The 57,671-nt window shown below is 71.3% G+C and carries 43 protein-coding genes, 1 tRNA gene and 1 pseudogene (1 of these 45 only partly in view); 33 read left to right on the top strand and 12 right to left on the bottom strand.

The genetic code is table 11. The features are described 5' to 3' along the window. Positions 1-117 precede the first annotated feature (117 nt). On the bottom strand, positions 118-936 hold the full coding sequence (locus IE140_RS27380) for a hypothetical protein (RefSeq protein WP_150194133.1): 819 nt from the start codon (positions 934-936) through the stop codon (positions 118-120). Between the two features lie 402 nt (positions 937-1,338). Here IE140_RS27380 and IE140_RS27375 point away from each other — a divergent pair, with 402 nt between their 5' ends. From IE140_RS27375 to IE140_RS27350, 6 genes are read left to right on the top strand one after another with little or no spacing between them, the layout of a single operon-like run. After that, positions 1,339-3,510, top strand: coding sequence for an alpha-ketoacid dehydrogenase subunit alpha/beta (locus IE140_RS27375; protein ID WP_189460795.1), 2,172 nt, complete (start codon positions 1,339-1,341; stop codon positions 3,508-3,510). Next, positions 3,507-3,785, top strand: a complete 279-nt coding sequence (locus tag IE140_RS27370; RefSeq protein WP_150194137.1) for a phosphopantetheine-binding protein — start codon at positions 3,507-3,509, stop codon at positions 3,783-3,785. Before IE140_RS27375 ends, IE140_RS27370 begins: the two co-directional genes overlap by 4 nt. After that, positions 3,782-5,077 carry an acyl-CoA dehydrogenase family protein gene (locus IE140_RS27365; RefSeq protein WP_229826917.1) on the top strand — a complete coding sequence of 432 codons (1,296 nt, stop codon included), beginning with the start codon at positions 3,782-3,784 and terminating at the stop codon, positions 5,075-5,077. Before IE140_RS27370 ends, IE140_RS27365 begins: the two co-directional genes overlap by 4 nt. 2 nt (positions 5,078-5,079) lie before the next feature. Then, positions 5,080-5,715, top strand: coding sequence for a GNAT family N-acetyltransferase (locus tag IE140_RS27360; protein ID WP_150194139.1), 636 nt, complete (start codon positions 5,080-5,082; stop codon positions 5,713-5,715). 20 nt (positions 5,716-5,735) lie between these two features. Then, positions 5,736-6,788 carry a hypothetical protein gene (locus IE140_RS27355; protein ID WP_167533464.1) on the top strand — a complete coding sequence of 351 codons (1,053 nt, stop codon included), beginning with the start codon at positions 5,736-5,738 and terminating at the stop codon, positions 6,786-6,788. Further along, positions 6,785-7,525, top strand: a complete 741-nt coding sequence (locus IE140_RS27350; RefSeq protein WP_167533465.1) for an alpha/beta fold hydrolase — start codon at positions 6,785-6,787, stop codon at positions 7,523-7,525. The genes IE140_RS27355 and IE140_RS27350 overlap by 4 nt, the downstream gene beginning before the upstream one ends. Here the strand turns inward: IE140_RS27350 and IE140_RS27345 are convergent. Together IE140_RS27345 and IE140_RS27340 are read right to left on the bottom strand one after the other, a co-directional pair. Beyond that, positions 7,519-8,877 (bottom strand): nucleotidyltransferase family protein, encoded by a 1,359-nt coding sequence (locus IE140_RS27345; RefSeq protein WP_167533466.1) that lies wholly within the window; start codon positions 8,875-8,877, stop codon positions 7,519-7,521. The genes IE140_RS27350 and IE140_RS27345 overlap by 7 nt on opposite strands. A 29-nt stretch (positions 8,878-8,906) precedes the next feature. Next, entirely contained in the window at positions 8,907-9,761 is an 855-nt protein-coding gene (locus IE140_RS27340) for an aminotransferase-like domain-containing protein (protein WP_150194145.1), read from the bottom strand. Positions 9,762-10,045: 284 nt separating this feature from the next. On the opposite strand from IE140_RS27340, the gene IE140_RS27335 reads away from it, so the two are divergent. The 4 genes from IE140_RS27335 (at position 10,046) to IE140_RS27320 (ending at position 13,947) form a co-directional block, all read left to right on the top strand. After that, a complete protein-coding gene (locus IE140_RS27335; RefSeq protein WP_150194147.1) occupies positions 10,046-10,921 on the top strand; it encodes a hypothetical protein in 876 nt (291 codons plus the stop codon). A 167-nt stretch (positions 10,922-11,088) separates the two neighbouring features. Further along, entirely contained in the window at positions 11,089-11,709 is a 621-nt protein-coding gene (locus IE140_RS27330) for a DUF4291 domain-containing protein (RefSeq protein ID WP_189460793.1), read from the top strand. Between the two features lie 47 nt (positions 11,710-11,756). Next, positions 11,757-13,235: a sensor histidine kinase gene (locus IE140_RS27325; protein ID WP_373296199.1), complete on the top strand. Its 1,479-nt coding sequence runs from the start codon at positions 11,757-11,759 to the stop codon at positions 13,233-13,235. Between the two features lie 7 nt (positions 13,236-13,242). Then, complete coding sequence (locus IE140_RS27320; RefSeq protein ID WP_150197833.1) at positions 13,243-13,947, top strand: response regulator; 705 nt, start codon at positions 13,243-13,245, stop codon at positions 13,945-13,947. Here IE140_RS27320 and IE140_RS27315 read toward each other — a convergent pair. Both IE140_RS27315 and IE140_RS27310 read right to left on the bottom strand, forming a co-directional pair. After that, positions 13,918-14,637: pseudogene (locus IE140_RS27315) on the bottom strand (phosphatase PAP2 family protein); the annotation flags it as partial. The gene IE140_RS27320 and the pseudogene IE140_RS27315 overlap by 30 nt on opposite strands. Positions 14,638-14,706: 69 nt before the next feature. Further along, positions 14,707-15,141 carry a GNAT family N-acetyltransferase gene (locus IE140_RS27310; RefSeq protein ID WP_150197835.1) on the bottom strand — a complete coding sequence of 145 codons (435 nt, stop codon included), beginning with the start codon at positions 15,139-15,141 and terminating at the stop codon, positions 14,707-14,709. A gap of 133 nt (positions 15,142-15,274) precedes the next feature. Here IE140_RS27310 and IE140_RS27305 point away from each other — a divergent pair, with 133 nt between their 5' ends. The 4 genes from IE140_RS27305 to IE140_RS27290 all read left to right on the top strand — a co-directional run bounded on the left by IE140_RS27305 (position 15,275) and on the right by IE140_RS27290 (position 21,283). Beyond that, positions 15,275-17,929 (top strand): alpha/beta fold hydrolase, encoded by a 2,655-nt coding sequence (locus IE140_RS27305; protein ID WP_189460791.1) that lies wholly within the window; start codon positions 15,275-15,277, stop codon positions 17,927-17,929. Beyond that, positions 17,926-18,837, top strand: coding sequence for an ABC transporter permease (locus IE140_RS27300; RefSeq protein ID WP_189460789.1), 912 nt, complete (start codon positions 17,926-17,928; stop codon positions 18,835-18,837). The genes IE140_RS27305 and IE140_RS27300 overlap by 4 nt, the downstream gene beginning before the upstream one ends. A gap of 186 nt (positions 18,838-19,023) precedes the next feature. Then, positions 19,024-20,595 (top strand): vWA domain-containing protein, encoded by a 1,572-nt coding sequence (locus IE140_RS27295; RefSeq protein ID WP_150197841.1) that lies wholly within the window; start codon positions 19,024-19,026, stop codon positions 20,593-20,595. A 232-nt stretch (positions 20,596-20,827) separates the two neighbouring features. Further along, positions 20,828-21,283, top strand: a complete 456-nt coding sequence (locus tag IE140_RS27290) for an anthrone oxygenase family protein (RefSeq protein WP_229826916.1) — start codon at positions 20,828-20,830, stop codon at positions 21,281-21,283. Positions 21,284-21,308: 25 nt separating this feature from the next. Here IE140_RS27290 and IE140_RS27285 read toward each other — a convergent pair whose 3' ends face one another. Next, the gene (locus tag IE140_RS27285) at positions 21,309-21,911 is read right to left on the bottom strand and encodes a GNAT family N-acetyltransferase (RefSeq protein ID WP_189460786.1); all 603 of its coding nucleotides are present in this window, start codon (positions 21,909-21,911) and stop codon (positions 21,309-21,311) included. A 275-nt stretch (positions 21,912-22,186) separates the two neighbouring features. On the opposite strand from IE140_RS27285, the gene IE140_RS27280 reads away from it, so the two are divergent. Then, the gene (locus IE140_RS27280) at positions 22,187-23,659 is read left to right on the top strand and encodes an FG-GAP and VCBS repeat-containing protein (RefSeq protein ID WP_150195561.1); all 1,473 of its coding nucleotides are present in this window, start codon (positions 22,187-22,189) and stop codon (positions 23,657-23,659) included. 72 nt (positions 23,660-23,731) lie between these two features. Here IE140_RS27280 and IE140_RS27275 read toward each other — a convergent pair whose 3' ends face one another. Beyond that, positions 23,732-24,607: a peptidoglycan-binding protein gene (locus tag IE140_RS27275; RefSeq protein ID WP_010070770.1), complete on the bottom strand. Its 876-nt coding sequence runs from the start codon at positions 24,605-24,607 to the stop codon at positions 23,732-23,734. Between the two features lie 352 nt (positions 24,608-24,959). Here IE140_RS27275 and IE140_RS27270 point away from each other — a divergent pair, with 352 nt between their 5' ends. The 10 genes from IE140_RS27270 (at position 24,960) to IE140_RS27225 (ending at position 40,659) form a co-directional block, all read left to right on the top strand. Then, positions 24,960-26,153, top strand: a complete 1,194-nt coding sequence (locus IE140_RS27270; protein ID WP_150197680.1) for a sensor histidine kinase — start codon at positions 24,960-24,962, stop codon at positions 26,151-26,153. A gap of 66 nt (positions 26,154-26,219) precedes the next feature. Next, positions 26,220-26,888, top strand: coding sequence for a response regulator (locus IE140_RS27265; protein WP_093439373.1), 669 nt, complete (start codon positions 26,220-26,222; stop codon positions 26,886-26,888). A gap of 82 nt (positions 26,889-26,970) precedes the next feature. After that, on the top strand, positions 26,971-27,930 hold the full coding sequence (locus IE140_RS27260) for an ABC transporter ATP-binding protein (RefSeq protein ID WP_109178556.1): 960 nt from the start codon (positions 26,971-26,973) through the stop codon (positions 27,928-27,930). Continuing rightward, positions 27,927-28,685, top strand: coding sequence for an ABC transporter permease subunit (locus IE140_RS27255; protein WP_150197679.1), 759 nt, complete (start codon positions 27,927-27,929; stop codon positions 28,683-28,685). The genes IE140_RS27260 and IE140_RS27255 overlap by 4 nt, the downstream gene beginning before the upstream one ends. Before the next feature lie 655 nt (positions 28,686-29,340). Next, complete coding sequence (locus tag IE140_RS27250) at positions 29,341-30,603, top strand: AAA family ATPase (RefSeq protein ID WP_150197678.1); 1,263 nt, start codon at positions 29,341-29,343, stop codon at positions 30,601-30,603. A 68-nt stretch (positions 30,604-30,671) separates the two neighbouring features. Then, positions 30,672-31,286 carry an RloB family protein gene (locus IE140_RS27245; RefSeq protein WP_229826915.1) on the top strand — a complete coding sequence of 205 codons (615 nt, stop codon included), beginning with the start codon at positions 30,672-30,674 and terminating at the stop codon, positions 31,284-31,286. Between the two features lie 90 nt (positions 31,287-31,376). Beyond that, positions 31,377-34,034, top strand: coding sequence for a type I restriction-modification system subunit M (locus tag IE140_RS27240; RefSeq protein ID WP_150197676.1), 2,658 nt, complete (start codon positions 31,377-31,379; stop codon positions 34,032-34,034). A gap of 511 nt (positions 34,035-34,545) precedes the next feature. Beyond that, positions 34,546-35,274: a restriction endonuclease subunit S gene (locus IE140_RS36220; protein WP_229826914.1), complete on the top strand. Its 729-nt coding sequence runs from the start codon at positions 34,546-34,548 to the stop codon at positions 35,272-35,274. Positions 35,275-36,263: 989 nt separating this feature from the next. After that, complete coding sequence (locus tag IE140_RS27230; protein ID WP_229826927.1) at positions 36,264-39,848, top strand: type I restriction endonuclease subunit R; 3,585 nt, start codon at positions 36,264-36,266, stop codon at positions 39,846-39,848. Positions 39,849-39,852: 4 nt separating this feature from the next. Beyond that, positions 39,853-40,659, top strand: coding sequence for a M48 family metallopeptidase (locus tag IE140_RS27225; RefSeq protein WP_044374127.1), 807 nt, complete (start codon positions 39,853-39,855; stop codon positions 40,657-40,659). Positions 40,660-40,671: 12 nt separating this feature from the next. Here the strand turns inward: IE140_RS27225 and IE140_RS27220 are convergent, their stop codons facing one another. Then, positions 40,672-40,962, bottom strand: a complete 291-nt coding sequence (locus IE140_RS27220; RefSeq protein WP_150193400.1) for a hypothetical protein — start codon at positions 40,960-40,962, stop codon at positions 40,672-40,674. A gap of 62 nt (positions 40,963-41,024) precedes the next feature. Continuing rightward, positions 41,025-43,175, bottom strand: a complete 2,151-nt coding sequence (locus IE140_RS27215; protein WP_044374129.1) for an AIPR family protein — start codon at positions 43,173-43,175, stop codon at positions 41,025-41,027. Between the two features lie 1,084 nt (positions 43,176-44,259). On the opposite strand from IE140_RS27215, the gene IE140_RS27210 reads away from it, so the two are divergent. Then, positions 44,260-45,660, top strand: a complete 1,401-nt coding sequence (locus tag IE140_RS27210) for a tyrosine-type recombinase/integrase (RefSeq protein ID WP_150193398.1) — start codon at positions 44,260-44,262, stop codon at positions 45,658-45,660. Between the two features lie 1,141 nt (positions 45,661-46,801). Here the strand turns inward: IE140_RS27210 and IE140_RS27205 are convergent. Continuing rightward, a tRNA-Arg gene (locus IE140_RS27205) sits at positions 46,802-46,877 on the bottom strand. 306 nt (positions 46,878-47,183) lie between these two features. On the opposite strand from IE140_RS27205, the gene IE140_RS27200 reads away from it, so the two are divergent. The 7 genes from IE140_RS27200 (at position 47,184) to IE140_RS27170 (ending at position 55,934) form a co-directional block, all read left to right on the top strand. Next, positions 47,184-48,827 (top strand): dynamin family protein, encoded by a 1,644-nt coding sequence (locus IE140_RS27200; protein ID WP_100564078.1) that lies wholly within the window; start codon positions 47,184-47,186, stop codon positions 48,825-48,827. After that, on the top strand, positions 48,824-50,701 hold the full coding sequence (locus IE140_RS27195; protein ID WP_150193397.1) for a GTPase: 1,878 nt from the start codon (positions 48,824-48,826) through the stop codon (positions 50,699-50,701). The genes IE140_RS27200 and IE140_RS27195 overlap by 4 nt, the downstream gene beginning before the upstream one ends. Before the next feature lie 142 nt (positions 50,702-50,843). After that, positions 50,844-51,305 (top strand): single-stranded DNA-binding protein, encoded by a 462-nt coding sequence (locus IE140_RS27190; RefSeq protein ID WP_150193396.1) that lies wholly within the window; start codon positions 50,844-50,846, stop codon positions 51,303-51,305. Positions 51,306-51,503: 198 nt separating this feature from the next. Continuing rightward, on the top strand, positions 51,504-53,000 hold the full coding sequence (locus tag IE140_RS27185; RefSeq protein ID WP_150193395.1) for a Cys-Gln thioester bond-forming surface protein: 1,497 nt from the start codon (positions 51,504-51,506) through the stop codon (positions 52,998-53,000). A 125-nt stretch (positions 53,001-53,125) separates the two neighbouring features. Next, positions 53,126-54,790, top strand: coding sequence for an energy-dependent translational throttle protein EttA (ettA, locus tag IE140_RS27180; RefSeq protein WP_079134174.1), 1,665 nt, complete (start codon positions 53,126-53,128; stop codon positions 54,788-54,790). Positions 54,791-54,795: 5 nt separating this feature from the next. Continuing rightward, positions 54,796-55,218 carry an acyl-CoA thioesterase gene (locus tag IE140_RS27175; RefSeq protein ID WP_006124496.1) on the top strand — a complete coding sequence of 141 codons (423 nt, stop codon included), beginning with the start codon at positions 54,796-54,798 and terminating at the stop codon, positions 55,216-55,218. Beyond that, positions 55,215-55,934 (top strand): DUF8010 domain-containing protein, encoded by a 720-nt coding sequence (locus IE140_RS27170; RefSeq protein ID WP_150193394.1) that lies wholly within the window; start codon positions 55,215-55,217, stop codon positions 55,932-55,934. Before IE140_RS27175 ends, IE140_RS27170 begins: the two co-directional genes overlap by 4 nt. Before the next feature lie 55 nt (positions 55,935-55,989). Here IE140_RS27170 and IE140_RS27165 read toward each other — a convergent pair whose 3' ends face one another. Together IE140_RS27165 and IE140_RS27160 are read right to left on the bottom strand one after the other, a co-directional pair. Then, on the bottom strand, positions 55,990-57,009 hold the full coding sequence (locus tag IE140_RS27165) for an ABC transporter ATP-binding protein (protein ID WP_032779208.1): 1,020 nt from the start codon (positions 57,007-57,009) through the stop codon (positions 55,990-55,992). Next, a protein-coding gene (locus IE140_RS27160; protein WP_150193393.1) for an ABC transporter permease crosses the window boundary here: on the bottom strand, positions 57,006-57,671 show its end. 2,214 nt of this gene lie beyond the right edge of the window; only the last 666 of its 2,880 coding nucleotides appear in the window; its start codon lies beyond the right edge, outside the window — the gene reads right to left on this strand; its stop codon occupies positions 57,006-57,008. Before IE140_RS27160 ends, IE140_RS27165 begins: the two co-directional genes overlap by 4 nt.

Raw genomic sequence — 57,671 nt, 5'->3', positions numbered from 1 at the left:
GGACTTCCGGGACAGTACCCGCTCGTAGATCGCCCGGCCAGAGGGTGTCCATCTATAGGGACGGAAGCTCAGTAACCCTCTCTGACCTGGGAGTTGATGGCCCGATGCCCTGGCTCCTCACCAGCCGCGGCGGGGACCTCGCAGGGCGGCGTCGCGCAGTTCACCGGAGTGTGTCGCGACGAGCTCACGGCATATCTCCATGACCGATTCGACCCAGCTCCGGGGATCGTCCGCCCGCAGATCCCGCAGGCATTCGACGGCCCAGTACGTATCGAAATCCATGAAGTCCGGGGCGACTTCGCGGAATCTGCGGGCCCGGAGCTCGGGGGCGCAGGTGCCGTATCCACCGTGGCTCTCCAGCAGGGCGTCGACGGCATGGCCGAACGCCTTCCGGGCGGAGAGCACCGCGCTGTGCAGATCCCCGGAGGCCAGCTGGCCGAGGGTGTCCTCGACGGAACCCTCCGCGTCTCCGAGCGACCGGGTGACGGCGATGTCCCGGAAGGCGCCCGCCTCCGCGCGCCCGCGCCGGTCCGACACCCACTCCGTACCGCTCAGGGCGCGCCCGGTCAGGAGGTTCTCGACGAGCAGCTCCTCGGCCTCGACCAGGAGGGGCGCGGCTCCGACGGCGGCGAGGCGCTCCCGGGTCGTCTTCGCCAGGACCTGGTCGACCTGGCACTCGGTCCAGTACGTCACCACCGAGCGCCGACCGTCCAGACGCAGCGTGATGCCGCCGACGACGGGGGGTTCCAGGGGCACGCGTCCGTTCACCGCGGAGGGCGGACTCCAGGGCGTGCGGGTGACGACACGGATGTCGTGGCTCGCTGCCGGATCCGGCCATCCGCGGGCGGTCGGGCCCCCGCAGAACACCGCGACGGCGTTGCGCGGCAGGAGGTCCCCCGCCGTCAGAAGCGGCAGGAGGCGCGAGAGTTCAGGCACGTTCGCTCCAGGTGACGGAGTGGGCGCCGGCGGGAGCACCCGGACGGGGCCGGGCCAGGGCCGCGGATGGCTGTGACGGGTTGCGCTCTCGCCGTCCGGGCACGCGCGCGGCGCTGGTGAGAAAGACCCGGGCGGCAGCTGCGGATGAACGTACCACCCGCCCGACCCGGGGCCGCGCGACCACCAACTACCCGCTTTGAGCTGCGAGAAGGCGTTCGTACCGCCCCGGTGTACACATGCTGGACAGTGCTCGATCCGCGAGCTGCCCCGTGGGTATAGTGCGGCCCGCCGCTACGGGGAGTACGGCTGTCGGGACAGTTGTGCGGTGTGACGGGGGCGTCGTTCTGCCAGGGGCGGGATCGTGTGCTCGGACCGTCGGCGCCAGAACGGAAAGAGGCACGTTTGCTGAGCCATACCGTCCAGCCCTTCGAACCGGTCAGCACTTTTCGTGACGAGCCCGCCGACTACCGCCGTATCGGCAGGTCCGCCTTCCTGCGCATGCTTTTCGACATGCGGATCGTGCGCCTTTTCGAGACAGGTCTGATCGAACGCGCCGCACGCGGCGAGGTGACCGGACCGGTGCACACCGCGATCGGCCAGGAAGCCGTTCCGGCCGCCGTGCTGCGCCATCTGCTGCCCGGCGACCACGTCATGGGGAGCCATCGCGCGCACCAGCACTTTCTGGTCCAGTCCCTCGCCCAGACCCTCGACAGCGCGTGGGACCCCCTGCGCGACCGGTTTCCCGAGGGGGCCGCGAAGCAGCTCGGCGCGGCGTTCGCCGAGATCATGGGCCTGACCACCGGGGTGAACCACGGCGCCGGGGGGTCGATGCACCTGCGGGACGCGAGCGTCGGCTTCATCGGGTCGACCGCCATCGTGGGCGGGGGCATACCGCTCGCGAGTGGTCTCGCGTTCGCGCACTCCCTCCGGGGGACCGACGGCTGCGCCGTGTGCTTCATCGGCGACGGGGCGGTCAATCAGGGCACGTTCCACGAGACGGCCAATCTCGCCCGGGTGCTGGGCCTTCCCCTGCTGATCGTCGTGGAGAACAACGGCTACGCGGAGGCCACACGTCCCCAGGAGGTGTCGGCCGTTCTGCCGCTGGCGTCCCAGGGCGCCGCGCACGGCCTGCGCGCGGTGGAGGTCTCCTGCGACGAACCGGCCGCTCTCGTCTCGGCCGCCGGCGCGCTCATCGACGGGGTGCGGCGGGGCGACGGGCCCGCGCTGCTCGAAGTGCGGACCTACCGCCACCTGGACCACACGGGCGGCCGCCCGGGCAGCGCCGCGGGCTACCGGAGCGCCGAGGAGGAGGCGCACTGGCTGCGCCGGGATCCTCTGGAGTCGCTGGCTCCGACGCTCCTGCGGGAGGGCCTGCTGGCACCCGGCGAGGAGCGTGCGGTGGCCGAGGCCGCGGCAGCGGTCACCGCGCGGATCTTCGAGGAGGTGAGCACGCCGGAGGCGGCCCCTCCGACGCTGGACCCCTTCGCTCTGCTGCGGGCTCCCGTGCTTCCCCGATTCGGGGAGGACCGGCCCGGCCGTGACACGCCCGGTCCTGCGCGATCCGATGAGCCGGCGACGGAGCTGACCTTCGAGGAGGCGATCGGCGAGGGCCTGGCCAGGGCTCTGGCCGGATCGCCCGAGGTCGTTCTGCTCGGTGAGGAGGTCGGCAAGCCCGGTGGCCTGCTGGCGCGGACTGGCCGCCTGAACCCGGCGCTCGTCGGCTCGCGGATCATCGACACCCCGATAACGGAGGCCTCGTTCGTAGGTCTCGCGGGCGGGGCGGCGATGGTCGGGGTCCGTCCGGTGGTGGAGCTGATGTACGGAAGCTTCGCGCTGATCGCCGCCGATCAGCTCTTCAACCACATAGGCATGGTCCGCGCCCTCTACGGCAACACCGCCCAGGCACCGGTGATCGTCAGGACCAAGGTGCCCGTCGGGCTGGGCTACGGGCCGCAGCACGGGCTGAACCCCGTTGGACTGTTCGCCTCGTTCCCCGGCTGGCGGGTGTACGCGCCCGCCGACGCCCGGGACTACCTGGGCGTCCTCCGCTCGGCCCTGGAGTGCGACGACCCGGTCCTGATCGTCGAGTTCACCCAGCTCTACGACGAAGTGCTGGCCCTGACCGAGGCGGACCTCACCGCCCGGCTCCCTCTGGAGGGGGCCCGGCGGATACGTCGGGGATCCGACGTCAGCATCGTCACGTACGGGCTCGGCGTCCGTTGGGCCATCGAGGCGGCGGAACTGCTCACGGCGTCCGGGATCGACGCCGAGGTCGTCGACCTGCGTGCGCTGGACACCGTGGCGATGGACCGGGCGACGGTGGAGGAATCGGTTCGGCGCACCGGCCGCGGCCTGTTCGTCGACCCGGCCGCACGCGGACAGGCCATCGGCCCGCGTCTCGTCGCCGAACTCGTGGAACGGGTCGCCGGACTCCGCCTCGCCTGTCTGGCCTGCGCGGACGTCCAGCCGGTGGCCCACCAGCTGGAAAGGCAGGCGGTCATCGGGGCCGCCGATGTGGTGAGGGCCGTCGAGCGGCTCGTCCGGAACAAACGATCGGGAGAAGCGGAACAGTGACCCATACGACGGACAGCGCGACGCAACCCGAGCCGACACAGGAATTCCTCGGCGTTCTCCGGGAGTTCCTGCCTGCCCTGCCCGCGGGCGAGGAGCCGGCCCCGGAGGCGACGCTTGCCTCCTACGGACTCGACTCGCTGGGGTCCATCTCGCTGATGCTGGCCCTGGAGGAGACGCTCGACATGACCTTCCCCGAGGAGCGGCTGAGCGCCGAGACGTTCCGTACGATCGGTTCGCTGTGGCAGACGGTCACAGAGATCCGGCAGGCACCGTGAGCACCACGCCCGGCGGGGCCGACGAGCGGGTGCGTGACGCCGACGAGAACGTCCGGCGCGAGGCCGTTCTCGCCCTGGCGCGGCGACTGAGCGACGAGTTCGCCCGGGGAGCCGCGAAGACCGACGAGGCGGCCGCCTTCCCCGCCGCCCACGTGCAGCGGCTGCGCGAGACCGGCCTGCTCGGCCTGCTGGTGCCGACCGCCCACGGCGGGCTCGGCCTGGGACTGCACGACATGACGCGGGTGGGCCGGATCCTGGGCGCCGGCTGCGCTTCGACGGCGATGATCTGGGCCATGCACTGCCAGCAGGTCGCGACGTTGGTGCGGCACGGCGGGGAGGAACTGCGCTCCCGAGTCCTTCCCCGGATCGCCGCGGGGGACTGCCTGCTGGCCTCGATCACCACGGAGGCGGGCAAGGGCGGGCATCTGCTGTCCGCGCTGGCGGCGCTCGACACCGACGAGAACGGGCTGCTCCTGGAGCGCGACGCCCCGGTGGTGACGGCCGGCCTGGAGGCCGACGCCTACCTGGTCACGATGCGTACCGGGCCCGACAGCCCGGCCAACGACGTCTCGCTCGCCTTCGTCCCGCGCGAGGACGCCGAGGTCGCCTTCCGGTCCGGCTGGGAGACCCTGGGGATGCGCGGCACGGCGAGCGTCGGCCTCACCCTGCGGGCGAGGCTCACCGAGGAGCACCTGGTGGGCGGGCCCGCAGGCTTCCCCGCCGTGGCTGTGCGGACACTGATCCCGGTCGGGCACCTTGCCTGGTGCGCGGTGTGGCTCGGCGTGGCGCAGGGCGCGCTGCGCCATGTCGTCGGTCTGCTGCGCGACCCCAAGGTCCGTCGTGAACGGGGCCGTTCGGATCTCGCCTCGCACCAACTGGCCCGGGTCCGGCTGCGTCTCGACGCGGCGGGAGCTTTCCTGGGCGCGTGCCTGACCGAGTACGAGGAACTGGACGCCCTCGATTCGGCGGGACCCGGCCGCCACTCCGACGTCGCCTTCCAACTGCACATCAACGGACTGAAGGTGGAGGTCTCGGAAGCGGCGTTCGGCGCCGTGGACGACCTCGTCCAGATCGCCGGGCTCCGGTACGGCTACACACGTTCGCCCGGCACACCCCTGGAGCGAGCCTTCCGCGATCTGCGCGCGGCGAGACTCATGTACTCCAACGACCGGCTGCTGGTCGCCAACGGGCAACTCGCCCTGCTGGACCGAGAGGTGGGGCTCCTCTCGGTCGACGGCACCTCGGGGTCGGGCCATGCCGCGCTCTTCTCCACGGCCGACGGGAAGGCGTGAGGGTGGCGACCGAGCAGGACTTCTCCACGGTCCCCGTCCTCGAAAGCCCGTCGGTACGCCTGGTTCCGCTCGACGCCGGCCACGTCCCGGGCCTGGTCGAGGCGGCCCGCGAGGAGCGGGAGCGGTTCCGGTTCACCGACGTGCCCGCCGACGAGACCCGTATGGCGGCCTACGTCGAGCGGGCCGTGACGGGACGCGCCAAGGGAGAGGCGGTGCCGTTCGCGGTGACCGACCCTTTCGACGGGCGGGTGCTGGGCACCACCCGGTTCTGCTACTTCGAGCACTGGAAGTGGCTGCCCGAGCACCGGCCCCGTCCCGTGGGCGTGCCGGAGGCCGTCGAGATCGGCTACACCTGGCTGACCGTCCGGGCGCAGGGCACCGGCGTCAACCGGGAGGCGAAGCGGCTGCTGCTCGGATTCGCCTTCGAGCAGTGGCGGATGCGCCGGGTGACCTTCCGCACCGACGTCCGCAACATGCGCTCGCGGCGAGCACTCGAAGGGCTGGGAGCGAGCCTGGACGGGGTGCTGCGCAACGCCCAGGCCGGATACGACGGCACGGTGCGCGACACCGCCGTCTACTCGGTCCTCGACACGGAGTGGGCCCGAATCCGCGACCGGCTCGACGCGAGAACACGGTGACTGCGCCGTCTTCGGCACCGGTGACACCACTGACCGGGCACTTCGGTGCGGCGACCGAGCAGGTGCTGCGCGTCGCGGCACACGAGGGGAACCCCGGACACATCCTGAAGGTGCTTTCCCCGCACGCGGGAAACATCCACGGGATGGGCCCGGGGATCGGGCGCGACCCGCGTGACTGCCACTACTGGGCGCGCGAGCGGTACTTCTACGAGGCGCACGACTCGGGTGAGCTGGGCGTCTGGTCGGACGGCCCGCTGCGGCCGCCCGCACTGCTCGGCGTCACCGAGGGTCCGGACGGCGCGGTGACGCTCGCGCTGGAGGACGTGGCCGAGCCGTACGAACGGTGGTCGCTCACCGACTACCGGGAGGTCGCCGAGCACCTGGGCGCGTTCAACGGTGCTCGCCTGCACGCTGCTTCGCAGGATCCGCCCGAGTGGATGAGCCGCGGCTGGCTGCGGTGGTGGTTCGGCTCGACGGTGCCTGCGACGATCTCGGCCCTGCGCACGCTCACCCCCCGGGCACGAACCGCGGTCTCGGACGTCCTGGACCCCGTGGCGGCCGTCGCGCGGACCACCCGCATCTGGCGGAGCAGGACCGCACTGCTCGACCGGCTGGACGCGGCGCCCGTCGCGCTCGGTCACCTCGACGCCAATCGCCTCAACCTGCTGCGCGTCTCGCCGGACCGCACCGTAGCCGTCGACTGGTCCTACACCGGCATGGAAGCACTCGGCGCGGACGCGGCGCAGCTGTTCGCGTCGAGCGCGGCACGGCTGCTGATCCCGGCCGGGGAACTCGGGATCTATCACGACGCGGTCCTGGAGGGGTATCTGGCCGGACTGCGGTCGGCCGGTGTCCCCGTACGCGTCCTCGCCGGCGTACCGGCCTGGTACGACCTGGCGATCTGCCTGCGGTGGGGCGCGACCCACCTGTTCTGGGTGCGCCGCGTCGCCGACCCGGAACTCCTCGCCGTCCTGGAGGAGCGGTGGTGGAGCCGGACGTACGACAGTGCCGCACCCGGACTCGCGCTGCTCGACGCCTACCTGGCCGCCCTCACCGAGGAGGTCCTGCGGTGACGGTGTTCGTTCTGGTGCACGGCGCGTGGACGGGCGCGTACGTCTGGCGTGGCGTGCGGGAGCCGCTGCGGCAGGCCGGGCACGAGGTCTTCGCACCGTCGCTGACCGGTCTCGGCGAGCGGGTCCACCTCGCGCGTCCCGGGATCGATGTGGAGACGCATGTCCAGGACGTCCTGAACCTGCTGCGGTACGAGGACCTGGACCGGGTGGCGCTCGTCGGGCACAGCTACGGCGGGGTCGTGGCGCAGGTCGCGGCGGTGCGAGCCCCGCACCGGGTGGCCCATCTGGTGCTCCTGGACGCCCTGCTGGCGCGGGACGGCCGCTCCGTGCAGTCTCTCCGCCGCCATCCGGACCCCGGAGGCGACTGGATCGCGCCGCCGCGCCTCCAGGGCACGGACCCGGCGCGGCTGGCCAGGCTGCTGCCCGTCGCCCGACTCTCCCTCCAGCCCGCGGCGACCTTCCGCGAGCCGCTGTCGCTCCCGATGGCCGTGGAGGAAGGCCCGTTCACCCGGACGTACGTGCGTGCCGCGGCCCGTACGCCCTCGTCGGCCTACGCCGCGGCGGCGCGGACGGCACGTACGCACCCCGCATGGAGCTATCACGAGCTGGAGGCAGGCCACGACATGATGCCGGACCATGCGCCGGACGTGGCACGTCTGCTGGGCTCCGTGGCCACCGTCGGGGACCGAGGCGGCCGGACCGCCGGTGGTGCGGGCGGCCCGGCCCCGTCTCAGTGACCGGCGAGTGCGGCCACCAGCGTGTCCGGAAGCGCGAAGTCCACCGTGGGCACGAAGGTGTCACCGATGGCGTGGACCAGCGTCCCGCTCCCGGTGCCCACAACGGTGACCTGCTCGGACAGCGCCCGTCCCGGCTCCACCCGGGCCTGCGGCTTCGGCTCCCCGCCGACGAGCCGCGCGACCGCCAGCTCCTGTGGGACGAGCCGCACGCAGGTCCAGTTGTTCAGGTCGTCCCACACCAAGGGTTGCACCTCGTCCTCGCGCACCAGACGGAGCGGGTGGTCGGTGCCGTAGGCATCGAGTGCGGAAGCGGCCACGGACTCCACCCGGCCGGCGTCCTGCGGGAAGAGCCGGCCGGCGATCCCGCGCGCGTGGGCGACGGTGACCTCGCAGCGCACGTCCCCGTCGGCACCGGTCACCGGCGGCACCGGCTCCGGGGAGAGGGCCGGGGTCAGGCGCGCGATCTGCTCGCTCTGAGCCGGGGTCACCTCGCACCAGTCGCGGACCCGTCCCAGGCAAGTGGCGAGGAACGGCAGCAGACCGGCGTGGTCGAGAGTCGCGTGGACGTACGCGATGTCGAGGTCGCGCTCCAGACACAGCAGCAGGTCGTTGACCATCTTCGCGGTGACGAAGCAGTCCCCTGCCGCGTTGGCGACGACGGCGCACACATCGTCCTCGAACGCGAGCGGACCGCCGGGAGTGCCGTGGCCTTCCCAGGTGCGGCGCAAGGGCATGACCGCGCAGTGGCGCACGGAGTAGGGGCCCGCGTGGATGTCGATGGAGAGCCGGTCACGGTTCGGGGTGGTCAGCCGGATCTGGCCGTACAACTCGCCCGTGGTGACGTCACGCTTGAACCAGGGCAGCTCGATGTCGAGGTATATGTAGCTGTCCTCGCGCAACCGCCGTGCCAGCTTCCAGGCGTCGTCCATGGTGGTGACGAGGACGTCCAGGTCACCCACGTCCCGACGACACCCCTCCGGGTAGAGGGGGCGGAAGGAGAACCCCTTCATCGTCCACCAGGAGACACCCTCCTCCTCGGCGAACCGGGTGACGAGCCGGCCGACCTCGGCGGAACTGCTCCAGCGGCTCGCCATGACGGAGGCGCGCTCGGCGAGGCGCTCGGCGAACTCGGTGAACAGTTCACGGTCCTCGGGGGCCGCGGTGAGAGCCAGGCTCTCAGCGGTGGCCCGGGACATGCTGCTGATCTTGTGACGGAACAACAGGTCCGCGGCCTCGCGGCTGCCCACCTGCCGCAGAGCGTCGAGAAGCTCCGGAGTGCCGTGCCGGGGCTGGAGGATGCCGAAGGAGAGCAGTCGCTCGCGTACAGCGTCGTCGGCCACGTTCTGTCCCATGATTGTCGTCTTCTTCCTCTCGTGCGGTGTCAGGCCGGCAGGAGCCGGGCCAGGGCCCGGTGCACGCCCTCGACACATCCCGTCAGGTCGTCGTCGGCCGCCCCGGTGAAGGACAGCCGCACGGCGTTCTTGTGCCAGCCGAACGCCGACCCGGCGCCGACGGCGAGGCCTTGGACCGCGAGTTCCTCACAGGCCGTCTGTTCCGTCACGCCGTCGGGCAGCACGAGCGACAGCGAGGGGCCGTCACCGTGGCACAGCCGTACGCCGGCAGGCGGGTTCAGGGCCTGGGCGAAGCGACGGCACCGCGCGGCCGGCCCGTACAGGGCACCGGGAAGGAGCAGTTCGAGCCCGCCCCGTCCGATGAAATCGGCCCAGGCGAGCTGCCAGCCGGTCGGTGGCCCGCCCGCGGCGGGGCGGTCGGGTCCGGCACCGCCCGGCGTGACGCGCCAGCCCAGCGAGACACCACCGCCGGCCAGTTTGTGCAGGCTGCCCAGCAGGACGGCACGCCGGGGCCGGGGCGCGTCGGGCGCGCACCAGTGGTACGCCTGGTTGACGACGACCCTCGCGCCGTCCGCGGCCAGGGCGTCCAGCCGGTCGGCCTCGGCCCGGGTCAGGGTCCGGCCGTCGGGGTTGCGAGCGGGGCTGGTGATCCACAGGACACTGTCCGGGGGGAACCCGCGACCCGCCAGGATGTCCTCCCAATCGCGCGAGACGACGCGCTTCCCGTACTGCTCGGCCAGCCTGGGCACGCTGAGGAAAGTGGGCCGTTCCACCACCAGGGTCCCGGTGTCCGCCAGGAGGGCGGCAACCTGGCCGCGGATTCCGGAGGTGACGGCGAGTTCCTCGGGGTTGGCGCCGACGTGTTCGGCCAGTGTGTGCCGCAAGGCGGACGCCCCGGTGCGCGGCGAGGTGTCCCACGCCCCCCGACCCTTCACGGTGCCGCTCAGAACGGTGTCCCAGAGGCGGCGCGCTTCGGGGTTCCAGCCGGGGAACGGGCCCGTGAGGTCGATCAGTGGAGTCTCCTAGCCGTGCCGGTGCCGCGCGGTGAACGTGCTGATCCGGCATGGATTAAAGGGAGTGCGATCCGGTGCTGTCAACGTACGCCCAGACAGTGAGACGAGAGGCGGGGGAGAGGGAATCGCCTCGATTCCACATGCCAATACGGGGATTGACGGCCGACGTGCCGAGTGCTGTGATGATCAGCCGTCATTTGTTCAAAAAGATTCAGTGGAACAGGAATTCGCCGATGATCGATGCCGGGACCGTCATGCTCCGGCTCTCGGATCGGGGGCTACTGCCCGACGATACGGTAGCGGTGTTCTGGGTGGGTTCGGTGGCACGTGGATGGGCCAACTCCACAAGCGACTTCAATTTCTACATCATTTCCGAATCCGCGTGGTCGCGGGAGGGAATGGCCGCGAAATCGGCGCCCCTGAACCCCTCGGTGATCCCCGTTCACGTCCTTCAGGTCGACGGTGTCTGCTGGAAGTTGAAGCACTGGACAACGGGACAGGCCGACCAGATGCTCGCGAAAGTCGGGTGGGAAGCTTTCGCCGCGCACCGTTCCGGCGAACTCCCGCTCGTGGAGATCGAGGAGCTGTTCGTCGAGCGCCTGGAGAGTGGGCTGCCGGTCTCCGGCGCGGAATGGCTGGCCCGCTACCGGCAGCTGGCACGGGAGAGCGCCTTCCGCGCCTTCATCACGACACGTTCGCTGGACGCGGCCGACCGGTGTGCCGAGGACGCCGCGGCGCGGCTCGCGGCCGGCGATCCGCACGGCGCGGTGCTCGCCGCCCGCCGGGCATTCGGGTTCACGGTCGACGCCCTTCTCGACAGCCGAGGCAACCACGGCATTTTCACGCCGAAGTGGCGGGCCCGCCGCTTCGGTGAACTGCGCCCCGATTCTTTGTCGTTCGACGCGTACTGGGGCATCGAGACCATGGCGGATCTGGATCAGGCGCGCCCCGGCGACTGGGTACGCGAGGTACTGGCGGTCTGCCGTCGTGTCGCCGCCGAGATCGGTGACGTGTCGGCACCTGCCATGTGACACGCACGTGCCCGCAGGTTGCAGGTTGCAGGTTGCAGGTCGCGGGGCCGGCCGGTGGTTCGCGTCTGCCGGTACCGCTCCAGGAAGTCCGGCCCGAGAGCCCCCCGGCCCGCGTTCTCGCGAAACCCGGATGCCGTGCCGCGCCCGCGTCCGGCACCCTGGGCCCCATGAACACCCCGCCCCTCCCGCCCCGCCACCAGATCCGCGCGCTCCAGACCGCCACGACGGTCACCGTCTACCAGGCGTACCGGCCGGCCATCGGCCTCCCCGCCGCCCGCGACGGACGGTTCCCCGACGAGTGGAAGCGGGACCGGATGACGTGGATCAAGCCCAGCTTCCTGTGGATGATGTACCGCTGCGGCTGGGGCACCAAGGAGGGGCAGGAGGTCGTCCTCGCCGTCGAGATCGAGCGGGCCGGCCTGGAGTGGGCGCTCGCGAACGCCGAACTCTCCCATTACGTACGCGGTGTGCACCCGGACCAGGCCTCCTGGCAGCGCAGCCTGCGCACCGCCCCCGCCCGGGTGCAGTGGGACCCCGAACGCGACCTCGACCTGAACCCGCTCCCGTACCGCTCCCTCCAGCTCGGGCTGAGCGGCGAGGCGTCCCGCCGGTACGCGGACGAGTGGACCGTCTCCGTACGCGATGTCACCCCGCTCGCCCGCGAGGTGCACGCGGCGGTCCGGGCGGGGGAGCGGGAGCGGGCCGCCGCCCTGCTGCCGGTGGAGACGCCGCTCGACCTGGCGGCGCCCCGGCCGGTGCCTGACGCCTCGAAGGCGCCCTGTATCTGACTTTCGGCAGTGCCGGACGGCTTCCCGGTCTCCGTAACCTCTCCCTCGTGAACAGCTTCTCCCTCGTGAAAAGGACGGCCGGTGGGCGGCCCGGCCTCCGGTGGGCGGACCCGGGAGGTCTGCTGGTGTCGGCGACGGCGGCGTTCGGCGCGCTCAGCCTGGTGGGGTGGTGGTGGGGCCTGCCGACCGCGGTCGCCGCGTTCGCCGCCGGGCGGGGGCCCGGGCGCGGCAGGACCGTCGTCCTGTGCGTGGCCGGGGCCCTGGTGGCCGGGGCGGTGGCGGTGGTCTTCGTGCCGTCCCTGCTCGCGCTCGCGACGCAGTTCGTCGCGGTCGTCGTCCTCGCCGTGCTGGTGCCCTGGTTCGTGGGGCGGTTCTCCCGCCAGTACCGGGAGCTGGTCCGGGCCGGCTGGGAGCGGGCCGAACAGATGGAACGGGAGCGGCGGTTGGTCGCCGAGCAGGCGAGGCTGCTGGAGCGGGCCCGGATCGCCCAGGACATGCACGACGTGCTGGGCCACGACCTGAGCCTGATCGCCCTGTCGGCCGGGGCCCTGAAACTGGCGCCCGGTCTGGACGAGCAGCACCGGCGGGCCGCCCAGGACATCCGGGGCCGGGCGGCGGCAGCGGTGGAACGCCTCGGCGAGGTCATCGGCGTCCTCCGCGAGGAGAGCGAGAGCCCGCCCCGGGGGCCGGGGGACGCAGACATCGCCCGGCTCGTCGGGGACGCTGCCGCCTCCGGGCTCCCGGTCGGACTCTCCGTGGACGGCGACGCCTCGGGGCTGCCGTCCGCCGTCGGGCGCGCCGCGCACCGGGTCGTGCAGGAGGCCCTGACGAACGCGGCCAAGCACGCGCCCGGCGCCTCCGTGCGCGTCGAGCTGTCGCACACGGCGGGGGAGACCCGGGTGGCGGTCCACAACGGGGCTCCTGCGGCCGGGGCCGCCGGGCGGTCGGCGCAACCAGCCGCGCAACCGTCCGGCGCACCGCCCCCCGGGCGCGGCGGTCGCGGGCTCATCGGGCTGGACGAACGCGTCCGCCACGTCGGCGGCTCCCTCGACCACGGCCCCCGCGACGGCGGCTTCACCGTTGCCGCCCGGCTGCCCCACCGGGCCCCCGCACAGCTCCCGCCGAGGCCCGCCGACAACCGGGAGAGTCCCGTACCCCCGGGCTACCGGCGGGCCCGGCGGCGCGTCCGGCGCACCCTGCTCACCGCGCTGACCGTGCCGCTGGCGGCGGGCGCGATGCTGCTCGCCGTGGTCGGGACGTGGGAGACCGTGGCCGCGTCCCGGTCCGTCCTCGACCCGGGCGACTACGCCCGCCTCCGGGTGGGGCAGGATCGGTCGGAGATCCAGAAGGTGCTGCCGGACCGGCAGTCGGTCGAGCGGCCGGCAGGGGCCGTTCCTGAGGAACGTGGAGTGACGTGCGAGTTCTACGCGATGACGGCCGACCGCTTCGACGACCGGTCCGGGGACGCGTACCGGCTCTGCTTCCGGGACGGCAGGCTGGTCTCCCGCGACGCGCTGACACCGTGAGCGCCCGATGAGCCGGGCCGGCACGGCGGCGGCCGGACCCGTCCGGGTGCTCGTCGCCGACGACGAGCCCATGATCCGGGCCGGCGTACGCGCCGTGCTCGCCACCGACCCGGGCATCGAGGTTGTCGCCGAGGCGGCCGACGGACACGAGGCCGTGGAGCTGGTCCGGGCGCACCGCCCGCACGTGGCCGTCCTCGACGTGCGGATGCCGCGGACCAACGGCATCGAGGCAGCCGCCGAGATCCGGCGCACCCTGCCCGACACCGGCGTCGTCATGCTGACCACCTTCGGCGAGGACGACTACATCCTGCGGGCGCTGGGGGCCGGGGCCGCCGGATTCCTGATCAAGTCCGGCGAGCCCGAGGAACTGCTCGCCGGGGTGCGGGCCGTGGCCGACGGCGCCGCCTACCTCTCACCGAAGGTCGCCGCCCGGGTGGTCGCGCACCTCGCGTCCACCGGGGCCGGGGCCCTGGCCGAACGGCGGGACGCCGCCCGGGAGCGGGTCGCCGGGCTGACGCCCAGGGAACGCGACGTGCTGGCGCACCTCGGCGGCGGACTGTCCAACGGGCAGATCGCCCGGCGGCTGCACCTGGTCGAAGGCACGGTCAAGGCGCACGTCAGCTCGGTCCTGGCCCGCCTCGGCGTCGACAACCGGGCCGCGGCCGCCGTCGTCGCCCACGAGGCCGGCATTCTGCCCCCACCACCGCCCTAGCAGCGCTGAGGCGAGCAGCCCGGCGGGGCGCACCAGCACCAGGAGCACCGAGGCGACCACCGCGCCGCCGAGCAGTGCGCCCGCGATCACGTCGTGCGGATAGTGGACCCCCACCAGGACCCTCAGCAGCGCTGCCGCCACCGCCACCGGCAGGGTCACCGCGGCCAGTCGGGGCCGCCGGACGGCCAGCCCGACGGCGAGGGCGGCGGCCAGGGTCGCGTGGTTGCTCGGGAACGACCAGTCGCCCGGTTCCGGGCACGCGGCGACCGCCTCGGCGCCGACCAGCGCCCGGCACGGCCGCTCCTCGTCGACGACCAGCTTCAGCGCCTCGCTGACGGCGTACGCCACGACGGTCCCGGCGCCGATGAGCACGGCCCCCGCCACCGCGTCCGGATCCCTCCGGCGCAGGGCGGTCCAGCAGACCCCGAGCAGCAGCAGGCCGAGGACGATCAGCGTGGCCTCCGACGACAGCTCCAGCAGATGCCCCACCCACCCGGGGGCATCGGCGACCGCCTCCGTCAGCGAGCGGTACGCGGTCACGGACGCCCCGTCCGTGACCTCGGTCGGGCTGGGCCGCCCCAGCCCTCCCGGCGAGAGCATCGTGATCACGGCGGCCGCCGTCGCCATCAGGGCGAACGATCCGAACAGCCGGGCCGGCCAGTGGTGTTGTTGGTGTGTGTGCTGTGCCATGCGGCGAACGTACGGAGGGGCGGCGGCCCGGCGCGGGGGCCGAAGGGCAGGAGCAGCCCCTGACGAAGGTCAGGGTTGACTCGCCTCCGTGCCGCCCCCGAACTCCCACACCAGCATCGCGAACCGCCCGTCGTCACCCGCCCCCGCCGACCGGTACGTGGCGAGCGCCGCCTCGTTGTCCGGCTCCAGGCCGACCCACAGGTCGTAGCACCCCCGCTCCCGGGCGAGGTCCACCAGCGCCCGGGTCAGGGCCCCGCCGATGCCCCGGCGCCGGAACGGGTCGTCCACGGCGAGTTCGTACAGGCACATCTCCGTGCCCTTGTCCGGGTGCAGCATCTCGATGCCCGAGACGAAGCCCGCCGGGACGCCGTCGACGTACGCGATCAGCAGCACATGGCCCTCCGCGGCGAGGAAGCGGGCCGCCCACTCCTCGCGGGGCGGGGCGTCGAAGAGATGGCCGACGGCCAGGAGTTCCGCGACGGTCGTAGCGGGGCGAATGTCCACAATGGCCTCCCGGGGGCAGAAGTTCCGTACCGCGTCCGGAGTACGGGCGAGGCGCACCGTACCTCTCAGGGAGGCCGCGCACTTCACCCTGGCGGCACGCAACCGGCTTGCGCCCTCCGTTTAGGGTCGAGGGATGGAGACCCCTACTGCTCGATGGCGGCGCCTGCTGCCCCGTACACCTGGCCGGTGGGCCGCGGTCGGCGCCGCGCTCGCCGTGCTCGTGGGCGGCGGCACCTGGTCCGCCGTCGCCGACGACGGCTCGCCCGCCGTGCAGCGCGAGGACCGGATCCTGCGCATGGACGGGGTGCCGATCGACACCTCGTACTTCCGTGCCGAGGGTTCCGGTAAGCGGCCCGCCGTGCTCATCGGGCACGGGTTCGGCGGCAGCAAGAACGACGTCCGGGCCCAGGCCGAGAAGCTGGCCGCCGACGGATACGCCGTGCTGACCTGGTCGGCGCGCGGCTTCGGGAAGTCCGGGGGGAAGATCTCCCTCAACGACCCGGACCACGAGGTCAGGGACGTCTCCCGGCTCATCGACTGGCTGGCGACCCGGCCCGAGGTGGAGCTGGACGGCAAGGGCGACCCCCGGGTCGGTCTCACCGGGGCCTCCTACGGCGGGGCCGTCTCCCTGCTCGCCGCCGGGCACGACGAGCGCGTCGACGCCATCGCCCCCGTCATCACCTACTGGAACCTCGCCGACGCCCTCTTCCCCGACGGGGTCTTCAAGAAGCTCTGGGCCGGGATCTTCATCACCACCGGCGGCGGCTGCGAGAAGTTCGAGCAGCGCCTCTGCGAGATGTACGAACGCGTCGCCGTCAGCGGCAAGCCCGACGCGGAGGCGGTCGAACTCCTCACCGAGCGTTCGCCGTCCGCCGTCGCCGACCGCATCAAGGTCCCCTCGCTCCTCCTCCAGGGACAGTCCGACTCCCTCTTCCCGCTCGGCCAGGCCGACGCCATGCAGAAGGCCATCAGCGCCAACGGAGCACCCGTATCGGTGGACTGGATCTCCGGCGGGCACGACGGCGGCGACAACGAGACCGGGCGCGTCGAAGGACGGGTCGGGGACTGGTTCGACCGGTATCTCAAGGAGGACACCGGCACCGCCACCGGGCCCGCCTTCCGCGTCACCCGCACCGGAGGCGTCGACTCCACCGACGGCGCCGCCCTCCTGCGCGGGGCGAGCAGCGACACCTACCCGGGGCTGCGCAGCGGCGGCCGGGACATCGCGCTCGGCGGTGGGACGAAGACCTTCCGCAACCCGGCCGGATCCGTGCCGCCGGCCATCTCCGCCGTGCCCGGCGTCGGCGGCTCACTCGCCCAGCTCTCCTCCCTCGGCGTCGGGCTCTCGCTCGACTTCCCGGGACAGTTCGGCAGGTTCGAGTCCGCCCCGCTGGACAGCTCCGTACGCGTCACCGGCACGCCCACCGTCACGGTGAACGTGAAGGCCGACGGCGACCGGGACGCGGTGCTCTTCGGCAAGGTGTACGACGTGTCGCCGGACGGCAGGCAGCAGGTCCTGCCCCACCAGCTCGTCGCCCCCTACCGGATCACCCCCGACCAGCAGGGCAAGCCCATCGAGCTGGCCCTGCCCGCCGTGGACCACGAGTTCGACGCCGGACACCGGCTGCGCCTCGTGTTCTCCGCGACGGACCTCGGTTACGCCTCCCCGGCCGAGCCGGCCACGTACGACGTGACCCTCGACGGACCGCTGACCGTCCCCACCGCATCCGCCGTGACAACTGCCGCGGCCGCCCTCCCGTGGTGGACCTGGGGCCTCCCGGCCGCCGCGCTCGTCATCGCGGCCGCGCTCCTGATCACCGCCCGGCGGCGGACCGCGACACCCGCCCCGGACCCGGAACTCACCGACGTACCGCTCCAGATCACCGGGCTCTCGAAGAAGTACGCCAAGTCCGTCGACCGGTACGCCGTGCGCGAGCTGTCCTTCCGCGTCGAGAAGGGCCAGGTGCTCGGGCTGCTGGGACCCAACGGCGCGGGCAAGACGACCACGCTGCGCATGCTCATGGGGCTCATCACCCCCGACGAGGGCGAGATCCGCGTCTTCGGGCAGGCCATCCGGCCGGGAGCGCCGGTCCTCTCCCGGGTGGGCGCCTTCGTCGAGGGCGCGGGCTTCCTGCCGCACCTCTCCGGGCGTGCCAACCTCGACCTGTACTGGCAGGCCACCGGCCGCCCCGCCGAGGACGCCCACATCGACGAGGCCCTGGAGATCGCCGGTCTCGGGGACGCGCTCGCCCGTGCCGTACGGACGTACTCCCAGGGCATGCGGCAGCGGCTCGCCATCGCCCAGGCCATGCTCGGCATGCCGGACCTGCTGATCCTCGACGAGCCGACCAACGGGCTCGACCCGCCGCAGATCCGCGAGATGCGGGACGTGATGATCCGGTACGCGGCCGGAGGCCGGACCGTCATCGTCTCCAGCCACCTCCTCTCGGAGGTCGAGCAGTCCTGCACGCACCTGGTCGTCATGGACCGGGGCCGGCTCGTCCAGGCCGGTCCGGTCGCCGAGATCACCGGTTCCGGCGACATGATCCTGGTGACCACGGCCGACGAGGTGTCCGAACCGCTCGCGGAGAAGGTCGCCGCCCTGCCCGGCATCGGCTCCGCCGTCCGCACCGACGACGGGCGCGGGCTCCTCGTCCGCCTGGACGGGGCCACCACCTCGCGGCTCGTCGCCGACCTGGTCCGGCTCGACGTCCCGGTCACCGGCGTCGGACCGCACCGCCGCCTGGAGGACGCCTTCCTCACCCTGATCTCCGGAGGAGCAGCATGAGCGCCCCCGTCCAGCCGCCCGGGGCCCGGGTGGAGACCGCGCACCCGGAGGCCGCGGGCTACCGCGCCGGGCGGACGCTCCCGCTCCGTGTCGAGGCCATGCGGCAGCTGCGCCGCCGCCGCACCCTGCTCATGGGCGGCGTGCTCGCCGCCCTCCCGTTCATCCTGATCATCGCCTTCGCCATCGGCGGCACGCCGGACGGCGAGGACGGCGGCGGGGGGCGGGGTGGCGGCAGCCGGATCAACCTGATGGACGTGGCGACCGAGTCCGCCGCGAACTTCGCGGCGACTTCGCTGTTCGTCTCGGCCGGATTCCTGCTGGTGATCCCGGTGGCCCTGTTCTGCGGGGACACCGTGGCCTCCGAGGCGAGCTGGTCCTCGCTGCGCTATCTGCTCGCCGCGCCGGTGCCGCGCGTCCGGCTCCTCTGGTCCAAGCTCGTCGTCGCGCTGGGCTTCAGCCTCGCCGCGATGGTGCTGCTGCCGGTCGTCGCGCTGGCGGCGGGTACGGCGGCCTACGGGTGGGGGCCCCTGAAACTGCCGACCGGGGGAGCCCTGTCCGCCGGGGACACCGTGCCGCGCCTGGCGATCGTCGTGGCGTTCATCTTCGTCTCCCAACTGGTCACGGCGGGGCTGGCGTTCTGGCTGTCCACCAAGACGGACGCGCCGCTCGGCGCGGTCGGCGGAGCGGTCTTCCTCACCATCGTCGGCAATGTGCTCGACGCGGTGACCGCGCTCGGCTCCTGGCGCGACTTCCTGCCCGCGCACTGGCAGTTCGCCTGGGCCGACGCGCTCCAGCCGCAGTTGGAGTGGGGCGGCATGATCAAGGGCACGGCCGTATCAGTGACCTATGCCCTGATCCTGTTCGCGCTGGCCTTCCGCGGGTTCAGTCGTAAGGACATCGTTTCCTGAACCTGATGTTCCGCCGGTTTCCCGCCCGCTGTTGCCGCATCGAGATGGTTCCGCAACGCTTTCGTCGACTCCGATCGGCGGCCCCGTACGTCACATTCACAGGTGTCGAGGACACCGTGACGACGTGGGGGGTTACGCATGAATCAGCTGGTTCGACGTGGTGGCACGGGGAAGCGGGTCGGGGCGATGGCTCTCCTGCTGGCGGGCGGGATGCTGCTCACCGCGTGCGGCGGCGGAAGCGACGGGGCCACCGCCGACCGGAAAGCCTCGGGGCGCGATGCCCCGGGGGTGTCCGGCGGCGGTCACCCCGCTCCCGACGCGCCGGCGCCCGGTCAGGGCAGCCGGGAGAGCGAGGCGGACCGGGTGCGGGAGGGGCAGGCCGAGCCCGACTACCGTTCCACCTTCGCCCTGGACGTGGACACCGCCAGCTACGGCTACGCGCGCCGCACCCTCGGCGACGGCAGGCTGCCCGCAGCAGAGGACGTACGGCCCGAGGAGTTCGTCAACAGCTTCCGCCAGGGGTACGAACGGCCGAAGGGCAACGGCTTCTCGGTCAACATCGATGGGGCGCGCATCGGCGGCGGTGGTGGGACCGGAGCCTCCGACTGGTCGCTGCTGCGGGTCGGCCTGGCCACGAAGACCGCGCCGCCCACCTCCGAACGGCCGCCCGCCGCGCTCACGTTCGTCGTCGACATCTCGGGGTCCATGGCCGAGACCGGACGCCTGGACCTGGTCCGGAAGTCCCTGACCATCCTCGCCGACGAACTGCGCGACGACGACTCCCTCTCCCTGGTCACCTTCAGCGACGAGGCCGAGACCCGGCTGCCGATGACCCGCGTCAAGGACAACCGGAACCGGATCAAGGACGTGGTGTCGGAGATGCATCCGGCGCAGTCCACCAACGTCGAGGCGGGTATCGAACTCGGCTACGAGGAGTCGGTCGAGGGCCACCGCGAAGGCGCCACCAACCGCGTGGTGCTCCTCTCCGACGCCCTCGCCAACACCGGCGAGACCGAGGCCGAAGGCATCCTGAAGAAGATCGACTCCGCTCGTCGTGAGTACGGCATCACGCTCTTCGGCGTCGGTGTCGGCAGCGACTACGGCGACGCGTTCATGGAGCAGCTCACCAACAAGGGCGACGGCAACACGACGTACGTCGGTGACGAGACGCAGGCCCGCAAGGTCTTCGTCGACCAGCTCCCCGCCCACCTGGAGATCCGGGCCCGCGACGCCAAGGCCCAGGTGGCGTTCGACCGGAAGACCGTGAAGCAGTTCCGGCTGATCGGCTACGAGAACCGCAAGGTCGCCGACGAGGACTTCCGCAACGACAGCGTCGACGGCGGAGAGGTCGGCCCCGGCCACACCGTGACCGCTCTGTACGCCGTACGGCTGCGCGAGGGCGCGTCCGGCACGGTGGCCAGCGCGACGGTGCGCTGGCTCGACCCCAAGACCCGCAAGGCCCAGGAGGAGACCGGAACCGTCACGACCGGGTCGGTCCGCGGGGCCCTCTGGGGCGGCGAGAACGACCGGCTCCAGGTCGCGGCCGTGGCCGCCTACTTCGCCGACCGTCTGCGCGGGGGCGACCTGCCGGGCGCACCCGGCCTCGGCGAACTCGCCTCCCGGGCATCGGGGCTGGCGGAGTCGACGGAGGACAGCGCGGTGGAGAAGCTGGCCACGGCCATCGGCCAGGCGGACCGCCTGAACCGCGGAGCCGGAACGGACGACGCGCCGGACCCGAGCGAGGGCGAGATCGGCTGAGGCGGACGGCCCGCGCGGGCGGGGGGCGGGCGGGGCGGGGGCGGGGCCGACGTGGGGCCGGCGTGGGCCGGGGCTTGCGCGCCAAGACCCGCCCGTGCCAGGCCCGCCCGCACCGACGCCGCCCGCGTCAGGCCCGCCCGCACCGGGTCCGTTCCCGGTGCGGGCGCGTCGGGCCCCACCGGCGCTCGAAAAGGCGTCCTGCGAGCCGTCCCTCCGGGCCATGATGTCCGCCATGACCTCCCTCCTCCTGGTGCTCGCCACGATCGTCACCGGCCTCTACGCGGGCTTCATGCTGACCTTCCTGACCGGGATCATGCCCGGCCTCGCCGACCTGACGGACGAGCAGTTCGCCTCCGCCATGCGCCGGTTCAACGAGAAGGTCCCCGGGCCGGTCTTCCTGGTCCTGTTCCTCGGCGTCGTCGCGCTGCCCGCCGCCGCGTTCTTCACGGGCCTCGGCGAGCACGACGAGGTGGCGGGGCCGGCCGTCCTGGCGGCGCTGATCTGTTCGGTCGCCGGTCACCTGATCACCGTGGCCGGGAACATCCCGCTCAACAACGCCCTCGCCGCCTCCGAGGGCGGCGACGACAGCGCGGCCCGCGCGGCGTTCGAGTCCCGCTGGAACATGCTGCACCGGGTGCGCACGCTGCTCTCGCTGGCGGCGTTCGTGCTGCTGGTCGTCGCACTGTAGGGCCCCGGGTGGAGCATGGGCGGGGCTACCGGGCGCCCCCGCCCCTATCCCCGTCCTCGCCCCCGACCCCCGCCTCGTCCCGCCCCGGATGCCGGGGGCCGAGCAGCACCACGAGCGCGGCCTTCCCCGGCACGGGCGCGTCGACCCGCCGCCAGCCGGTCCGCTCGTACAGGCGCAGGGCCGCCTCGGCCCGCACCGACGTCAGCAGCCAGCAACGGCCGCCCGGGGCGGGCCCCGTCACCGCGTCCAGCAGCGCCGCGCCGAGCCCGCCGCCGTGCGCCTCCGGGGCGACCGCCAACTCGTTCACCTCCAGCGCCCCGCAGAGCCACGCCCGCGTACGCAGGGGGCCGAGAGCCTCGGCGACCTGCCCGTAGCTCCGGTCGGCCGGAAAGACCTCCGGGGTGATCCACGCCGTGGCGAAACCGGTTACCGTCCCTCCGGCCGTCGCCACCGCCGCCGTGAACCCGGGCCGGAGCGCGTCCCGCGCGAGCCGTTCCACGTAGACGTCGGCCTCCGCCGGATCCTCGTTCCAGGGCGGGGCCGCGAAGGCGCTCGCGTACACGTCGCGGATGCCGTCGGCGTACCGGATCACCTCGCCGGCCCGCACCGTTCGTACCTCGCTCGTCATCGCACCGTCCCTCGGAGTTCAGTCGCGGATCACCGGCGGAACACCGGCAGGTCACCGGTGCCGCGGGGAAACCCTAGGGCGCGGCACGGACGCGAACTGCCGTACGCGGCACAACCCTTCGCCGGGTGAGCCCGTCTGAAGGGGTGCGAGTGGCCACTCGACTTCCTTCCGATCCCGTGTCAGCCAAGTACGCCACGGCGACGGGCGGACAGCGCTTTCCCGCTGACTGTCCGCCCGTCACCGTCGCAGCGAACGTTCCAGCAGAAGGAGTCCCTGTGACATCCCGAGCACTCGGTACCGGTGTGGTCCTGGCCCTCACCCTCGCCACCGCAGTCATCGCCCTGCCCGCCACCGCCCAGGCCGCCCCGGCCCCGGCGCCCGACCCGCACGGGCCCCGCGCCGACTTCAACGGCGACGGCTACCCGGACCTGGCGTTCGCCGCGCCCGGGGCGACCGTCAAGGGGTTCAAGGGCGCCGGCTACGTCGGTGTGGCCTACGGCTCCCGCAACGGGGTCGAGGACTCCGCGAAGAGGGTGTTCACCCAGGCCTCGGCGGGAGTCCCCGGCACGCCCGAGGCGGGCGACGCCTTCGGCACCACCGTCACCTCCGCCGACCTCGACCGGGACGGCTACGCGGACCTGATCGTCGGATCGCCCGGCGAGAAGATCGGCGAGGGGGGCGTCGCGGGCGGCGGCGCCACCGTCCTGTGGGGCGGGCCCGGCGGCCTGGCCGGCGGGGCGGTCCTGCTGTCCGGCGAGGAGTACGACGGCCTCGGGCGCGGCCTGACCGTCGGCGACTTCAACGGCGACGGCGCACCCGACCTCGTCGTCCGGGGCGGCGCCACCCTGCGTACGCTCACCGGGCCGTTCACCCGGGACGGCGCGGCGGCCGCCACGGGCGAGATCCCGAACCTCGACGACAAGCGCTACCTCGATCTGGCGGCGGGCGACGTCAACGGCGACGGGCGCGACGACCTCGCCGTCCTCGTCAACGACGGCGACGAGTTCGACGCCCGCCGCATCCACATCGGCCTCGGGACCCCGGCCGGGCTCGGCCCGGAGCTCACCAGCGTCAAGGGGAAGGACGGCTACTCCCTGGAGGGCGGCGAACACCTCGCCGTCGGCAACGTGAACAACGACAAGTACGCCGACCTCGCCGTCGGGCGCGCCATCGACGGGTACGACAGCGATCTGGACCTGCCGCTCGCCAAGGGCGGCATGCTCACCTACGTACCGGGCAGCGCGACCGGACCACAGGGGACCCAGGCCGTCGTCCTCAACCAGGACTCGCGCGGCGTCCCCGGCGCCGCCGAACACGGCGACAACTTCGGTGCGTCCGTGGCCATCGGGGACACGAACGGCGACGGCTACGGCGAGATCGCGGTGGGCGTTCCCGGCGAGGACCAGGGCACGGTCGCGAACGCGGGCGGCACGGTCGTCCTCCCCGGCACTGCCACCGGCCCCACGGGCCAGGGCGGTTACGGCTTCAACCAGGGCACCCCGGATGTCGTGGGGGCCGTGGAGAAGGACGACCGGTTCGGCGGGGCGGTGTCCCTGCGCGACCTGAACGGCGACGGCCGCACCGAGCTCGCCGTGGGCGCGCCGGGCGAGAACGCGGGCGAGGGCTCCCTGTGGGTGTTCCCGGCCACCGCCTCCGGCCTGGCGGCCAAGGGCTCGTTCAGCTTCGGGCACGGGACGCTCGGCACGGTCGCCACGAAGGCGGGCCTGGGCAGCAGTTTCAACCGCTGACCTCGAACGGCGGCCCGGCTCGCGCTCCGCGGGGGATTCCGGAGGGCGCGAGCCGGGCCGCCCTCCCGGGTGTCACACGTTGGGCACCTTGAGCCGGTCCCAACTGCTCTTCCCGGGAATGCCGTCCGCGTCCCCGCCCGTGTAGCCCAGCTTGCGCTGCCAGGCGGCGTACGACTTCCGGTCGGCCTCGGACCAGGCGGGACCCGGACCCACCGTGTACCGCCCACAGCCCTCGGCCACCAGCCGCTTGCCCATCGCCGTGACGATCGCGCTGTTCCGGCCGACCTTGAAGAACGCGGCCCCCGGGAACGGCTCGTACGTCGGCTTCGGCGGCGGCTTGGAGGGCCCGTCCGGGGCGCCGCCCAGCCGCTTGCCGATCCGCGTACGCATCGAGTTCATCGTGAAGCCGCGCGGGTCGACCTTGCCCGGCTGCCACTCCAGGTGCCCGATCACGGAGCGCTGCGACCAGCCGTGCGCGCGGCAGACGGCGGCGGCGGCCCGCTCGATCGCCAGCAACTGGGCCGCCGGCCAGGGGTCCTTCCCGTCGCCGAGGTTGACGCACTCGAAGCCGTAGAAATGCCGGTTGCCGTCGGTGTTGGCCTCGTTGTCCGGGGGCAGCGCCTTCTCCGCGATGACGGCGCGCAGGACGTCGTCGTCGCCGAGCCCGGCGTGGTTCGCCCGTCCGTTCCCCACGAGGTGGACGGTCCCGTCCTTGGCGATGACACCGTGGCAGAGCGGTCCCGGCAGGGCGGAGTGGCCGTTGTAGCAGAGCTCGACGGAGGACGCGGTGCCCGAGGTGACGGTGTGATGGATCATCACCCCGTGCGTCGGACCCCAGGGACCCTTGTGGTTCCGGTTGTTGGTACGCCAGCTCCGGTGCTCGACGACGTGGAGGCCTTCGTCGCGGAGGGCTTTGAGCAGCTTGTCGGCGGACAGCGGCGTCGCCATACGGCGCTCCTTTCCCTGATCGTGCGTTGTTCACGCAGGCGCTTCGGTGTGCGGGCGGCGGGACCGGGGTGGACGGACGGCGGCAGGGAGCCGCGGATGCCCGCCGGGTGACGGGTGGGGCGGGGGGCCGGTCCCGCGGGGAGGGGATTCCGAGCCTTTCGGAGCCCACCTGATCGATTTGCCCGCTCCCACGCCCTCACGAACGTCCCGCCGGGCGGAAGGTTTCACCGCGCCCCGAACTCCCGTCCGGGTATGTCCGAACTCCTGCCCGAAGGTCGCGGGCATCGGGCGCATCGCCCTACTCCCGCTGTCGTATGCGGCCGGACGCCGTGCCTCCTACCGTGAGGGGGTGATGACCTTGGACCGCCTGGCCGCCCGGGTGCGGGCGCTGCCGCCGATCGTCGCGGATCTGCTGGTGGTGGCGGTGGTGGGGGCGTTCACCACCGCCGACGCGGCCGTCAACGAGCCCGGCTACCGGCAGGCCGACGCGCTGACCTGGGCCCTGCTCGTGGTCTCGCTGACGGCGCTCGCCTTCCGCCGCCGTTGGCCCGTCCCGGTGGTCTGCGTGACCGGGGCGGCCTGCGCCGGGTGGGCGCTGCACGGGCACATCGGCGAGCTGCTGAACCTCCCGGTGATCGTGGCGCTGTACACGGTCGCGGTGCTGGGGCACCGCCGGCGCACCCTGTGGACCGGGGCGATCGCCGCGACGGTCTCCGGCCTGGTGGCGCTGAAGGTCGGCCGGGATGTCGTCAACCCGCAGGGGCTCCCTGTCCTGGAGATGGTCTGGCCGCTCGTCCCGCTGCTCCTGGGCGAGGTCGTGCGGACCCGCCGGGAGCTGCTCGCGGAGTACGCGGCACGCGCGGCCCGGGCCGAGGAGGACCGCGAACGGGAGGCCTCCCGCCGGGTCCGCCAGGAGCGGGTGCGGGTCGCCCGGGAGATCCACGACATCCTCGCCCACACGGTGAGCGCGATGACCGTGCAGGCCGGAGTGGCGCTCGACGCGCTGGACGCCGCGCCGGAGGTGTCGCGGCAGGCGATGACCCAGGTGCGCGCCTCGGGCAAGGAGGCCGTACGGGAACTGCGCGCCACGCTGTCCGTGCTGCGCGCGGCGGAGTCCACGGCCCCGGCACCCCGCCTCGACCAGCTGGACGAACTGGTCGCGGGGGTCGAGGCGGGCGGCGTACGGGTCAGCCTGCGGCGGGACACCGGGGACGCCGCGCTTCCGGCGGTCGTGGAGGCCACGGCGTACCGGATCGTGCAGGAGGCGCTGACCAACGTGGTGAAGCACTCGGCGGCGCGGCACGCCGCCGTGTCGGTGACCTGCGACGACGGCCGGCTGACCGTCGAGGTGGTCGACGAGGGCCCACCGGCGGGGCAGCCCGCGGCCCCGGACTCCGAGCGGGGTTTCGGCCTGATCGGCATGCGGGAGCGGGCGGCAGCGGTGGGCGGCGACGTCCGTCACGGCCCGGTGCCGGGCGGCGGATTCCGCGTCCGCGCCGAACTGCCGGCGGAAGCCGAACCACCGACGGAAGGAGCGTCCAGATGACCGACGGAGGAGCGTCCCCATGACCGACGGAGGAAGCGGCCCGATGACCGACGGAAGGAGCGGGCCATGACCGTCCGTGTGGTCCTCGCCGACGACCAGACCGTCGTACGGGCCGGATTCCGCGCCCTCCTCGACCTCACCGACGACCTGGTCGTCGTCGCGGAGGCGGCCGACGGCGCCCGGGCCGTCGAGGCGGTCCGGACGACCCGCCCCGACGTCGTCCTGATGGACATCCGGATGCCCGGCGTCGACGGCCTGGAGGCCACCCGCCGGATCGCCGAGGACCGCTCGCTCGACCAGGTCCGGGTGGTCATGCTCACCACGTACCAGGTCGACGCGTACGTCTTCGAGGCCCTGCGCCACGGCGCCGCGGGCTTTCTGCTGAAGGACATCGAACCGGACGACCTGCGCTCCGCGATCCGCACGGTCGCGGCGGGCCGGAGCCTGCTCGCCCCCGCCGTCACCCGCCGGGTGATCGAGGAGTTCGCCCGGCTGAAGGCCCCCGAGGCGGCGGGCGCCGAACGGCTCGCCGTGCTGACCGGCCGGGAGCGCGAGGTGATGGCGCTCGTCGCCGCCGGACTGTCCAACGAGGAGATCGGCAGGGCGCTGATCATGAGCCCGCTGACCGCGAAGACCCATGTCAGCCGGACCATGACGAAGCTGGGCGCCCGCGACCGGGCGCAGCTGGTCGTGATGGCGTACGAAACGGGCCTGGTGAGAGCAGGCGAAGGCTGAAGCGGTCCCTACTCCGGCGGGAGTAGGGACCGGCTCCCGCCGGAGGATTCGCGATCGGGGGCCCGCTCGTAGCGTCGGCCGCATGATCGAAGCAACGGAACTCACCAAACGCTACGGCGACCGGACCGCCGTGGACCGGCTGTCGTTCACCGTCCGGCCCGGCCGGGTGACCGGCTTCCTCGGCCCGAACGGCGCCGGCAAATCGACCACCATGCGCCTGATCCTCGGCCTGGACTCCGCGAGCGCGGGACGAGTCACCGTGGGCGGCAAGGCCTACGCGGACCTGCCCGTCCCGCTGCGGGCGGTCGGCTCGCTGCTGGACGCCAAGGGCGTCCACGGCGGCCGCTCCGCCTACCACCACCTGGCCGGACTCGCTGCGAGCAACGGCATCCCGCGCCGCCGCGTCGGGGAGGTCCTCGACCTGGTCGGGCTGCCCGAGGAGACGGCCCGCCGGCGCACCAAGGGCTTCTCGCTCGGCATGGGCCAGCGGCTCGGGATCGCGGCGGCGCTGATCGGCGACCCGGAGGTGCTGATCCTCGACGAACCGGTCAACGGCCTCGACACCGAGGGCATCCGCTGGATCCGGGGACTGATGCGGTCGCTGGCGGCAGAGGGCCGCACGGTCTTCCTCTCCAGCCACCTCATGAGCGAGATGGAGCTGACGGCCGACCACATCGTCGTGATCGGACAGGGCCGGCTCCTCGCGGACACGGCCATGCGCGACTTCATCGAGACCAACTCCCGCGCGCACACGCTCGTACGGTCCCCCGAACCGGAGAAGCTCCGGGCCCTGCTGGAGACCGCTGGAGCGCAGGTCCGCCTGGAGCCCACGGGCGGCTGGCGGGTCGAAGGACCGGACGCCGCCGCCATCGGCGACCTGGCCCGCGACCACGGGGTCGCCGTCCACGAACTCACCCCCGCGCACTCCTCCTTGGAGGAGGTCTACACGGCGCTCTCGCAGTCCTCGGCGGAGTACCGCGCCGATGACCGGTCCACCGATGACCGCCCCGCCGCACCCAGCCGGAAGGAGACAGTCCGATGACGACGACAGCCGCTCCCGGGGCCCAGGCCCTGGCCTACGAGTGGATCAAGTTCCGCAGCGTGCGCTCCACGGTGTGGACGACGGTGGCGACCGCTGTACTCCCCGTCCTGGGCGCGGTGTTCGTCGCCACGACCGGAAGCCTCCAGTCCGACGACACGGTCCTGGGCGGCAGCCTCACGCTCTCCGTCGTCGCCCAGATGCTGGCGGCGGTGGTGGGCGCGCTGGTGGTGACGGGGGAGTACAGCAGCGGCACCGTCCGGACGACGTTCGCGGCCCGCCCCCGCCGCGCCACGGTCCTCGCCGCCAAGGCAGCGCTGGTGGCGGGCGTGATGTACGTCCTCGCCCTGGCCTCCTGCACGCTCGCCTACCTCGTCGGGGACGCCCTGCTGCCCGAGGGCCGGTACGCCCAGGGCGAGCCGCTGCCCGCCCTGTTCGGGATCGCCGCGTCCTTCGCGGTCGCCGCCGTGCTGGGCCTCGCCGTCGGCACCCTCGTACGCCACTCCGCCGGGGCGGTCACCACGGTGATCGGCCTGCTGCTCCTGCCGTCCCTGTTCGGCCCCCTGTTCGGCGACGCGGAACGCTGGATCGCCGGCCTCTCGCCGACGGCCGCCCTGGAGAAGCTCACCCAGACCTCGGACGCCGCCGCCGACGCGGTGGGCAGCCTCGGCCCCTGGCCCTCCCTGCTCCTGGTGGCCGCGTACACGACGGTGCTGATGCTCGGGGCGCTGGTGCTGCTCCGGAGGCGGGATGTGTAGAGGGGCCGGGGCCCGGTCGCTTACGCCGCCATGACGCCGCGCCCGTTAACGTCCCCCTGACCGACGAAAGGCCCTCCTGCGCGGAGGGCCTCACGGTCGTGCGGTCGGTGCGCCCCCGGCAGGACTCGAACCTGCGGCCAAGCGCTTAGAAGGCACCCATTGCATATAGCTCAGACCCCGTTTGACCTGCAACTTAGCCCTTAGCTGACAGGTGATCAGGCGTTTTGTGGGACGCATGTGGGATTCGACCGTACGGGGGACCGGTGGGTCAACGACGGCGGCTACGGGGTTCTGCGCGAGTACATGACCGACGCGGTCGGCGTCACCACCCACACCGAGCTCGCCCGCCCCTACTTCACCGCTCTCGCCGAGTCTTTCGGTATCCCGGCCACACTGTCGTCCCCCGCTACCCCCAGGCTGACCCCGCGTAGTCCCTCGCCACCCCGGCTCCTCCGTCGTCGTCCTCCCAGCTGCCCTGAAGCTCTTCGCCCCGACCCGCCTCTGAGCGCACCTGGACCAAGATCCCCCAAACCCTCCCGCTGGGCCGTCCCGGACGGTATGTTCCGGTCCGCGGGGGCGGCACCGCAGGCCAGGTGCCACCCGCCGGGCCGATGTCAGAGGCCACGACTAGGCTGAATGCGGAGAGGAGGACGGTGTGCTGCTGAGATTCCGCGTGGCGAACGTGCGGTCCCTGCGTGACGAGCAAGAACTGTCCTTCATCGCGCCCGAGGGCGAGAGCGGGGGCGACGGGTCGGCGAACCCGGTGGAGCTGGCGGGCGGCGGAACCGTGGCAGTCTTCCCGCTCCTCGCCGTCTTCGGAGCGAACGCTTCCGGCAAGTCGAACGTGCTCAGCGCCCTCGGCGACATGCGGCACGCGGTGCTCAACTCCTACGCTCGCTGGGCATCCTACGAGGGCGTCCCCCGCCACGTCTTCGCGCTGAACCCGAAGAGCGAGGATGAACCGTCCTTCTTCGAGGTTGACATCGTCATCGACTCCATCCGCTGGACGTACGGCTTCGAGCTCGGCGCCGACCGGGTCGAGTCCGAGTGGCTGCACAGCTACCCGCGCGGCCGCCGCCAGGAGTGGCTGGACCGCGACGCGTCCCGGACCGAGGTCTACAGGTGGCCGGGCGGCCGAGTCCGCGACCGATCCCAACTCGTGCGCCGCACCCGGCCGAACGCCCTGCTGCTCTCCACGGCCGGCACGGACAACCATCCGCAGCTCTCCCCGCTTTTCCACTGGTTCCGGCGCAATCTGTGGTCGATCGACCCGGAGGCCGAACGCCCTCAGCGCGAGGCGTTCACCACCCGGGAGCTCGCCGGGGACCGCGCCCAGCGGATCCGGGAACTGCTCAGGGTCGCGGATCTCGGCATCACAGGGGCCTCTGTCGTGCAGGAGGACCCGGGGAAGAGCTCGGTGAAACTGACCCACCGGTCGGCGGGCGGGGACGTAGCCTTCGACTGGTCGGAGGAGTCCTACGGCACCCGCTCCTGGTTCGCCCTTCTGGGCCCGCTGCTGCTGGCCCTTGACGAGGGCGCGGTGCTGCTCATCGACGAGCTCGACGCCAGCCTGCACTCCCGGTTCGCTGCCGAGGTTGTGCGGCTCTTCCACGACCCCCTCGCGAATCCCAGGGGTGCGCAGCTCGTCTTTACCTCCCACGACGCGACGATGCTGACCACCCCCAGCGGGGGGCGGCTGCTGGAGCCCGGGCAGGTGTGGCTGACGCAGAAGGACAAGGACGGGGCGACCGAGCTCTACCCGCTGACGGACGCGGAACCGGGCGAGGCGGAGGACCTCACCCAGTCCTACCTCGCGGGAGCATTCGGCGGCGTTCCGTCCCTGCTCGAGGGGCAGATCGCGCGGCGGTTGGCGACGGCGCGGGAGACCGGGGCGTACGAAGGGGCGGGACAGAGCTGATGGCGAGGCCGCAGCGGGGAAACGACGCGTTGGGACGGTCCTCGAGGGGGGCGGGACAGCGGAGACGGGTGGTCTTCGTCTTCACCGAGGGCGAGGTGACCGAGCCCTCGTACCTCGACATCATCACCGAGGTGGGGGTACTGAAGAACCCTGCCGCCAAGGTCGAGCTGCGCATCGCCAACCGAAAGAAGAAGAGCGACCGCAAGCCGATCGACCTCGTCGAGATGGCGGCGGACTTCCTGCGCGAGAAGATCCGCGAAGCCAAGCGCGCGAAGCTGAAGGGCGCCGCCGCCCAGCCGCAGGTCTGGTGTCTCTTCGACCACGACAACCACCCGCGTGTCCCCGAGGCGATGAAACTGGCCAAGGAGGCCGGTGTCCATGTCGCCTTCTCGCATCCGTGCTTCGAGGTGTGGCGGCTTGCCCACTACAAAGCGGTCACCGGTTCGTTCGAGGGGGTGTGCGATCTCGCGGCCGACCGGCTGCCCTTCCAGCGTGGCAGTGAGGACGCTGCCAATCCGAAGCTCGTCCTTCCCGGCCAGGTCCTCGGCAGGTTTACACAGGCCCGGGACAACGCCCGACGCATGAACGACCAGCACGGTGACCATGTGCCCAGGTTCGACCGCGACCCGTACACGGACATGCATACCTTCGTCGAGGACGCACTCGGCATCGTCTCCTACTGACGTCCCCTGCAGACCGGCCGCCGCTGATTTCGGGATGGGGCCAGACGGCCATAAGGTCGGACCGTCATCTCAGGTCGTAGGGAGTCATACGTGGCCAAGCTCACGCTCGCCCAGTTGGAGCGGCACCTGTTCGCCGCAGCCGACATCCTCCGGGGGACGATGGACGCCTCCGAGTACAAGGACTACATTTTCGGGCTGCTCTTCCTGAAGCGCGCCAATGACGAGTTCGAGGCGGCCCGGGAGCGGATCAAGGAGCAGGCGAAAAGGGACTGGGGCTTCGACGGCGAAGAACTCGACGCCTTTCTGGAGCAAGAGGCCCCGTACCGCGAACGCGACGTGCTGTTCGTCCCCGAGAAGGCCAGGTGGCACGAGATCTCGGGCGTCACGCGCAACATCAACGAGAGTGTGCTGCGCCCTGCCCTTCAACTTCTCGAAGGGCAGAACGAGAAGCTCACGGGTCTCTTCGACCATCTGGACTTCAACCGCATCGGCGGCTCCGGCGCGGCCGCGGGCACGGCCACGCTGGCCGACAAGCGCCTGGAACTCCTCATCGCGCACTTTGGCCGGGTCCGGCTGCGCACGGACGACTTCGAGTTTCCCGACCTGATCGGCGCAGCCTACGAGTACCTGATCAAGGAGTTCGCTGACTCGGCCGGCCGCAAGGGCGGCGAGTTCTACACCCCGCGCGCGGTGGTGCGCATGATGGTCGAACTTCTCGCCCCCACCCAGGGCATGCGGATCTACGACCCGTGCGTGGGCTCGGGAGGCATGCTCATCCACGCCGCGGAGTACGTGGAGGAGCACGGCGGGGACACCTCCGACATGTTCTTCGCCGGCCAGGACGCCAACAGCGGCTCCTGGATCATGTCCACGATGAACATGGTCCTGCACGGCGTGCGCCGCTTCGACCTGACGACCGGCGACACGCTGGCCAGGCCGACCCACGTCCCGACCTCGGACGCGGACCGCTTCGACGGCGTGCTCAGCAACCCGCCGTTCTCGATGGACTACACGGCCACGGACCTGGCGCACAGGACCGAGCGGACCTACTACGGCCTGACCAGCGAGCGCGGCAAGGCCGACCTGATGTTCCTCCAGCACATGCTCTGGGAGACCAAGAAGGAGGGGCGCGGCGGCATGGTCATCACCGTCATGCCCCACGGGGTGCTGTTCCGGGGCGGCGGCGAGCAGCAGATCCGTACGAAGCTGCTCGACGAGGACGCCGTGGAGGCGGTCATCGGCCTCGCTCCGAACCTCTTCTACGGCACTGGCATCCCGGCCTGCATCCTGGTGCTGCGCCCGCCGGGCTGCAAGGACCGGGACCGGTCGGAGAGGGAGCCGGAGCGCGCGGGGAAGGTCCTGTTCATCAACGCGGACCGCGAGTTCCACGCCGAGCGGGCGCAGAACGTGCTGCTGCCCGAGCACGCCGAGAAGATCACGACCACGTTCCGGACGTTCGCAGAGGTGCCCGGCTTCTCGCGCGTCGTGACCCGCGAGGAGCTCGCGGAGAACGACGACAACCTCAACATCCGCCGCTACGTGGACAACACGCCGCCACCCGAGCCGCAGGACGTCAGGGCGCACCTGGTCGGCGGGGTGCCGCGCGCGGAGATCGAGGCGAAGGGCGAGCTGCTCGGCGCGTACGGGATCGGGGCGGACGACCTGTTCGCAGAGCGGTCGCCCGCCGACACCGACTACCTGGACTTCCGGCCCGCCGACGCCCGCCCTGACCTGGGCGCGCTCGCCCGGCCGCGCGAAGAGGAGCTGCGGGCCGCGTTCGCCGAGTGGTGGGCGGCGGAGGCGAAGCACCTGGAAGCGGTGGCCGCGACACCGGAGCTGCTCGCCGAGTCCACCGCCTCCGAGCGCAAGGCCGCGCTGATGAGGTTGCGCGGCTCGCTGATGGGCTCCTTCGTCGACCGGCTCACCCAGGTCGGTCTCCTCGACCGGTACGCGCTCGCGGGCACGGTCGCCGGGTGGTGGCACGAGGCCAAGTACGACCTGCTCGCCCTGTCGGAGAACGGGTTCGCGGGCGTGATCGACGGCTGGGTGGAGAACGTCGAGACCCTGCTCGCCCCCGAGCAGGACCCGCGCACCCAGAAGTTGCGCAAGCGAACCGCCGCGGAGCGGCGTCAGGCATACGACCACAAGCTTGTCGCCGCGATCGCCCCCGACTTCCTGACGGAGCTGAAGGAAGCGGACGCGCGCAAGGCGGAACTCGACGCGAAGTGGAAGGAACTCAACGGACGGTTGCCGAAGGAGCCGGTGGCAGGGGGTGGCTCGGCGGGTTCGGAGGCCAACGCCGATGCCGACGCTGACGGCGGCGAGGAGTCCGACGTCGACGTCGAGGAAGTCACCCTCTCAGTGGAGGTGTTGGCGGCACTTTTGGCGGAGATCGCCGTCGTGAAGAAGGACCGTGCGAAGGCGGGCGCGGTGGTCAAGCGCCTGGAAACGGACTTCTGGTTCCCCTACCCGAGTGACCCGCCCACCCTGGGCGAGGAGCCGCCCCGGCTGTTCCGCGCCCGCGCGGCGCTGGACCCGGCCGCGGAGCGCCGAGTCGTGCTCGCTCTCCTCCGCGACGACCTCGCATCGAAGCTGAACGACCATGTGGCCCGCTGGCAGCGGGAGTTGGCGACGTCCTACGAGACGTGGGAACACAAGTACGCGGTCTCGCTGGCTGAGATTCGCGCGGATCGCGAGCGGGCGACGGCGAAACTGGACGGGTTCCTGAAGGAGCTGGGATATGAGTGATTCTTCGTTGGGTATCCCCAACCTTCAGAACTGGCCAGAAATGGCCCTTGCCGATATTTGCAAAGTTCTACGACGAGGTACAGCTCCCTCGTATGTGTCAGCAAGCTCAGTGCGGGCAATTGGGCAGCGATGCGTGCAAGATTCGGGGTTTCACGCTGATAAGGCGAGGCCCCATGATTCGAAGCTACTCGAGGGCTCGCTTATTGCGGAAGCGGGTGATGTTCTTGTGAACTCCACCGGCTCGGGAACTATCGGCCGAAGCTGCGTCTTTCGAGCGGACGGGCATTTCATTGTCGACTCGCACATCACGATCGCCAGGCCACGCGAAGGAATTGATCCGGAGTGGATCAATTTGATGATTAGGTCCCCTTGGGGGCAGAGGCGACTGGAATCACATTGCTTCGCGGGTTCGACGAATCAGATCGAGCTATCTCGACACCAGCTAGCACTTACCAAGATCCCAGTCCCATCGTGGGGGGTCCAGCGTAGGATTATTGCTCTTCTTGATTCCTTGTCAGACGCGGAACGCGGCATCGCGGCGTCGATTGCCAAGCTGCGAAGCGTGCGGCAAGGTATTATCTCCGAGCAATTCTCGCGGGCGTACGCGGAAGGTGGGTCGCCGACATCGCGTATGCGTACGCTAGATTCGCTTGCTGACGTTGGTGGTGGCCTCACTCTCGGCGGCGTCTCCTCCGGTGGCACCCTGCTGGAAGTTCCATATCTGCGTGTGGCGAACGTTCAGGACGGTTTTGTCTCGACGCTCGAAATGAAATCGGTGCGCGTTACGCCGGGCGACATGGAGCGTTTTCGGCTAAGGCGCGATGACGTCTTGGTTACGGAAGGGGGGGATTTTGACAAAGTAGGACGGGGTGCTGTTTGGGATGGGCGGATCGACCCTTGCTTGAATCAGAACCACGTCTTCCGTGTCCGCTGTGACAAGAAATTCTTGGACCCCCACTTCCTCAACCTGTATATGTCATCAGCGGCTGGCCGCCGCTACTTTCTAAGAGTTGTCAAGCAGACGACGAATTTGGCCTCGATCAACTCATCTCAGCTCAAGGCCATGCCTATTCCTTGTCCCCCTCTGGAAGGGCAGCGCCGGACGGTCGAACTGGTCGGCTCGTGTGATGAACGGATCGCCCAAGAGGAAGGCGAGCTTGCGAAGTTGCGCGAGCTGAAAGTGGGACTCGTGGACGACTTGCTGTCCGGGCGGGTTGCCGTTGCGGTGGCCGGTGGCTGAGGAGTAGAGGGGCCCCCGCCGGGGGCGGGGGTGGGAAGGGTGGGCGGGGGAGGTGTCGGACTGCAGGACTGACGAAGGCGGACCAGCTTGTCGGGGGATCGTCAGCTCCCGTGTGATGACTTGGCCGCCTGTAACCCCTGGCGAGCCTAGACCGCCCCGTCTCACTCTATGAGTGGATCGCTACACAGGGATGTGCATACATGCGCTCGTCCGGAGGGGCTCCGTCGCATTGAAGCCCCCCCGAGCGTCGCGGAAACGACCCGGGGGCATGGCCATCAACAATGGCCATCAGCACACGGAGTTGGCGACATGTTGCACTTGGCTGCCCTCCCCTATTGCCGCTGCCGCGGTTCCTGTGGCCGCCCGCTGACCACCCCCGTTCCCCGCTCGCGCGGGCCGCGCCTCGTCCAGTCGCTGCCGGGCAGGGGTACGGGATCGTCCGCGAACGCCGAGCGGAGGCCCGACGGCAGCGCGCACGGCGCCGCGCGCTGTGGCTCGCCGTGCACGGCGTCAATGTCGGGCCCCGCTTCATCCGTGGAGGTGGCTGTGTGACCGGCCATGCACGGCAGACCGCCGGACAGATCCCCACGCACGCCGCCCGGTCGGCCGCGGACGCAGAACGGCTCCTGCCCTGGACCACGCCGGAGGGCAAGCCCTGCTAGGTCATGGGCGACGGCACCGGACGCATCTCCCGCGTCGCCGTTACCGTCGAGAACCTCCAACTCGACATGACCGCCGAGCTGCACGCCCACGCCGCCGGCCTGCTGGCCGACAACCGCCTCCGGAGCGGGAAGAGAAGGAGGTCGGGACCCCGCGGAAGCGCCGCCGAGCGCTGGTCGGAGCGTGCCTCCGGGCGGACGTACCATCGCAATCCGGTACGTCTACACCTCTGTTCACCGCTCTCTCTCCCGTGCTCCTGGCGCGCCCCCATGCCGCCGCGCAGAATGGATCTCCAGGGGACGTATGGGGAGAGGCGCGGGTTCGTGGTGATGCAGGTGGAGCGGGACGAGGTAGAGCGGCCGCTGGTCGCGCAGCTCAAGGCGATGGGGTGGACGCACCGGTCGGGCCGCGATATCGGCACCCTCGATGTCGACACGCCCCTGCTCGCCGACCTTCTCGACCCTGCCCTGCGCCGGATCAACACCCGGGCCCTGGACGGCGTGCCCTGGATGGGCGCGAGCGACATCGATCGCGCCATCTCGGCACTCGCCCGTGTTCCGCTGGGCGAGGGGGTCGTTAAGGCCAACCTGGCGGCCACCGGACTGCTGCTTAGCGGACTCGTGCTGAGTAAGCCCTCCGCCGGGCACGGCGGGGCATCGGCCACGGTGCAGTACATCGAGTGGCATCCTGACCGGCTCGGTCTCAACAACTTCACCGTGGTCGACCAGCTCCGGGTCAGGAACCGCGCGGGCAAGGACTCTGTCCTCGACGTCGTCCTCTTCGTGAACGGCATCCCGCTCGTCGCCGTCGAGTGCAAGAGTCCCGACCTCGCCGAGCCCATCCGCGAGGCTGTTCTCGACCTTCGGCACTACGCGGGCAACCCGGTCAAGGAGGAGGGAGCGCGGGCCCGTCCAGGGGAGGGAACCCGGCCCGCCGGCGTACCCGAGCTCTTCCGCACCGTGCAGCTGCTCGTTGCGGCGACCGGTGAGACCGCCCACCTGGGGACGGTTACCTCCGGTCCCGAGCACTTCGACCCCTGGCGCAGCGTCGCGCCCGAGGTCGGCGGCACCCTGCGGCGTGAACTCCTTACGGCGGGGCTCGTGCCGGACGCCGACGGGTCCGCGCCGGCCGCACTCGGCGAGCAGCAGAAGCTGGTGGGCGTGGTACTGCGTCCCGCAGCGCTGCTCAACATCGTGCGGCACTACGTGATCGAGCTGCCCGTCGAGACCGACTCCGGCGCCACGGTGACCGTCAAGGCCGTCGCCCGTCACCAGCAGTACCGGGCCGCAGAGAAGGCCGTACGGCGGCTGCTCGATGGGCGGGCCCGGAGCGGGCCGATGACCGAGGACGAGCGCGGCGGCGTCATCTGGCACACCCAGGGCTCCGGCAAGAGCCTGACCATGACCTTCCTCGTTCGGCGGGTCCACGCGCACCCGAGGCTGAGCGAGTTCACCATCGTGGTCGTCACCGACCGCACCCAGTTGCAGACGCAGCTCACCGAGGCGCTGGACACGAGCGGGTCCGAGGTCGTGACGGCCGACACCCGCACCGAACTGGAGGGCCTGCTGCGGGCGGGCGGCCGGCGGGTCGTCTTCGGGATGATCCAGAAGTACGGGGTCGGGCTCAACTTCTCCGGGGACGCCGAGCAGGACGAGGACGGCCGCGACCTGGCGGAGGAGTACGCGGAGGCCGAGCGGACCCGCGCCGGTACGCGCGCCGAGGTGGCGCCGCCCGTGCCGAACTTCCCGGAGTGCAACACGTCCCCCGCCATGCTCGTTCTGGTCGACGAGGCGCACCGCTCGCACACCAGCGTGCTGCACGCCGCTTTGCGCAAAGCCGTCCCGAACGCGGCGAAGATCGGGTTCACCGGAACGCCCATCACCACTGGGCGGGAGGAGGACACCCGTCGGATCTTCGGGCGCGGTGACTCCCCGCGCGGCTTCCTGGACGAGTACCGGATGGAGGACGCCGAGCATGATGAGGTCGTCGTCCGCATCCGCTACGAGGGGCGCACCGGTGAGGGAGAGGTCAAGGACGGGGCAAGCCTCGACCGCCGGTTCGACGACCTGGTCCGCGACCGCACGCCGGAGGAGAAGGCCGCGCTGCTGAAGCGCTGGCCCACCGGAAGCGACGTCGCCGAGTCCGAGCCGATGATCGCGGCCAAGGCCGAGGACATGCTGAAGCACTGGGTGACCAGCGTGCTGCCTGGAGGCTTCAAGGCGCAGGTCGCGGCCGTCAGCCGGAAGGCCGCCGTGGAGTACCACTACGCGCTGCGGGTGGCCCGCGACCGGCTCCTGGAGGAACTGGACGGTTACGATCCCGAGTCGGTCGCCGGCACTCCGCCGGAGAAGCTGGAGGGCCGGCTGCGCTATCTCCACCAGGCCCACCAGTTCCGGGCCCTGCTGCGCCGTGTCGATTTCGTGCCCGTCATCTCGCCGAGCACCGGCAGCAAGCACGGTCAGTGGGCGGAGTGGACCGACTCCAGGCGGCAAGAGGCGTACATCGCGCGCTTTCAAAAGGCGTTCCCACTGCTGCCCCCCGACTCGGTGTGGGCCCCGACGACTGCTGTGACTCCGCCGGCCCCGACCCTTGAAGCAGAGGCCGCCGAGCGGAACGCGGACCATCCCTGGTCCCACGCCGTCACAGAGCCCCCTGCGTCCCCGCGCGGGGTCGTGCCCGACCCGGTGCACCCCGACAGCCCCATCGCGATGCTGATCGTGAAGTCGATGCTGCTCACCGGCTTCGACGCCCCCCGCGAGCAGGTCCTCTACCTGGACCGCCCGATCCGCGGCGCCGAACTGCTCCAGGCCGTCGCCCGCGTCAACCGGCCGCACCCAGGCAAGGAGATCGGCTACGTCGTCGACTACTACGGCGTCTTCGGCCATCTGAACAAGGCGCTGGCCGGATACCGCAAGGCCGACCAGCACGACACGATGCGCAGCATGTCGGTGGAGATCGAAGGTCTCGAACCCGCTGCCGCTGCCGTGCGCGGCCTCCTTCGGGGCCTCGGCGTCACGGACGCCGACCTGACCGACCCGGTGCGGTTGCGTGCCGCCCTGGACCGGTTCGAGGACGAGGACACCCGGCTCGCGTTCGACACAGCACTGCACGACTTCCTTGACACGATGGAACGCGTACTGCCGCACGAGGCTGCCCTCGACTACGTGAACGACGCCCGTCACTGGGGGCTGCTCCAGAAGCGCGTGCGCCGCCTGTTCCGGGATGCCGAGGGCGGCACGTTCACCCTCCGCAGGTACGGCCGGAAGGTCCGGGCCATGATCGCCGAGCACCTGGAGGGGCCGGAGATCGAGGAAGCGATCCCGCCCGTATGGATCACCGCGGACGGCTTCGACGACGCAGTGCGCGGTCTGCCGCCCCGCGAGGCTGCGGCAGAGATGGGCCACGCGCTGCGGTTCCACCTGGAGGAGCGGGTCCGGCGGGAGGACCCGGAGAAGTACCAGCGCTTGTCGGCACGCCTTGAGGAGATCCTTCGGACGACTCCCGACCGGTTCGAGGAGCAGGCCGAGAAGTTCGCACGCCTGATCGAGGAGGCCAGGCAGGGGCACGAGGAGGACCCGGAGCTCGTCGGCCTCAGTCCGCTAGAGCAGAGGACCTACCGCCTGCTGGTCCAGCTCATGGCGGACAGGAGCGAGGTCAGGAACACTGGGGACGACATCCGCCCGCTCGTCGGTCAGCTGTGCGACGTGGCGGCCGAGACGATGGTGAAGGTGTCCTACCAGGGCCAGAGCCAAGACCTGGCCACCCTGGCCGGGGTCATCCAGGGAAGGCTGCTGGCAGGCGGGCTCCGGCCCGCGGGCAAGGACTGGGCTCCGCTGAAGGCGATGGCTGAGCGACTCGCTTCCTTCGCGAACGACAACCGCCGCCAGTTCCTAGGCAGGGCGAGAGGAGAATAGGCGGGTGACCGCACCCGCCAAGAAGCACGCCGACAGCAGCTGGGACACCCTGGCAGAGGCTTCCCGCCCAGGGGGTGCGTCGATCGACGTCGACGGGTTCTCACTGCGGGTCCGCGCCCACCCCCGGCGCAAGCGGTTCGCGCTGACCGTGGAGCCCGACGCCACCCTGACCCTGCACACTCCGCCGGACCGCACAGTGGAGGAGGCCGAGGACTTCGTCCGGGCTCACCACGGTTGGCTAGCGACGAAGCTCGGCGAGCGGGAGCGGACCAGATCCCTGCACCCGGCCAAGCACCTGGCCGACGGCGAGGTGTTCCGCTACCTGGGCAGGACCTACCGACTGGCGATCTCCGACGGCCCCTCCGAGGACGGCCGGGTGCGGCTGATGGCCGGGCGGCTCGTGATGGCCGAGCACCTCGCCGAGCACCCGCCGGCGGGGCGGGCGGCCCTCGTTGACTGGTACGCCCGGGTTGGCCGCGCCTGGGCCGTCAACCGGTTCCAGCCATGGGCGGCTCGCATGGCGGTGGCCGAACCGGAGCTGGAGGTGCGCGATCTCCAAGACCGCTGGGGGTCGTACCGGCCAGATGCGCGCAGGGGCGGGCCAGGGCTGATGGCCTTGGGCTGGCCGCTCTTCCAGCTACCCATGCACTTGGTCGACTACGTCATCGCGCACGAACTCGCACACGTCCGGGTTCCGGACCACGGGGACGCCTTCTGGCGGCTCCTGGGCCTCGCCTTGCCCGAGTACGCGGCCCGGCGGGCCGAGCTCGACGAGGTGGGGCGGCGAATGTGGATGGGAGACCTGCGCTGAAGGGGGCTCTCTTCATTGACGTCGCAGCTGGTCGGCACGGAAGGTGAAGCCCCTCGAACCGGCGGGGCCGGAGAGGATCCACCAGCGGTCGGACATCCAGGCGGGGCCCCAGCCGAGGACGAGCTGGTCCGGGCCGCCGAAGTCGCCGCCGGCGATGATTCGGGCCGCGCGCTCGCGGGCGGGGACGGGGCTTTCCCGCGTGGCGCGCCGGGCCCAGCGCGTCGACGCGGCGCGGCCGGGTGGCGTCGGGACCCGCCGGCCACGCGTGCAGGATGGCGACGCCTTGTTTGTGCTATATGGCATTTATTTGTCACCGCAAACGACGGGGACGCGTCACGGCTCGAAACCCGTGGCCTCGTTCGTCATCACTCGTCTTCCTCTTCCTCCATGCTGTTGAGAAGCCGCCGGGCGAGGATGGCGAGGGTCTCTCCGTCCTGGGTGGCCCAGCGGGCGGTGCCCTGGTTCGATACGGGGCGCCCTTCCCATTCGGCCAGCTCCCACATCCGTGCGATGAGACCGCTGGGCGAGTAGGCGTTGCCGTCGGCGGCCCAGACGATCGGGCGTGCCCGATTGGTGTTGGTCCATTTCGCAAGTGCCCGCCGCGGGTTGGAGTCGAGCCATGAGGCGAGCGCATCCTTCTCCGGCTGCAGGTACAGGGCCAGATGCAGCGGTGCTCCTTCTTCCAGAGCGCCCTTGTCGACGATGACGTGCACTGCGTTGGGCCTGCGGCGCTTGCGAGCTTTGTTCTGCTCGCGTCGGTACTGCGCGGCGGCGTCCTCGGCTCCGTCGCCTTCGAGAGCTGCCAGGGCCGCGGTCACGAGGTCGGCGGCTTGCCCCGGATCAGCGCACACGCGCTGCAGGCTCGACCGGGTTCCCACTCCGTCCAGAGCCTGTACGAGCGCCGGGACAACATGCTTGACCAGGTCGGGCACCTGTTTCTTGGCTTCGGTGGCCCAGGTGAGTGACTGGTCCGGCTCGCCCATGCCGGCGTCCTGCGCGAGGAGCTGCCGGAACACTAGGTGGGTAATGAGGAACGTGCCGTCGTCGATGACGGCGGCCGCGCGTCCGGCGTACTGTTCGCGTTCCGCACGCAGTGCCGTGCGCACCGCCCGCAGGATGTTCACGGCGTTCCAGGTTTCGTACACGCTGGGCACGGACCGGAAGAGGAGGTCGTAGATGCCGCTGCCGCCTCGTTCCCACAGCACATCGGTGGTGCCGGACGCGACGAGCCGGGCCGCGAACCGGCTGCCGCTGTGGGCACAGGCGAGCGCGCACGTGGCTTCCACGACGGAGCAGCCCTCGTCGTCCTGGGGTTCGAGTTCGCTGCGGCGCACGCTGTACACGAGGCCCAGTTCTGCACGGAACTCCTTGATGAGCACCGCCTGAACGGGCTCGAGCGCGATCCGGTCACGCTCGGTGATGTGGTTCTGCCGGTTGGTGGCCTGGGTTGTGCGGTTGGCGAAATCGGTGTCGCCGCCGGTGACGATGAACCGGACGGTGACCTGAGCGAGCCCCGCTTCATCGGACTGCTCGGCTGCGTCGATGACGGAACGCACCGTCTGGGCGCCGTTCACGACACTTGCGCCCTTGGCGGTGATGCGGACGGGATGGCGCTCGGGGAACTTCTGCGATCCAGGGACTGCTTCGAAGGAATCGCACAGGACGGTGATGCCGTTGTTGAAGTACCAGAAGTGGGACGGCTCGCTGACGAGTGTGTTCAGCAGTTCCTTGTTGATGGGAGTGAGCCCCAGCGGATCGCGGATGTTGCGGGCGAACAGTGCATTGCCGTGCTCGGCCCATGCCGCGACTTCTTCGGCTTGTATGACGCCTTCGTAGGAGAGGTAGGGCGAGGACACGCTGAACCAGGGGTGGAGCGTCGCTGTCAGCGTGACGGGCTCGCTCTGCTGGTCCTTCAAGACCAGGCCGTGGATGCCGGGGGCATGCAGGAAGCGGTGGTCGACGTATTCACCGTGGGAGTTGAACTCGTTCTCGCCATTCTTGATGACCTGCAGCACACCCGGCGAAGGCGGCTTGACGCCCATTAGGGCGATCACCTGGGTGATTCGGGTGCTTTTCTCGCCAATCAGGCCGTGTGCCCGCTTGGCGAGTATCTGTCCGCGGGGGTTGAACTGGGCGGATTCCCCGGAGTCGATGAGGGTAAGCCCCGCGAAGAGCTTGTGCACAGCGGTCTCGTCCGCCTTGGCCGTCCCTTCAGGGCTCCACTTTGCCTGCACGAGGTAGATGTGGGCGTTCGCCTCGTCGATGGCTATGGCGTCGATCCCTTGGTCCTGGCCACCGTCGATGACGCAGTCGGCCGCCTGCTCGGGGCTCCACCCGGTCATGATGCGCACAGCATGCGCTGCCAGAGCGCGGGAGCGGAACGCTGGCTGGATCTTGTCAGGCGGCCGGTTACCGAAGTCACTCATGTCGATGAGGCCGGAGTACGTCATGTCGAAGGCACGCGCGGTCTGGCGGACTGGGGCAGGCACGGCGGGCTGCTGGGGAGTCGCGTTCATGGCTTTCCTGTACGGCTAATGGGGAGCGAGAGCGGCGAAAGAGGGCGGCATGGGAACGAGCGTCAGCTGAGCGAGTTGAGCACGACCTGGAAGCTCCTCTGCGCCTGGCCTCGCGCGTGGTCGAGTTTGAGAAAGAGTAGATATGCGATGTGCTCGGTGAACTCCAGCCGGGTCAAACCTCTTAGGCTCGACCTCTGTTCGAAGAACCGCTGCCAGCACCGGCAGATTCCGTTTGCAGTCCAGTGTCCTTCGGGCCTGCTCGCCCCGATGTGCTCGCGCTCCGTCGCCATGCCCCACCCGCTCTCGAACGTCCTTGTCCGAGTGGATACGCCGACAGGCCGATCCCCTATTCAGGCGTGTCGGATCCGGTGACAAAGCGTTCGGCAATACATCGGAACCGGACGATCGGGCCGCAGGCGATCAACTCGCTTCCAGGGTAGGCGCAACGTCGACTCCTGGAGCCCCGACCAGCAACATTTTCGGCCTGTCAGACCATGTTCTCGTACCGAGGCAAAACCCAGCAGCGAACTTGCGCACCGACCGGCGCTACCCCCGTGACCCGCCACCGTGGTGCGAGCAAGCGACCAACGGCAGCCCGTGCCCCGACTCCACCTCGGGATTGTCGAGCCACTCGTCTCCCCGCCCTGGGAGCACCGGCGGTACGGATCGTGCAGTCTGCCCCGACACCCCGCCTTCGCGGCCTCGCCGCACCACGACGACATGACCCCACTTCAGTGAACAGCAGCCAGGGTTTGTTGGTGAACTACCAGCCTGTCCGCTGGCTCTAGCTCTCGTCGGTCGGTGGCGGCATGTCCTTCTTTGCAAGTCATGTCGGACGGGGTATGGGTCGCTTATGGGATGCGCGGGTCGGGCGTGGCTCGCGGTTTCGGGTTGGCGAGTGCGTGGTCGGCGGTGTCGTCGGCCGAGGTGTTGGCAGCGCGGTTCGCGTGGGGGAGCGGGCGAACGATTGAGCCCTGCCGTGGGAGACGGCGCATAGGGTAGACACCTCTGAGGGGGTAAATCCGGTCGGCGTGGGCGGCGCTTTGCCGGGTCCGTCGGTGAGGGCTTCGCGGGAGGTGGGTCCGTGGATACGTCCTATGACGTCAGGGTGTGGCAGATCGAGAGTCGGCAGGGGCAGCAGCGGGCTTCTTTCGGAGTGCGCTGGTCGGTGGCCGGGCGCAGGCGCGGCAGGACGTTCCAGACGTATGCGCTGGCGGACGGTTTTCGAGCGGAGCTGCTGCATGCGGTGCACCAGGGTGTGCCGTTCGGTGTGGTCACCGGTTTGCCGGTCAGGCGCGGCGTGTCGGCCTCGTCGGTGAACTGGTACGACTTCGCCGTACATTTCGTGGATTCCCGTTGGTCGCAGTCCTCGGGGAACACGCGTCGGAACACCGCTCGAGTATTGATGATCACCACGGAGGCGCTGCTCGGCAGGCTGCCTCGTGGGGTCAGGGGGCAGCAAGTGCGGACAGCGCTGTTCCAGTGGGCCTTCAACACGCGGTGCCGTACTTCCGCGCCGGACGATATTGCTGCCGTGCTGGGCTGGATCAGGCGTCAGTCGCCGGTCATGGAGGTCTGGGAGGACCCGGAGGTGGTGGACGATGTGCTGCGGGCGCTGTACCACCGTCTTGACGACTCCGTCGCGGCGGCCTCGTCGAGGATGCGGCACCGCCGAGTTCTGAATGTGGCGATGGAGTACGCGGTGCGGCGGAGCATCCTGTCGGCCAATCCACTGCCCAAAGGGCTTAACAACCTTCCACGGGTGACCAAGCAGGTGGACCCGCGCCGCTTGCTCAACGGCGTTCAGGCGGCAGTCCTGCTGGAGTGGGTCGGGCGTCGGGTGCGGATGGGCCGCTGTTATCGGGCGTTCTTCGCGACGCTTTATTACGCGGGTCTGCGTCCGGAGGAGGCGCGGGCCTTACGGGTGGGCGAAGTGGTGCTGCCGGAACGGTGCTGGGGTGAGGTGCGGGTGCGTGCCGCGACGCCTGAGGTCGGCTCTCGCTGGTCCGATGACGGTGAGGTGCGCGAGAGCCGGTGTCTCAAGGGGCGGCCTGAGGGTGAGACTCGCGTGGTGCCGCTGCATCCTGAGCTGGTGGAGATCCTTCGTGACCTGATCGAGGTCGACAGCCTGGCTCGTGGGGATTTGCTGTTCGCGGGTGAGCGGGGCGGGCCCCTGGCTGGATCGGTCTACCGCAGGGTGTGGGGCAAAGCGCGTGCAGCGGTGCTGTCCACATCCGAGTACCACTCTTCGGCCGGGCGGCGGGTGGCCGACCTGCGTGATACCTGCTTGACGGTGTGGCTGAACAACGGGGTGCCGCCGGCTCAGGTGGCCGAGTGGGGCGGTACCAGCGTCGCGATGCTGTTCGCGGCGTACACACAGTGCGTCTCCGGGCAGGCCCAAGACGTCCTCCACCGCGTCGAGGCCGCGCAAGCGCTGCCCTGTGTAGAGACGGACGCCCGACAGTCCGGCGTGGCGTGTCCTTAAGAACGGCGACACGGATCCGGCATGTGGCCCGATCTCGGGGAGGACGATTGTGGGCTGGCCGGTCACTGCCATGGGCTTCCATGACGTGGCGGTCTGGGCCGGCTGGTCGTCCGCCAGGTGGAGGTAGCCGGTGCGCATAACCGGGTCGCCTCGGCGATCCGCAGACGTTTGGGAACTCGGGCACTTCGGGAAGCTCACACCATCTAGTCCGCGCAGTACCGAACCGTCCGCCTGCTCCCGAAGTTCCTCGAGCGGCGCGAGGGTGACGGGGGCGATGGCGGGAGTGCGCTCTCGCAGCAGGCTGCCGGCCCTGGCGAAGGTATCGGCCGCGCCGAACACTTCCTCCATCCGCTGCCGCTGGGCGATCTGCGAGAACTGATCCTCGTCGAGACCGCCCCGGCCGTCGCGGACCGAGTGAGGAGACGTCCAGCGCCTCTTCCTCCCGTACGTCGACGCTTTGGGCGGCGGCCGACAGCATGACGAACTTGGCCGTGCCCATGAACCGGGGGTCGAACATGTCCTGGCGCCACCCGGCACGCTCTGCGGCGGCGACCTTGTACGGCGCCTGCGGGCTGTCGGACCTGGGGTCGAGGATCCCGTCCGTTTCCAGGAAGTCGACCAGAGCTGTGACGGCCGCGGGCACGTCCACGCGCTCGTCAGTGAGCGCCGCAGTTTCGCCGCTTGACGAGAGGGAGTTCACACTCGCCGCTCTCGGCCGGGGTGGGGCCGGAGCAACCAGTCGGCCAAGTGGCCCGTCCTGACGCGCTGGTATGGAGCAGGCGTCCGTGCAGCGCCTGCCCTGTCCGTTCAAGGACGCCTTCGAGGGCCTCGGTGACCTGCGCTTTTCTCCGCGTTGAAGGGGGCGTGGCTCCGACAGAGGGGCGTCTGGCGTGGGACGCATGTGGGATGAATACCCGTAGGCGGCCGGTGTCAGTCGGATGCGTCGGCCTCGTAATATCTTGACCACGGGCTTTGACCAGGGAAAACGCGGGAAACGGAGCCCATGCGAACGCTCCGGGCCAGGGGGCCCAGTGAAAGGCACTCGCCCTGCAAACACGGACAAACGCCCTCCCGGGAGACGTGCAGCCACTGCTCGGGTGATCCCATGAAGGGCTCCGCAGGTCGCTGACCTGCGAAATGTTGGCGCCCCCGGCAGGACTCGAACCTGCGGCCAAGCGCTTAGAAGGCGCCTGCTCTATCCACTGAGCTACGGGGGCCGGGAGTCCTGATCGGTGGTTCCGTGGCCGTGCCGGGACAAGGATAGGGCTCCGATCCCCTGGACCCGGTTGCTTCACCTGCGTGGCACGATGTGGAGGTTCAGTGAAGCGAACCGATAATCGCAGGTAGGTGCGATTCCCGCAGCGCTTTTCGCCCGCTGCGCGCCGGGTGTTGTGCACTCGTTATGCCCCTGCCCCACTCGTCCCCTCTGTCCTGACTCTGTCCAGAGGGTGGAACCGCCGCGCAGAGGGGTCTATACGCTTCAAAAAGGCTCCAAAATTGGGCATTCTTCGCATGTGGTGACCATGGACGTACGGCCTCAGCTCATCGACGCACTTTCCGCCCTGCGCGACCGTGTCGCCGCCGTGCGTCTCCCACTGCCCCTGCCGGGGGCCGAACGCGCCCGGCAGACCAGGGCCGAACTCCTCGCCCAGCTCGACGACTACCTCCTGCCGCGCCTCAAGGACCCCGAGGCGCCGCTGCTCGCCGTGATCGGCGGATCCACCGGGGCCGGGAAGTCCACCCTGGTCAACTCCCTGGTGGGGTGCCGGGTCAGCGAGGCCGGAGTGCTGCGGCCCACCACCCGGACCCCGGTGCTGGTCTGCCACCCGGACGACCACCACTGGTTCGCGGACGTACGGGTCCTGCCGCAGCTCACCCGGATCTGGCTGCCGCCGGGCCAGGCCCCCGACCCCGACGGGCTCGACGATCTCGCGGCACGCGGAGAGGACGGCGATGCCGCCCTGCGGGTGGAGACCGCCGTCAGCCTGCCCCGTGGGCTCGCGCTCCTGGACGCCCCCGACATCGACTCGCTCGTCGTCCGCAACCGCGTCCTCGCCGCCGAACTCATCTGCGCCGCCGACGTCTGGGTCATGGTCACCACCGCCTCCCGCTACGCCGACGCCGTCCCCTGGCACCTGCTGCGTACCGCGAAGGAGTACGACGCCGCCCTCGTCACCGTCCTCGACCGGGTGCCCCACCAGGTGATCGCCGAGGTCTCCCGGCAGTACGCCGCCCTGCTGACCCGGGCCGGACTCGGGGACGTACCCCGCTTCACCATCCCCGAACTGCCCGAGTCCACCGGCGGCGGCAGCGGACTGCTCCCCACCAGCGCCGTCGCCCCGCTGCGCGCCTGGCTCGCCCACCGGGCCCAGGACCCCGCCGCCCGGCAGCAGGCGGTGGGACGTACCGCCTCCGGCGTCATCGAGTCGCTCAACGTACGGATGCCCGCCCTGGCCTCCGCCGTCGCCGCCCAGTACGCCGCGTCCGTACGGCTCACCGGGGCGGTCGACGAGGCGTACGGCAAGGAAGCGACCCGGATCCGCCGCCGGCTGAAGAACGGGGCGGTGCTCTCCGGGGACGCGCGGACCCGGTGGCGCGGCCACCCCCTCTACAGCTCGCCCGAGGAACTCCTCGAAGCCCTCGTCGACAGCCTGGTGGCCCTGCTCCAGTGCTCGGTCTCCGCCGCCGACGAACAGATCCGCACCCACTGGCGCCGCGAGCCCGCCGGGGCCCTGTTCCGCTTCGAGGACGCCGGGCGCGAGGCCGGGGGCTGGGGCCCCGCCGAGGACGTCGAAGGACGGATCGCCGTCGCCGTACGCCGGTGGCGCCGGGTCCTGGAGGAGCTGGCCGAGGAAGAGGTGCGCCAGCTCGACCGCAGCGTGGCGCCCGCCCCCGAGAACGTCGCAGCCCTCCTCGCGGCAGCCCTGCTCGGCGGGCGGCGCGCCCGTGCGGCGGGGGAGCAGCTCGCCGAACGCATCGGCGCCCAGGGCGCGCTGCGCCTCCGTGACAAGGGCGGCGAGCTGCTGACGACCACTCTCGACCAGGTCCTCGCCGGCGAACGCGAACGCCGCCTCGCCCCGCTCGACGCGCTCGACGTCGCCCCCGAACCCCAGGCCGAACTGATCGCCGCGCTTTCCGTACTGCAGAAGGAGAGGTGGCAGCGATGACTGCCGTCACGGACGAGGACCACGGCAAGGGCAAGAGCAAGGGCGACAGCGGGGAAAAGCCGGACGGGGCCAAGGACGGGCGCTGGGACGACGGGCTCATCGCCCGGCGCGCGGCGGCGGCAGCGGCCCGCGACGCCGACGAGCCCGTGCCCGTCCTCGCGCCCGCCGACGACGACGCGGAGCCGCAGGTCGAGGCGTACGCCCCCGCCGACGGACCGCTGCCCGCCCGGCTCGACGCCCTGCGCGAACTCGTCGGACTCTCCCGCGCCCGGCTCGACCGCGACACGCTCGCCGAGGCGGGCCGCGTCCTGGACGAGGCGGCGGCCAGGCAGCGCCTCTCCTCCCGGCACACGGTCGTTGCCGTCGCGGGGGCCACCGGCAGCGGGAAGTCGACCCTGTTCAACGCGCTCGCCGGGGCCCCGATCTCCGACACCGGGCTGCGCCGCCCCACCACCTCCCAGCCCATCGCGTGCAGCTGGACCGACGGCGCGGCGGGACTGCTGGACCGCCTCGCCGTCCCCGGGCGGCTGCGGCGCAGGCCCCACCCGGGACCCGCCGCCTTCGACGAGGCGCTCCAGGGCCTCGTCCTGGTCGACCTCCCCGACCACGACTCGGCGGCCACCGAGCACCGCGACCAGGTGGACCGGGTCCTGGCCCTGGTCGACGCGGTCATCTGGGTCGTCGACCCCGAGAAGTACGCCGACGCCGCCCTCCACGAACGCTATCTGCGCCCGCTCGCCGGGCACGCGGAGGTCACCTTCGTCGTCCTCAACCAGACCGACCGGCTGCCCGGCGAGGCCGCCGACCTCGTCCTCGACGACCTCCGCCGCCTCCTCGACGAGGACGGCATCGCGCTCGGCGAGCACGGCGAACCCGGCGCCACCGTCATGTCCCTGTCCGCCCTCACCGGCGACGGGGTCCCCGAACTCCGCGAGATGATCGGCCGGTTCGTCTCGGACCGCACCGCCGCCACCCGCCGCCTCTCCGCCGACGTCGACGCGGCGGCGGCCCGGCTGCGCACGGTGTACGTCGCCCAGGGGCGGCCCGGTCTCGGCGAGCGGGCCCGCGAGGAGTTCGCCGACCGGCTGGCCGAGGCCGTCGGAGCCGCGGCAGCCGGGCAGGCCGCCGAGCGGGAGTGGCGCCGCAACGCGAGCCGGGCCTGCGGGACGCCCTGGCTGCGGCTCTGGCGCTGGTACGAGAACCGGGGCCTGCCCGGCAGCCTCGACCGGCTGGGCCAGGCGCTCACCCCGCCCGAGGAGGAGCTGACGGCCCGGCAGCGGGTCGAGCAGGCGGTGCGGATCGTCGCGGACGACGCCGCCGACGGGCTGCCCGGACCCTGGGCGCAGGCGGTGCGCGAGGCCGCGTTCACCGGGGCGCAGGGGCTGCCCGAGGCGCTGGACGAGCTGGCGGTCAAGGCCGGGGCGCCCGGCGCGGCCAAGCGGGGCGGCGGGACGGAGACGGGGAAGGGGAAGAGCACGGTCGACCGGCTCGGGGGGCGGCCGCCCAAGCCGCCCCGGCCGAAGTGGTGGCCCGCCGCGGTGCTGGCCCAGGCGTCGATGACGCTCCTCCAGATCTTCGGCGGCCTGTGGCTCGTCGGCCAGATCATCGGCGTCCTGGAGCCGGGGCTCGTCACACCCGCGCTCATCATGCTGGGCGGCGTCGTCGGCGGCCCGCTGGTCGAGTGGGCCTGCGCGGCGGCCATCCGGGGACCCGCCAGACGGTACGGGCAGGACGCCGAGCGGCGGCTGCGCGAGGCGGCGGCCGGCTGCGGACGGGCCAGGGTCCTGGACCCGGTCGCGGCCGAGCTGGTGCGCTACCGGGAAGTGCGCGAGCGGTACGTGACGGTGACGGAGTTTTCCACAACCGGCCGGTAGTCCACAGGCCCCGACGCGATTCCTTTCCGGCGCCCACCATGGAGTCCGTACACACCGCCGTACGACGAGGTACGCGCGGTGTGACGCGGCATCACATGGATGACGCGGAAGACGCGGAAGACGCGGAAAGCGGGGGCGGGAAATGAACGAGACGTTGGTGACCCTGGTGGGTAACGCGGCGACGGCGGTGGACTTCCGGGAGACGGCCACCGGAGGAATGGCGCGATTCCGTTTCGCCGTCACTCCACGCCGCTGGGACCGCGAGAAACAGCTCTGGGCCGACGGCCGCACCAGCTTCTACACCGTCTGGTCCTGGCGGACGCTCGCCGCGAATCTCGCCGGTTCCGTTTCGGTCGGGGAACCCCTGGTCGTGCACGGTCGGTTGAAGGTGCGCGAAGAAGAAAAGGCCGGTCAGCGAAGGACGTTCGTCGATGTCGAGGCCGTCGCAGTCGGCCACGACCTGAGCCGGGGAACGGCCGCGTTCCGCCGGCCGCCCAGGATGGAAACTGTTCTGACGGAGCGTCCGGGGCGTGTCACGGACGGCGACGCGGAGGCGCAGTCGAAAGAGCGGGAAGAGGCCGGCGCAATGGCCGCAGTGTCCTGAAAAGGCTGTTCGGCGACGTGCGCGGGGGCCATCCCGCGATAACGATTCCGATTCGGAATGGTTGGCGAAGGGCGGTACGGGGGACTCACCTCCGCCCGTTCTTTAGGATTCCCAGTGCTCACGGGTCACTTGGGTCTGCTGGCGAGGCATTCCCCACACGCGCACCACGCGCGAGGGCCTCGCCCGGAGGGGAATTCTGTGTTTTCTGCGCCTTCAGCGTCCGCTGCGTCGTCCGGCACGACAGGAGCGGATCCCGGCCGCGGGATCCTCCGCCCGGTCGCCGCGCTGCTGGTCTCCGGTCTCGTCGCGGCTGCCGCGCTCGTCGGCGCCGGACCGGCGGCGGCCGCCGACGACACCGGTCGGCACCAGGGCGGCGCGGCCGCCGTGCTCGACGGACTGAAGACCTTCGACAGCGCCGTGCTCCGTATCGCGGGGGAGAACGGCGCACCGGCCCGGACCCAGGAACTGCCCGCCGGACTGTTCGAGATGACCGTGGACGGCGGCGGCAAGCTCAAGACCTACTGCGTCGACCTCCACAACCCCACCCAGGACCAGGCGAAGTACCTGGAGACCCCCTGGGCCGAGACCTCGCTCGGCGCCAATCGGAACGCGGGCAGGATCCGCTGGATCCTCCAGCACTCCTACCCTCAGGTCGACGACCTGGCCGCGCTCGCCGAGGCGGCCGGTACCGGGCCGCTGACGGAGCGGACCGCCGCCGCCGGGACCCAGGTAGCCATCTGGCGCTACTCGGACAACGCCGACGTCACCGCGTCGGACAAGCAGGCGGAGAAGCTCGCCGACTGGCTCCAGCGCAGCGCGCGCCCGGAGAAGGAGCCGCGGGCCTCGCTGACCCTGGAGTCGGCCGCCGTCTCCGGCCGGGCCGGGGAGCCGATCGGTCCCGTGACCGTCCGCACCGCCGCGGGCCAGGTCTCGGTGTCGCCCCCGGTGGACGCGGCGGCCAGCGGCGTCCGGGTCACCGACAAGAAGGGCGCCCTGGTCACCAAGGCGTCCGACGGGGACCGGCTCTACTTCGCCGTGCCGAAGGACACCGCCGACGGCACCGCGTCGCTGACCGTCCAGGCCACCACCTCGGTGCCGGTCGGCCGGGCCTTCGCGGGGACGGGCCGCACGCAGACCCAGATCCTGGCCGGTTCCAGCGAGTCCACCGTCTCCGCCCGGGCCACCGCCACCTGGGCCGAGACCGGCGCCGCCCCGGCGGTGACCGCCCGGAAGAACTGCGCGAAGGGCGGGGTGGACGTCACGGCCGCCAACCGGGGCGACGAGCCGTTCACCTTCGAGCTGGCCGGTGAGGAACACACCGTCGCCGCCGGGGAGACCAGCACGGTCACCGTCCCCGTCGCCGAGGACCAGGCGTACGACTTCACCATCACCGGGCCCGCCGGGTTCAGCCGCACCTTCACCGGGGTGCTGGACTGCGCCACCAGCGGCAGTGTCCTGGAGAGGGAGAGCGAGGAGGCGGGCGGCGCGGGCAACGACGTCGGCACGCGGAGCGCCGAGCGGTCCGTCCCGGCCACGACCGGCTCCGCCTCGTCGGGACTGGAGGGCGACCTCGCGGCCACGGGGGGCTCCAGCGCCACCCCGAAACTCGCCGCCGTCGCCATCGGCCTGCTCGTCGTGGGCGGCGGCGCGGTCTTCGCCCTCCGCCGGAAGAAGCCGCACGCCGACGGTGAGTGAACGCCCGTCCACAAGTGGTGACCGGGGTTCCGGTGCCGGTGGGTGGACGGGTTTCCTTCCGGGGGCGGGTGTCAGGCAAGATGGGTGTATCTGCCCACACCTCTATTGCTGCCGGACGGTTTCTCTTGGCTGAGTTCATCTACACCATGCGCAAGACGCGCAAGGCGCACGGCGACAAGGTGATCCTTGATGACGTCACCTTGAACTTCCTGCCCGGTGCGAAGATCGGTGTCGTGGGCCCCAACGGCGCCGGCAAGTCCACGGTGCTGAAGATCATGGCGGGCCTGGAGCAGCCGTCCAACGGCGACGCGTTCCTGTCGCCCGGCTTCACCGTCGGCATCCTCATGCAGGAGCCCAAGCTCGACGAGTCGAAGACCGTCCTGGAGAACGTCCAGGACGGCGCCGCCGAGATCATGGGCAAGCTCAAGCGCTTCAACGAGGTCGCCGAGCTCATGGCGACCGACTACTCCGACGCGCTGATGGAGGAGATGGGCAAGCTCCAGGAGGACCTGGACCACGCGAACGCGTGGGACCTGGACGCCCAGCTGGAACAGGCCATGGACGCCCTGGGCTGCCCCCCCGGCGACTGGCCGGTCACCAACCTCTCCGGTGGCGAGAAGCGCCGCGTGGCGCTCTGCAAGCTCCTCATCGAGGCCCCGGACCTGCTCCTCCTCGACGAGCCCACCAACCACCTGGACGCCGAGTCGGTGAACTGGCTGGAGCAGCACCTCTCGAAGTACGCGGGTGCCGTCGTCGCCGTCACCCACGACCGGTACTTCCTCAACAACGTCGCCGAGTGGATCCTCGAACTCGACCGCGGCCGTGCGATCCCCTACGAGGGCAACTACTCCACCTACCTCGACAAGAAGGCCGCCCGCCTCAAGGTCGAGGGCCGCAAGGACGAGAAGCGCCAGAAGCGCCTCAAGGAGGAGCTGGAGTGGGTGCGGTCGAACGCCAAGGGGCGCCAGACCAAGTCCAAGGCCCGCCTCGCCCGGTACGAGGAGATGGCGGCCGAGGCCGACAAGATGCGGAAGCTGGACTTCGAGGAGATCCAGATTCCGCCGGGCCCCCGGCTCGGTTCCATCGTCGTCGAGGTCGAGAACCTCTCCAAGGCCTTCGGCGACAAGGTCCTCATCGACGACCTGTCGTTCACGCTGCCCCGTAACGGCATCGTCGGCGTCATCGGTCCGAACGGCGCGGGCAAGACCACGCTGTTCAAGATGATCCAGGGCCTGGAGACCCCCGACAGCGGTTCGGTCAAGATCGGCGACACGGTCAAGATCTCCTACGTCGACCAGTCCCGCGCCAACATCGACCCGAAGAAGACCCTCTGGGCGGTCGTCTCGGACGAGCTGGACTACATCAACGTCGGCCAGGTCGAGATGCCGTCCCGCGCCTACGTCTCCGCGTTCGGCTTCAAGGGCCCGGACCAGCAGAAGCCGGCCGGCGTCCTCTCCGGTGGTGAGCGCAACCGCCTCAACCTGGCGCTGACGCTCAAGGAGGGCGGCAACCTGCTGCTCCTCGACGAGCCCACCAACGACCTCGACGTGGAGACCCTGTCCTCGCTGGAGAACGCGCTGCTGGAGTTCCCCGGTGCCGCCGTGGTCATCTCCCACGACCGCTGGTTCCTGGACCGCGTCGCCACGCACATCCTCGCCTACGAGGGTGACTCCAAGTGGTACTGGTTCGAGGGCAACTTCGAGTCGTACGAGAAGAACAAGATCGACCGCCTCGGCCCGGACGCGGCCCGCCCGCACCGTGCCACGTACAAGAAGCTCACGCGAGGCTGATCGTCTTGGCCCGTCACCTCTACAGCTGCCCCCTGCGCTGGTCGGACATGGACGCCTTCGGCCACGTCAACAACGTGGTCTTCCTCCGCTACCTGGAGGAGGCGCGCATCGACTTCATGTTCCGGCTGGCGCCCGGGGACGGTTCGCCGTCGTTCTCGGGCGGGTCCGTCGTGGCCCGGCACGAGATCGACTACGTACGGCCGCTGGTCCACCGGCACGAGCCGGTGACCGTCGAGTCGTGGGTCACGAAGATAGGCGCCGCGTCCCTGACGATCGCCTATGAGATCAAGGACGACGACCAGGTGTACGTACGCGCCTCGACCGTCGTCGTGCCGTACGACCTGGCGGCGGAGCGGCCCCGGCGGATCTCCGCCGAGGAGAAGCTCTTCCTCCAGCAGTACCTGGCAGAGGAGCCCGCCGCGGCATGACCGTGCCCGTGCAGTCGCTGCTGTTCGCCGACCCGAGGGAGGCGGCGGATCTCGCCGCCTTCCTCGGGCGGCTGCTCCACTACGACCGGGCCGCCGCGGTCCGGTTGCAGGCGGGCGGCGGCGACGCGCTGGCCGTGTTCGGCCGCCCGCCCTCCTTCGAGGTCCTCGCCATCCGCACCGCCCGCCTGGCCCGCCCCGAGACGCTCGACGTCACGGTGTCGGCCGGAGAGCTGCTGGAGTCCCTCGACGTCTCCGGTGAGGGCCCCGGGGAGCCGGGCAGTGCCGGCGCTGCGCTGCCCGCGCCCGTCACCGGGCCGCCCTGGACCGGCGTCCTGCCGCCCCGGGGGCCCTGGCAGGAGCAGGCCGGACTGCCCGGCCCCGACACCCTGCGCGCCGCCCTCGACGAGGCCGTCGCCGAATTCCGTACGCGGGACGAGGCGCTGCCCGAGGAGTCGCGCACCCGCGCCGAGCGCGACCGGATCGGCCGCGAGATCTGGTCCCGGCCCGTCGGCACCACGGACCTGCCCCTGCGCGCCGTGCACGCCGCCCAGTCCCTCGGCTTCCTCCGCCCCGACCCGGACTTCCCCGTCTCGCTGCTCACGGCCGGCGGCTGGCTGCGGCTGCGGACGCCCTTCGGCTCCACCGCGCTGCGCCGCGACCCGGCCGGCGGCCTGGGCGGACCCGGCGGACTCAGCCTGTCCGTGGGGCGCGGCTGAGGCAGCCGGGCAGCGGTCGGGCGCGGCCGAAGGCCGAAGGCCCGCCCGGCTGCCGCTACTTCTCCGGTGCGCCCTCCGCCGGACCGTCCTCCGGCGCCCCGTGCGCGTCCGGCCAGACACCGATGTGGTCCGGCTCCAGCTCCAGCAGCACCCGGTGTTCCATGCCCAGCGCCTGCGTGTAGTCCGCCGGCAGCTGGAGCCGTCCCGCCCGGTCGAGCATCGCGTACTCCCGGGCCACCTGCGACTCCTGGCCCGTCGCCGCGTCCACCTCCGTGCGGCGCAGCACCTCGGAGGACGTACGGCCGTCGCGGATGGCGACCGTACGCCGCACCTCGTTCGCGACCGCCTGGTCATGGGTGACGATCACGATCGAGGTGCCCAGCTCCTCGTTGGCGCGCCGGAACGCCGCGAAGACCTGCTCACCGGTGGCCGAGTCCAGCTCACCGGTCGGCTCGTCCGCCAGCAGCACGGACGGGTTGTTGGCCAGCGCCACCGCGATCGCCACCCGCTGCTGCTGACCGCCGGAGAGCTGCTGGGGCCGCCGGTCGCGGCAGTCCGCGATGTCGAGCATGGCGAGCAACGACTCGGCACGGGCGGCCCGTTCGCGCTTGTTCCCGCCGCCGCGCAACTGCATGGGCAGGGTGATGTTCTGGATCGCGGAGAGATACGGGAGCAGATTGCGGGCGGTCTGCTGCCAGACGAACCCGACCACGTCCCGCCGGTAGCGCAGCCGTTCCTTCGGGCCCATCGACAGCAGATCGCACCCCGCGACCTTCGCCGAGCCCGCCGTCGGCACGTCCAGGCCGGCCAGGATGTTCATCAGCGTCGACTTGCCGCTGCCCGACGCCCCCACCAGGGCCATCAGCTCGCCCTCGGTGACCAGCAGGTCCAGCCCCTGGAGGGCCTGCACCTCCACCCCGTCCGTGGTGAAGATCCGCACCACCCGGTCGCAGGCGATCAGCGCGTCGTGCCCGTAGGAGGGGCGGTCCCGGCGGGCCGCGGCCCTCCGCTCCAGCTCCGCGAGTGTCGTCTCGGCCGCGCGGGCCGTGCCTGCCGTCTCGGTGGACGAGGTCATCGGGAGTCTCCTGCCCTGAGTTCGGTGATCGATCCGCGGCGGCTCGCCCACCACGCCTGGACGCCCGCGACCGCGGCGGCGAGTGCCACCACCCCGGCGGCCGGGAGCGCCAGCGACCAGAGGTCGGCGCGCAGCGTGACGGGGCTCGTGTCCGATCCGGCGACGCCCGCGAGCGCGAGGGGCACCAGATCGATGCCGGGGGAGAGCAGGACGATGGTCGCCCAGCCGGTGAGCAGGCCGCCGCCCGCCGCCAGCAGCGCCTGCGGTGTCGCCTCGAAGGCCAGCAGCCGCCTGCCCTGCCCGGTGGTCAGCCCCATCGTCCGCAGCCGCGCCAGCAGCGTCTTGCGCTCGGGCGCGGTCTGGAGCAGCGACAGCAGAACGGCCAGCAGGGCGTATCCGGCGCCCGCCGCGACGGCCGCCAGATAGATCCGTTCGGCCCCCGCCTGCATCGGGGTGTTCACATACCGCGCGCGCTCCTCGGACCGCAGCTGTACGGCGAACTCCTCGCCGTTCCCGTCGGCCGCCGCGCGCAGCTTCCCCGGGTCGGGGGCGCCGGTGAGCAGCAGCGTGGTGGGCGCCCGCTCCTCCAGGGAGGCGGAGTTGACGATCAGGAAGTTCGTGGAGGCGAGCGACGCCACCCGCCCGACGGTCCCCACCACCTG

It is taken from the genome of Streptomyces parvus (assembly GCF_014648875.1).
GTDB classification, from domain to species: Bacteria; Actinomycetota; Actinomycetes; order Streptomycetales; family Streptomycetaceae; genus Streptomyces; species Streptomyces parvus.
Note: the sequence above shows the minus strand (reverse complement) of the source record. Positions and strands in the feature narration are given on the sequence as shown.

Bases quoted from the DNA above. Each gene is read 5' to 3' on its own strand.
- IE140_RS27230 (WP_229826927.1), top strand. From the start codon at position 36,264: ATGCAGGTGGAGCGGGACGAGGTAGAGCGGCCGCTGGTCGCGCAGCTC.
- IE140_RS27285 (WP_189460786.1), bottom strand. From the start codon at position 21,911: ATGACGAGCGAGGTACGAACGGTGCGGGCCGGCGAGGTGATCCGGTAC.
- IE140_RS27260 (WP_109178556.1), top strand. From the start codon at position 26,971: ATGATCGAAGCAACGGAACTCACCAAACGCTACGGCGACCGGACCGCC.
- IE140_RS27345 (WP_167533466.1), bottom strand. From the start codon at position 8,877: ATGGGACAGAACGTGGCCGACGACGCTGTACGCGAGCGACTGCTCTCC.
- IE140_RS27305 (WP_189460791.1), top strand. From the start codon at position 15,275: ATGGAGACCCCTACTGCTCGATGGCGGCGCCTGCTGCCCCGTACACCT.
- IE140_RS27255 (WP_150197679.1), top strand. From the start codon at position 27,927: ATGACGACGACAGCCGCTCCCGGGGCCCAGGCCCTGGCCTACGAGTGG.
- IE140_RS27190 (WP_150193396.1), top strand. From the start codon at position 50,844: ATGAACGAGACGTTGGTGACCCTGGTGGGTAACGCGGCGACGGCGGTG.
- IE140_RS27195 (WP_150193397.1), top strand. From the start codon at position 48,824: ATGACTGCCGTCACGGACGAGGACCACGGCAAGGGCAAGAGCAAGGGC.
- IE140_RS27265 (WP_093439373.1), top strand. From the start codon at position 26,220: ATGACCGTCCGTGTGGTCCTCGCCGACGACCAGACCGTCGTACGGGCC.
- IE140_RS27220 (WP_150193400.1), bottom strand. From the start codon at position 40,962: ATGCCATATAGCACAAACAAGGCGTCGCCATCCTGCACGCGTGGCCGG.
- IE140_RS27165 (WP_032779208.1), bottom strand. From the start codon at position 57,009: ATGACCTCGTCCACCGAGACGGCAGGCACGGCCCGCGCGGCCGAGACG.
- IE140_RS27275 (WP_010070770.1), bottom strand. From the start codon at position 24,607: ATGGCGACGCCGCTGTCCGCCGACAAGCTGCTCAAAGCCCTCCGCGAC.
- IE140_RS27215 (WP_044374129.1), bottom strand. From the start codon at position 43,175: ATGAACGCGACTCCCCAGCAGCCCGCCGTGCCTGCCCCAGTCCGCCAG.
- IE140_RS27170 (WP_150193394.1), top strand. From the start codon at position 55,215: ATGACCGTGCCCGTGCAGTCGCTGCTGTTCGCCGACCCGAGGGAGGCG.
- IE140_RS27270 (WP_150197680.1), top strand. From the start codon at position 24,960: ATGACCTTGGACCGCCTGGCCGCCCGGGTGCGGGCGCTGCCGCCGATC.
- IE140_RS27330 (WP_189460793.1), top strand. From the start codon at position 11,089: ATGAACACCCCGCCCCTCCCGCCCCGCCACCAGATCCGCGCGCTCCAG.
- IE140_RS27320 (WP_150197833.1), top strand. From the start codon at position 13,243: ATGAGCCGGGCCGGCACGGCGGCGGCCGGACCCGTCCGGGTGCTCGTC.
- IE140_RS27300 (WP_189460789.1), top strand. From the start codon at position 17,926: ATGAGCGCCCCCGTCCAGCCGCCCGGGGCCCGGGTGGAGACCGCGCAC.
- IE140_RS27295 (WP_150197841.1), top strand. From the start codon at position 19,024: ATGGCTCTCCTGCTGGCGGGCGGGATGCTGCTCACCGCGTGCGGCGGC.
- IE140_RS27290 (WP_229826916.1), top strand. From the start codon at position 20,828: ATGACCTCCCTCCTCCTGGTGCTCGCCACGATCGTCACCGGCCTCTAC.
- IE140_RS27200 (WP_100564078.1), top strand. From the start codon at position 47,184: ATGGACGTACGGCCTCAGCTCATCGACGCACTTTCCGCCCTGCGCGAC.